37 protein-coding genes and 2 pseudogenes are annotated in these 41,800 nt (G+C 53.0%); 21 read left to right on the top strand and 18 right to left on the bottom strand.

The window, feature by feature from the left end; genetic code table 11:
* Positions 1–300: 300 nt before the first annotated feature.
* From ABLV11_RS18790 to ABLV11_RS18780, 3 genes are all read right to left on the bottom strand, one after another.
* Entirely contained in the window at positions 301–522 is a 222-nt protein-coding gene (locus ABLV11_RS18790) for a membrane protein (RefSeq protein WP_004106283.1), read from the bottom strand.
* 281 nt (positions 523–803) lie between these two features.
* Positions 804–3,914, bottom strand: coding sequence for an efflux RND transporter permease subunit (locus ABLV11_RS18785; RefSeq protein ID WP_348855630.1), 3,111 nt, complete (start codon positions 3,912–3,914; stop codon positions 804–806).
* A gap of 13 nt (positions 3,915–3,927) precedes the next feature.
* Positions 3,928–5,067: an efflux RND transporter periplasmic adaptor subunit gene (locus ABLV11_RS18780; protein WP_017145332.1), complete on the bottom strand. Its 1,140-nt coding sequence runs from the start codon at positions 5,065–5,067 to the stop codon at positions 3,928–3,930.
* Between the two features lie 378 nt (positions 5,068–5,445).
* Between ABLV11_RS18780 and envR the strand changes: the two genes are divergently transcribed.
* A complete protein-coding gene (gene envR / locus ABLV11_RS18775; RefSeq protein WP_004106278.1) occupies positions 5,446–6,087 on the top strand; it encodes an acrEF/envCD operon transcriptional regulator in 642 nt (213 codons plus the stop codon).
* 73 nt (positions 6,088–6,160) lie between these two features.
* Here the strand turns inward: envR and fis are convergent, their stop codons facing one another.
* The 11 genes and pseudogenes from fis to ABLV11_RS18720 all read right to left on the bottom strand — a co-directional run bounded on the left by fis (position 6,161) and on the right by ABLV11_RS18720 (position 16,222).
* Positions 6,161–6,457: a DNA-binding transcriptional regulator Fis gene (fis, locus tag ABLV11_RS18770; RefSeq protein WP_000462905.1), complete on the bottom strand. Its 297-nt coding sequence runs from the start codon at positions 6,455–6,457 to the stop codon at positions 6,161–6,163.
* Positions 6,439–7,447 (bottom strand): annotated as a pseudogene (dusB, locus tag ABLV11_RS18765) (tRNA dihydrouridine synthase DusB). The gene fis and the pseudogene dusB overlap by 19 nt, the downstream one beginning before the upstream one ends.
* Before the next feature lie 328 nt (positions 7,448–7,775).
* Positions 7,776–8,516 carry a carbonic anhydrase family protein gene (locus ABLV11_RS18760; protein ID WP_064343913.1) on the bottom strand — a complete coding sequence of 247 codons (741 nt, stop codon included), beginning with the start codon at positions 8,514–8,516 and terminating at the stop codon, positions 7,776–7,778.
* 138 nt (positions 8,517–8,654) lie between these two features.
* Entirely contained in the window at positions 8,655–9,536 is an 882-nt protein-coding gene (prmA, locus tag ABLV11_RS18755; protein WP_126489606.1) for a 50S ribosomal protein L11 methyltransferase, read from the bottom strand.
* Positions 9,537–9,547: 11 nt separating this feature from the next.
* Positions 9,548–10,999, bottom strand: a complete 1,452-nt coding sequence (gene panF, locus ABLV11_RS18750) for a sodium/pantothenate symporter (protein WP_126489605.1) — start codon at positions 10,997–10,999, stop codon at positions 9,548–9,550.
* Positions 10,989–11,231: a YhdT family protein gene (locus ABLV11_RS18745; protein ID WP_004106269.1), complete on the bottom strand. Its 243-nt coding sequence runs from the start codon at positions 11,229–11,231 to the stop codon at positions 10,989–10,991. Before ABLV11_RS18745 ends, panF begins: the two co-directional genes overlap by 11 nt.
* A gap of 110 nt (positions 11,232–11,341) precedes the next feature.
* Positions 11,342–12,691: an acetyl-CoA carboxylase biotin carboxylase subunit gene (gene accC, locus ABLV11_RS18740; RefSeq protein ID WP_004106267.1), complete on the bottom strand. Its 1,350-nt coding sequence runs from the start codon at positions 12,689–12,691 to the stop codon at positions 11,342–11,344.
* A 10-nt stretch (positions 12,692–12,701) separates the two neighbouring features.
* On the bottom strand, positions 12,702–13,175 hold the full coding sequence (gene accB / locus ABLV11_RS18735) for an acetyl-CoA carboxylase biotin carboxyl carrier protein (RefSeq protein WP_004106265.1): 474 nt from the start codon (positions 13,173–13,175) through the stop codon (positions 12,702–12,704).
* A gap of 393 nt (positions 13,176–13,568) precedes the next feature.
* Positions 13,569–14,168, bottom strand: a complete 600-nt coding sequence (gene msrQ, locus ABLV11_RS18730) for a protein-methionine-sulfoxide reductase heme-binding subunit MsrQ (protein ID WP_348855627.1) — start codon at positions 14,166–14,168, stop codon at positions 13,569–13,571.
* Positions 14,168–15,169 carry a protein-methionine-sulfoxide reductase catalytic subunit MsrP gene (gene msrP / locus ABLV11_RS18725; protein ID WP_004106261.1) on the bottom strand — a complete coding sequence of 334 codons (1,002 nt, stop codon included), beginning with the start codon at positions 15,167–15,169 and terminating at the stop codon, positions 14,168–14,170. The genes msrQ and msrP overlap by 1 nt, the downstream gene beginning before the upstream one ends.
* A 78-nt stretch (positions 15,170–15,247) precedes the next feature.
* Complete coding sequence (locus tag ABLV11_RS18720; protein ID WP_004106258.1) at positions 15,248–16,222, bottom strand: MDR family oxidoreductase; 975 nt, start codon at positions 16,220–16,222, stop codon at positions 15,248–15,250.
* 219 nt (positions 16,223–16,441) lie between these two features.
* On the opposite strand from ABLV11_RS18720, the gene csrD reads away from it, so the two are divergent.
* The 9 genes from csrD to fucR all read left to right on the top strand — a co-directional run bounded on the left by csrD (position 16,442) and on the right by fucR (position 29,552).
* A complete protein-coding gene (csrD, locus tag ABLV11_RS18715) occupies positions 16,442–18,382 on the top strand; it encodes an RNase E specificity factor CsrD (RefSeq protein ID WP_224330382.1) in 1,941 nt (646 codons plus the stop codon).
* Between the two features lie 305 nt (positions 18,383–18,687).
* A complete protein-coding gene (gene mreB, locus ABLV11_RS18710; RefSeq protein WP_002918653.1) occupies positions 18,688–19,731 on the top strand; it encodes a rod shape-determining protein MreB in 1,044 nt (347 codons plus the stop codon).
* A 70-nt stretch (positions 19,732–19,801) separates the two neighbouring features.
* Entirely contained in the window at positions 19,802–20,788 is a 987-nt protein-coding gene (gene mreC, locus ABLV11_RS18705) for a rod shape-determining protein MreC (RefSeq protein ID WP_004106252.1), read from the top strand.
* Positions 20,788–21,276 (top strand): rod shape-determining protein MreD, encoded by a 489-nt coding sequence (mreD, locus tag ABLV11_RS18700; RefSeq protein ID WP_004106250.1) that lies wholly within the window; start codon positions 20,788–20,790, stop codon positions 21,274–21,276. The genes mreC and mreD overlap by 1 nt, the downstream gene beginning before the upstream one ends.
* A gap of 7 nt (positions 21,277–21,283) precedes the next feature.
* Positions 21,284–21,865, top strand: a complete 582-nt coding sequence (locus ABLV11_RS18695; RefSeq protein WP_126489603.1) for a nucleoside triphosphate pyrophosphatase — start codon at positions 21,284–21,286, stop codon at positions 21,863–21,865.
* A gap of 2 nt (positions 21,866–21,867) precedes the next feature.
* Entirely contained in the window at positions 21,868–23,337 is a 1,470-nt protein-coding gene (rng, locus tag ABLV11_RS18690; RefSeq protein ID WP_004106246.1) for a ribonuclease G, read from the top strand.
* Between the two features lie 78 nt (positions 23,338–23,415).
* Complete coding sequence (yhdP, locus tag ABLV11_RS18685) at positions 23,416–27,213, top strand: AsmA2 domain-containing protein YhdP (protein ID WP_224330380.1); 3,798 nt, start codon at positions 23,416–23,418, stop codon at positions 27,211–27,213.
* Between the two features lie 88 nt (positions 27,214–27,301).
* Positions 27,302–28,747: a metalloprotease TldD gene (gene tldD, locus ABLV11_RS18680; protein ID WP_016808194.1), complete on the top strand. Its 1,446-nt coding sequence runs from the start codon at positions 27,302–27,304 to the stop codon at positions 28,745–28,747.
* 58 nt (positions 28,748–28,805) lie between these two features.
* Positions 28,806–29,552, top strand: a complete 747-nt coding sequence (fucR, locus tag ABLV11_RS18675) for an L-fucose operon activator (RefSeq protein WP_049591500.1) — start codon at positions 28,806–28,808, stop codon at positions 29,550–29,552.
* Here fucR and aaeR read toward each other — a convergent pair.
* Positions 29,549–30,478 carry an HTH-type transcriptional activator AaeR gene (gene aaeR, locus ABLV11_RS18670; RefSeq protein WP_004106239.1) on the bottom strand — a complete coding sequence of 310 codons (930 nt, stop codon included), beginning with the start codon at positions 30,476–30,478 and terminating at the stop codon, positions 29,549–29,551. The two genes, fucR and aaeR, sit on opposite strands and share 4 nt — an antisense overlap.
* A gap of 131 nt (positions 30,479–30,609) precedes the next feature.
* Between aaeR and aaeX the strand changes: the two genes are divergently transcribed.
* The 4 genes from aaeX (at position 30,610) to ABLV11_RS18650 (ending at position 34,144) form a co-directional block, all read left to right on the top strand.
* On the top strand, positions 30,610–30,813 hold the full coding sequence (gene aaeX / locus ABLV11_RS18665; protein WP_016808195.1) for a p-hydroxybenzoic acid efflux pump operon protein AaeX: 204 nt from the start codon (positions 30,610–30,612) through the stop codon (positions 30,811–30,813).
* 7 nt (positions 30,814–30,820) lie between these two features.
* Positions 30,821–31,753, top strand: a complete 933-nt coding sequence (gene aaeA / locus ABLV11_RS18660) for a p-hydroxybenzoic acid efflux pump subunit AaeA (protein WP_049591501.1) — start codon at positions 30,821–30,823, stop codon at positions 31,751–31,753.
* A gap of 5 nt (positions 31,754–31,758) precedes the next feature.
* Positions 31,759–33,726 (top strand): p-hydroxybenzoic acid efflux pump subunit AaeB, encoded by a 1,968-nt coding sequence (gene aaeB, locus ABLV11_RS18655; RefSeq protein ID WP_004106233.1) that lies wholly within the window; start codon positions 31,759–31,761, stop codon positions 33,724–33,726.
* A gap of 139 nt (positions 33,727–33,865) precedes the next feature.
* On the top strand, positions 33,866–34,144 hold the full coding sequence (locus ABLV11_RS18650) for a barstar family protein (RefSeq protein WP_023321690.1): 279 nt from the start codon (positions 33,866–33,868) through the stop codon (positions 34,142–34,144).
* A 50-nt stretch (positions 34,145–34,194) separates the two neighbouring features.
* Here the strand turns inward: ABLV11_RS18650 and yhcN-B are convergent, their stop codons facing one another.
* The 3 genes from yhcN-B to argR all read right to left on the bottom strand — a co-directional run bounded on the left by yhcN-B (position 34,195) and on the right by argR (position 35,652).
* Positions 34,195–34,461: a DUF1471 family stress response protein YhcN-B gene (gene yhcN-B, locus ABLV11_RS18645; protein ID WP_004106229.1), complete on the bottom strand. Its 267-nt coding sequence runs from the start codon at positions 34,459–34,461 to the stop codon at positions 34,195–34,197.
* Positions 34,462–34,563: 102 nt separating this feature from the next.
* Positions 34,564–34,827, bottom strand: a complete 264-nt coding sequence (gene yhcN, locus ABLV11_RS18640) for a peroxide/acid stress response protein YhcN (protein ID WP_004106226.1) — start codon at positions 34,825–34,827, stop codon at positions 34,564–34,566.
* A gap of 354 nt (positions 34,828–35,181) precedes the next feature.
* Positions 35,182–35,652, bottom strand: a complete 471-nt coding sequence (argR, locus tag ABLV11_RS18635) for a transcriptional regulator ArgR (protein WP_004106225.1) — start codon at positions 35,650–35,652, stop codon at positions 35,182–35,184.
* Between the two features lie 411 nt (positions 35,653–36,063).
* On the opposite strand from argR, the gene mdh reads away from it, so the two are divergent.
* From mdh to ABLV11_RS18600, 7 genes and pseudogenes are all read left to right on the top strand, one after another.
* Complete coding sequence (gene mdh / locus ABLV11_RS18630) at positions 36,064–37,002, top strand: malate dehydrogenase (protein WP_004106224.1); 939 nt, start codon at positions 36,064–36,066, stop codon at positions 37,000–37,002.
* Between the two features lie 132 nt (positions 37,003–37,134).
* Positions 37,135–37,779: a GntR family transcriptional regulator gene (locus ABLV11_RS18625; RefSeq protein WP_004106223.1), complete on the top strand. Its 645-nt coding sequence runs from the start codon at positions 37,135–37,137 to the stop codon at positions 37,777–37,779.
* Positions 37,751–38,416 (top strand): GntR family transcriptional regulator, encoded by a 666-nt coding sequence (locus ABLV11_RS18620; protein WP_032729209.1) that lies wholly within the window; start codon positions 37,751–37,753, stop codon positions 38,414–38,416. The genes ABLV11_RS18625 and ABLV11_RS18620 overlap by 29 nt, the downstream gene beginning before the upstream one ends.
* A gap of 211 nt (positions 38,417–38,627) precedes the next feature.
* Complete coding sequence (locus tag ABLV11_RS18615) at positions 38,628–39,896, top strand: SLC13 family permease (protein WP_004106221.1); 1,269 nt, start codon at positions 38,628–38,630, stop codon at positions 39,894–39,896.
* Positions 39,897–39,928: 32 nt separating this feature from the next.
* Positions 39,929–40,828, top strand: coding sequence for a L(+)-tartrate dehydratase subunit alpha (gene ttdA, locus ABLV11_RS18610; RefSeq protein WP_004106220.1), 900 nt, complete (start codon positions 39,929–39,931; stop codon positions 40,826–40,828).
* Entirely contained in the window at positions 40,828–41,445 is a 618-nt protein-coding gene (gene ttdB, locus ABLV11_RS18605; protein WP_004106218.1) for a L(+)-tartrate dehydratase subunit beta, read from the top strand. The genes ttdA and ttdB overlap by 1 nt, the downstream gene beginning before the upstream one ends.
* Before the next feature lie 273 nt (positions 41,446–41,718).
* Positions 41,719–41,800, top strand: a pseudogene (locus ABLV11_RS18600) (oxaloacetate decarboxylase subunit gamma); the annotation flags it as partial.

Below are 41,800 nucleotides of genomic sequence, written 5' to 3'. Positions count from 1 at the left end.
AGTGAAACGCCGTAGCGCCGATGGTAGTGTGGGGTCTCCCCATGTGAGAGTAGGGCATTGCCAGGCATCAAACAAGTAAAGAGCCCATCCGTCAGGATGGGCTTTTTGCGTTTTCGCTCCTGCGTAAATATCCTTTTTCCTGGCTGGTAATGGCAATTTATCCGTTTGACGTTATCTGAGGGGAGGGGCTTTGCCCGGCCTTTAGTCGCGGGTGATACCGTTAAGCATCGCGGAACTTACCTTCGGGGAAGCGGTACCGGATAACCCTCCGGCACCTTTTATGGCAGAGAAGAGAAGGCGTTAACGGGTTAAAGCTACAATACCGAGCGTCAGGCCAGCTACCGCAGCTGCGCCGCCGGCAATCGCGCCAGCGGTTTCCCAGTTATCCTGAGTTGTTCCTTTCACACAAGTATTGGTATGGACGAGTCTACCTTCAGAGTCATAAACCGGTACGCACGGAGAGTCATGTGCACAGCCGGCAAGTAGCGTAGCCAGCAATGCCACTATAATAAATTTGTTCATGATGTTACCTCTAAATAATCCGCTTCGCTGTAGTGGCGAACCCACGTACATACGGAACAGCTTATTTTCTCATCAGAAATATAGTTGGCCGCCAGAGTAAATAATCTCAATTTATGACTAACGTAAATATTATTAAGAAAGACAGATGATTATGAGTAAATAATGTGGATTGCGGGGCGGGGGTAGGTTAAAGAATAATAAATATATTTAATATCAGTGAGATAGGTATTTATTTTTCAGGCAAGAAAAAAGGCACCGGATGGGTGCCCTGGAAAGAATATTTAGTCTATGTGCCTGGTAAAGCGTCGCCTTACTACCACAAAGAAGACCGGGACAAAGAATATAGCCAGCAATGTTGCCGTCAACATTCCGCCCATAACTCCGGTACCTACTGCATTTTGAGCTCCGCTGCCTGCGCCATGGCTAATAACCAGAGGCAGAACACCCAAAATAAAAGCAAGGGAAGTCATCAGGATAGGACGTAGACGCATACGGGATGCTTCCAGTGTGGCTTCGATAATGCCCTTGCCTTCTTTATCCATCAGGTCTTTGGCAAACTCAACGATAAGAATCGCGTTTTTCGCAGAGAGGCCAATAGTGGTTAATAAGCCTACCTGGAAATAAACGTCATTATTAAGCCCGCGTAACGACGCCGCGAGTAATGCTCCAACAACGCCTAATGGTACGACGAGCATGACAGAGAAGGGGATCGACCAGCTTTCATAAAGCGCCGCAAGACACAGAAAGACGACAATCAGCGAAATGGCATACAGGGCTGGCGCCTGATTACCCGATAAACGTTCTTGATAGGACATTCCCGTCCAGTCGTAACCAATACCGGCAGGAAGCTTGCTGGCTAGCTGTTCCATTAAAATCATCGCATCACCGGTACTTTTCCCCGGTGCCGCTTCCCCCAAAACTTCCATAGAGGGTAAACCATTGTAGCGCTCCAGGCGCGGTGAACCATAAACCCAGCGCGAGGTCACGAATGCGGAGAACGGGACCATCTCGCCGTTCGCGCTGCGAACGTACATATTATTGATATCGCTAGGCAGCATACGGAATTTAGCATCGGCCTGAACGTAGACTTTTTTCACGCGTCCATGGTCAATAAAGTCGTTAACGTAGTAGCCCCCTAGCGCCGCGGAAATGGTCTCATTGATATCGGATAGCGAAATACCCAGAGCCTGAGCTTTCTCCTGATCGACATCAAGCTTGAATTGCGGCGTGTCTTCGAGCCCGTTGGGGCGAACGCGTACCAGCTGGTCAGGGTATTCTCTCACCATACCCAGAAGTTGATTACGGGCCTGGGTTAATGCGCTATGGCCCAGGTTACCCTGATCGATAAGCTCAAAATCAAAACCGGTAGCCGTACCCAGCTCGATAATTGCCGGCAGGTTGAAAGGAAAGACCATAGCATCTTTAATCTGACTAAAGGCAACGGTAGCCCGTTTGATGATTGCCTCAACACCATTCTCTGCGCCGCTGCGCTCTTCCCATGGCTTCAGGCTGACAAACGCCATACCGGAGTTTTGGCCCTGGCCGCTAAAGCTAAAGCCGTTAACGGTAAAGACGCTTTCAACGTTCGCCTTCTCTTTATGCAGATAGTAATCGGTAACCGTATCAAGAACCTTCTGCGTGCGTTCCTGCGTTGCGCCTGAAGGGAGCTGGATCATGGTCATAAATACCCCCTGATCCTCATCCGGCAAGAAAGAGGTGGGCAGGCGCATAAACAATACCGCCATACCCACAACGATTAGCAAATAGATGATCAGATAGCGCCCGGTACAGCGCAGGATCCCACTCACGCTGTTGGTGTAGTGATTCACGCTACGATCGAATTTCGCATTAAACCAGCCAAAAAATCCTTTTTTCTCATGATGATCGGCTGATGCGGGTTTCAGTAAGGTGGCACAAAGCGCGGGGGTCAGGATCAGCGCCACCAGTACGGACAGCGCCATCGCGGAGACGATGGTGATAGAAAACTGCCGATAAATCGCCCCCGTAGAGCCGCCAAAGAAGGCCATCGGGACAAACACCGCCGATAGCACCATGGCAATACCCACCAATGCCCCCTGGATTTGCGACATCGATTTTTCCGTCGCCTCTTTTGGGGAGAGCTTCTCTTCTACCATCACGCGTTCGACGTTTTCCACTACCACGATAGCATCGTCGACCAACAGGCCTATTGCCAGCACCATGCCAAACATCGTTAGCGTATTGATGGAGTAACCGAAGGTTGCCAGCACGGCAAAGGTGCCAAGCAGAACGACCGGAACTGCGATAGTGGGGATCAGAGTAGCCCGGATATTCTGTAAGAACAGATACATCACCAGGAAGACGAGGATGATGGCTTCAAATAGCGTCTTCACCACCTCGTGGATAGAGATTTTCACAAACGGCGTGGTGTCGTAAGGATAGACGACCTTCATCCCCTGTGGGAAGTACGGCTGCAGTTCGGCAAGCTTCGCTTTTATCGCCGTGGCGGTATCAAGGGCATTGGCACCGGTCGCAAGTTTAATTCCCAGGCCTGAAGCTGGCTTGCCATTGATTCTTGCGACGACGTTATAGTTTTCTCCGCCCAGCTCAATGCGTGCCACATCTTTCAGATGCACGACTGACCCGTCGGCGTTCACTCGCAGAGTTACTTTGCCAAATTCTGCGGGGTCCTTCAGTCGCGTCTGGGCAATGATGGATGCATTTAGCTGCTGGCCTTTAAGGGCCGGAGTGCCGCCAAGCTGCCCTGCAGCAATCTGATCGTTTTGGATTTTAAGCTGGTTTATGACGTCAACAGGCGTCAAATTGTACTTATTCAGCAGGTTTCCATCCAGCCAGATGCGCATTGCATACTGTGCGCCGAAGAGCTGTACATCACCCACGCCGTTAAGGCGGCTGATGGTATCTTTGACGTTCGAGGCCACATAGTCAGAGATATCATCCTGAGTGGTGCTGGGGTTATCGGAGATGAAACCAGCGACCATTAAGAAGCTACTGCTTGATTTCTCGACGCTAATCCCCTGCTGCTGTACTTCCTGAGGCAGTAGCGGCGTTGCCAGCTGGAGTTTATTCTGTACCTGAACTTGCGCAATATCCGGATCCGTACCCGAGGTAAAGGTCAGCGTAATGGTCACGCCGCCGGCGGAATCGCTGGTTGAGGACATATACATCAGGTTATCAATGCCGTTCATGTTCTGTTCGATAACCTGAGTCACCGTATCCTGTACGGTTTGGGCATCCGCGCCAGGGTAGGTGGCGGAGATAGCGACCGCAGGCGGTGCGATGGTCGGGTATTGTGCTATCGGGAGCTGCATAATCGCGAGGCCGCCGGCAATCATCATGATGATTGCCAGCACCCAGGCGAAAACCGGGCGATGGATAAAAAACTTAGACATAGGGATTCGTACCTTATTGCGCGACAGTCGTCGCGGTATCCTCTTCGGCCTTCACCGTGACGCCGGGACGCACTTTCTGCAGACCGCTGACAATGACCTTTTCACCGGCTTTCAGACCGCTCGTGATTAACCACTTATCGCCAATCGCCTGCGAGGCGGTGACTGGCCGCGTTTCAACCTGGTTTTTGTCATTGACGAGCATCACGCTGGCATCACCGCGCGGCGTACGGGTTACCCCCTGCTGAGGAACGAGAATAGCGTCTGGTGAAATACCTTCGTCGATGCGAGCGCGAACAAACATTCCTGGCAGCAGAGCATGCTGTGGGTTGGGGAAGATCGCGCGCAGCGTAATAGAGCCGGTGCTCTCATCTACCGTAACATCGGAGAACTGCAGGGTGCCCCGCAGCGCATAAGGTTGACCGTTTTCCATAATCAGCTGCACGCTTTTAGTGCCACTGCCCTGCTGCAGACTCTCCTGCTTCAGGCGCATGAAATCATTACTGGACTCGGTAACATCAACATAAATAGGATCGAGCTGCTGTATCGTCGCCATTGCATCAGCCTGACCATTTGTCACCAGTGCGCCTTCGGTTACGCTGGATTTGCCGATGCGACCGCCGATAGGTGAAGTCACTTTGGTGTACGCCAAATCAATGCGCGCGCTTTCAACGGCGGCTTTTGTTGCGATAACATCGGCATCCGCCTGGCGGGCCGTCGCTACTGCCTGATCGTATTCCTGCTGGCTGATATATTTTGTGCCGAGAAGAGGCGCATAACGTTTGACCGTTAAATGGGCGATAGCCGCTGCGGCCTCTGCTTTCGCTTCATCCCCCTTTGCGCTGTTATAAGCTGCCTGATAGGTCGCCGGATCGATTTGATAGAGAGACTGTCCAGCGGCGACATCGCTACCTTCGACAAAGTTACGATGCAGGATAATGCCGCTAACCTGCGGGCGAACTTCCGCTACGCGGTAAGCTGATGTCCGGCCAGGTAGCTCCGTGGTCACGGACAGCGGCGCGCTGTTCACCACATAAACGGAGACCTGAGGTATCTGCGCATGCGGTTGCCGATCGCCTGAATCATCACAGCCGCTGAGCAGGAGGGCCGGGATGATGAGGCTGGATAAAAGTGTAACCCTGACGTGACGTGTCATTGCTGTTCCTTATAGATTTTGAGCCAGGCTTGGCCACGAATCTGTGCAAGAAATAATGAATTAAAATGCGGTTTGGTATCCTACAAATAAAAAACGGTGGATGTAAGAAATAGTTATTTTTTAGCCATCAGCAAGGCACGCAAAAACAAAATATCGGTGATTATGTTTTGAGAATGATCTCAATTTAAAATTTGCTTACACTGATATTTAATCGGTGAATAAATTTCTTTTAATTATTCTTGTGGTGTATTTATTTGCATTTCACTTGAGATTTAACTTATCTGTATTTTTGCTAAACAATATTCATTGTCAGATGTTAGGTTTATACGTATTCACTTATTTCCCACACTCTTAATCTGGCGTAGAGCGGAGCACCGTATGCCTAGAAGAACGAAAGAAGATGCGTTAAAGACGCGGCAGCTTTTGATTGAGTCAGCCATTCAACAGTTTGCCCTACGCGGCGTGACCGGTACAACGTTAGCCGATATCGCTGATGCTGCTGGCGTGACGCGGGGAGCAGTCTACTGGCACTTTTCCAGCAAAGCGGAACTCTTTAATGAAATGTGGCAACAGCAGCTTCCGTTACGTGATCTGCTTAAACATGAATTTACCTCTTCACACGCTCAGGACCCGCTCAGCAGGCTACGAGAAAAATTTATTATCGGTCTGCAATATATCGCCATTAATCCCCGTCAACGTGCGCTAATGCAAATTCTGTATCAGAAGTGTGAGTTTTCCAGCGAGATGATATCCGAGGCTGAGATTCGCAAAAAAATTGGTTTTAGCTATCCCGTTATTCGCAGTGTTTTACAGCTCTGCATTCGTAACGGATTATTACCAGAGGAAACCAACGTTGAAATTTCATTAATTGTATTACATAGCGCATTTGTCGGTATTATTAAAAACTGGCTCGTAGAGCCCGGAAAATTCGACCTGTATCATCAGGCTCCCGCTTTGGTTGATAATATTATGTCGGTCCTTTGCGGAACCCGCGGGCTACAGGCGATAGTCAATCATTAAAGCGGATGTAATAAAAAAGGCGCTTCCCCATGCCGAAGAGCGCCTTTTATATCAAACATTTAACTGATTAGTATCAGTTCATGCCGTATTTTTTCAGCTTTTTACGCAGAGTACCACGGTTGATGCCCATCATCAGGGCAGCACGGGTCTGGTTACCGCGGGTGTATTGCATCACCATGTCCAACAGGGGCTGTTCTACTTCAGCCAGTACCAGCTCATACAGGTCATTAACATCCTGACCGTTCAGTTGAGCAAAATAGTTCTTCAGTGCCTGTTTAACCGAGTCACGCAGGGGCTTTTGAGTTACCTGATCCTGAGAGTTAACGGTAGAAACGGTCAGTACGTCAGAATTTACGCGTTGTTCGAACATAGTTCTGTCAGCTCTTTATTTCTATTACGCAAAATTTTCGAAGTATGCCTCCAACGCCTCCAGCTGTTCGCTGGAATCTTCTATGGCGTTGAATGTGCGCCGAAACTGGTCATCTGGAGCGTGTTCCTGCAGATACCAGGATACGTGTTTGCGTGCGATTCGGTACCCTTTTGCGTGGCCGTAAAAGCCATGCAGTTCCCGAACGTGTGCACAAAGCAAGCGCTTAACCTCTGCCAGGGGCAGCGGGGGCAGCAGCTCTCCAGTGTCCAGATAGTGCTGGATTTCCCGAAAGATCCAGGGTCTTCCCTGAGCCGCACGGCCTATCATAAGGGCATCAGCCCCCGTATAGTCGAGCACGGCTCTGGCTTTAAGCGGGTCAGTAATGTCGCCATTCGCGATAACCGGAATGGAAACTTTCTGCTTAACTGCCCGAATACTGTCGTACTCAGCGTCTCCGTTAAACAAGCAGGCGCGGGTGCGTCCGTGAATAGTCAGAGCCTGAATGCCACATTCTTCAGCCAGTTGGGCAATTTCTACACAGTTACGGTGTTCCGGTTCCCAACCGGTGCGAATCTTGAGAGTTACGGGAACGTCCACTGCTTTGACGACCGCCGTCAGGATCGACTTCACCTGGTCGGGGTACTGCAAGAGGGCTGAACCTGCAAGCTTACGATTCACTTTTTTAGCCGGACACCCCATATTGATATCAATAATTTGGGCGCCGCTTTCCACGTTAATACGGGCGGCTGCAGCCATCTCTTCCGGCACGCTGCCGGCGATTTGCACGGTACGAATACCGGGCTCATCAACGTGCACCATCCGTAAGCGGGACTTGTCGCTCTCCCAGACCTGCGGGTTGGAGGACATCATCTCGGATACGGTCAACCCTGCTCCCATCTCGTAACACAGCGTCCGGAATGGTCTGTCAGTAATGCCAGCCATAGGCGCTGCGATAAGTCGATTTCTGAGCTGGTAGTGTCCGATGCGCATGAGTTAAGAAATGACCATACTGTGACTGCAAGGCGGCGTATATTACGCATTTTTTGCACGAGATGAAAGGCCAAACTTTGAGCAATCCACTGAGGTGGATCAAAGAATCGCCGTCCAGGTCGACGCTCATGAATAATTAGCTTTATAAATCATTGTATTAAAAATATGTGATGAATTTATCTACACATATATTTTTGCATAACTTCTCATTTTTTCTTCCCGGCCCGGGGTGTGGACAAGATAATCTGCTGAATTAATCAGCAAATTATCTTGGCTTTATGTGAGTTAGCTCTCATTTCAGAACATGATCGTGAAGCGTATCTGATGTTTACTCAATGACGACGCGACCATTCAGCGGCTGCACCGGACGATTATTATCGTGATGCATGGTGTGGCTAAATTTTGCCAGCTGCGCGGCAGACAACGTTAGCGGATGCTTAAGGACAATCCAGGTTACCCCTTCAGAGCAGGGCGGAGTAGTCAGAGAGCCGCTGAATCGCCAGTATGTCTTGTCCGCAGGAAGCAGGGCGTTGAGGTCCATTTGCGTGCTGACCTTCGCATTCTGCTCCGCTTTTTCCGGCATAGTAGCCCACAGTTTGTTCAGCTCGCTATTTTCCGCCCCCTGGTCAAACATCACCGCTACGACAGTGATGGCCCCTTGAGCGTTGGTATGGACCAGGTGCATCTCCATCGCATAGTGCTTACCGTGAACGGTATTTTCGCTCGGGGCATGGAAATGGAACTGCTGAAGGGTAAATGGCGTACCGTCAATTGTAATGGTGTCCGCTGTGGTAGTTTTTAACCCGGCCTGAATGGTGTGACCATTGTTGATGAGCGTAATTGGGCCATCAATATAGTGGGTTTCCAACGGTGACAGGTGCGCTTTGAACGTGGTATCGATGTTGATGGGAGATTGGTTCATGCCGCTCTGGCAGGTTTTGTACTCTTCACTGAGCGCTCCCCAGTGCTCCGGCGAACCTTCGCCTTCATAGCCCCAATGGGAAGCAAAAACCGTAATGGGCATCATGCTTAACACCAACAATGCCGCCTTGCCTAAAGATGTTTTCATATAATTCGTCCAATGAATAAGATGATGATTTTATTGGTAACTACAATATGTTACCGCATCATCTTATTCTTATTGGGCGAATGATTTTGTACAGAAAACGCGAAAAGTTGTGGCCTGCGATGAGGCCACAAGGAGAGATTACTTTTTAATACCGGTAATCCGGCACCACTCCTCTTTCTCCACGACGGGATCGAGATTAAAGAGGTCGGCGTATGCCTCACAAACGCTTTCCGCCTGGCTGGCAAGGATGCCGGAAAGCCCCAGCAGACCGCCTGTAACCGGCAGCACGCTGATAAGCGGGGCTAGCTCGCGTAATGGGCCAGCCAGAATGTTTGCGACCACGACATCGGCTTTCATCGCCTCTGGCTGATCTTTAGGCAGATACAGTTCCAGACGTTCAGAGACCCCGTTGCGCTCGGCGTTATCGCGGCTGGCCTGAATCGCCTGCGGATCGATATCAATACCAATCGCTTTCGCTGCGCCCAGCTTTAAGGCCGCAATGGCCAGAATGCCTGAGCCGCAGCCAAAATCGATGATCGTTTTGCCTGCGAGATCGAGTCCATCCAGCCATTCGAGGCACATTGCCGTTGTGGGATGCGTACCGGTACCAAACGCCAGGCCCGGATCGAGCATCACGTTAACGGCGTTTTCATCCGGCACATTCCGCCAGCTCGGGCAGATCCACAGGCGTTTACCGAAGCACATAGGGTGGAAGTTATCCATCCATTCGCGCTCCCAGTCTTTATCTTCCAGTTGTTCGATTTTATGCACGAAACCGGCGCCCAGCAGCGGATGCTGCTCCAGAATCGCGACCACTTCTTGCATGTCTGTTTCAGCGTCAAACAGGCCGATAACATCAGTATCGCCCCACAGACGGGTCTCGCCCGGCAGAGGTTCGAATACCGGCGTGTCGTGCGTATCCTGGAAAGTAATGGAAACGGAACCCGCTTCCATCAGCGCATCGCTCAGTTCTTCCGCGTTCGCGCCGGTAGTGTTCAGTTTCAGTTGGATCCATGGCATGGCAAAACTCTTTATTTATCAGTAGTCAATACGGCGGCTTGCGGGGCGGAGGTTCCGAAGCGGTTTCCGACCAGGAAAGCCAATAAACTTAACAGTAACGAGGGCACTATCGGATGGAGGCCCAGGTACTGAAGATTAAAAGTGGCGAGTATGGCATAGAGTACGCCGCCGACGATCATCGCGCTCAATGCGCCTTTCGCGTTCGCTCGTTCCCAGTACAGGCCCAGCACCAGCGGCCATAAGAACACGGCCTCCAGGCCGCCGAACGCCAGCAGGTTGAGCCAGATAATCATCTCAGGCGGACGCCAGGCTGCCAGCAGCAGTAAAGCGCCCAACAGCAGGGTGATCGTTGCCGACATCCGCTTCAACCGGGTTTCATTTGTTATCTGCTCGGGGCGCAGATTCAGATACAGATCTTTAATGATCGTAGCGGAACTTTGCAGCAGTTGAGCGTTGATCGTCGACATAATGGCGGCCATTGGCGCAGCGAGGAAGATCCCGGCGGCAAATGGCGGCAATACTTTCACCATGAGGGTAGGGATGACCAGATCCGGCACCGTCAGATCCGGGATCACCGCGCGGCCGAGCGCTCCGGCAAGGTGCATACCAAACATCAGGATCGCGACGACTACTGTGCCAATGATAATTCCCCGGTGAACCGCTTTGCTGTCTTTATAGGAGATGCAGCGAACGGCGGTGTGCGGAAGGCCAATCACCCCGAAGCAGACCAGCACCCAAAAAGAGGTCATAAAGGTGGGAGAAAGAATATCATCAGCACCCTGCGGAGAGACCAGCTTAGGATCGATAGTTTGCAGCGTTTCTACCGCATTATGTAGCCCGCCAGCCGCATGCACGACGCCAACCAGCAGAACAATCGTTCCTATCAGCATTACCATCCCCTGGAGGGTGTCATTGAGGACGCTGGCACGAAAACCGCCGAACGCGGTATAAAGTGCGATACTGACGCCAAAAATCAGCAGGCCGGTTTCGTAGGGGATGCCCGCCGCGGTTTCCAGCAGGCGCGCCCCGCCGATGAACTGCACCGTCATTGCCCCAACAAAAGCAACCAGTAGGCTCAGGCTCGCAAGCCAGACCAGCAGGCGGCTTTGATAGCGGGCAAAGAGCATATCGTTCAGCGTTACGGCATTATAACGTCGCGCCAGAATGGCGAATTTCTTACCCAAAATTCCCAGCGAGAGCCAGATAGCAGGAAGCTGGATCATCGCCAGCAGTACCCAGCCGAGACCATATTTATAGGCCGCGCCGGGGCCGCCTATAAACGAGCTTGCGCTGATATAGGTAGCCGTAAGCGTCATGGCTAATACAATGCCGCCCATCGAGCGGCTACCGAGGAAATACTCGTTCAGGAAGGAACCCGTTACGCGCTTACGCATCGCATAGATGGAGAGAGCAAACACCACCAGCAGGTAGGCGACAAGCGGCAGTATGACTTCAAGCTGCATCGTCATCCTCCAGAGGAATATCGCGATAAATCAGTTTTACCATTGCCCAGCACAGCAGGATAAACACCAGCGGTACCAGCAGGCAGGCCATTTCAAACCAGTGCGGCAGGCCGGTTATGCCAATACCGACGCCCGGCAAATAGGCGGCAGCCAGCCAGGCCGCAAGATAAAGAAGGGTTAGCCACAGCGCCCAGCGCGCCTCTTTATGGGCCTGAACAAAACGTTTGTCCATTTTTTGTCCCTTGAGGATGAAGAAAGCGGGGATTGTACCGCATGGAAAAGCGGAGAGGAGAGAAAAAGAAAAAAGGCCGGATTATCCGGCCTTTTGCAGCAGTAAGAGAATTACTTCTCCTGCAATCCGAGTTTTTTCTCCAGATAGTGGATATTGGTGCCACCATTCTGGAAATGTTCGTCGTTCATGATGCGGATCTGCAGATCTACGTTGGTTTTGATGCCATCGATAATCAGCTCCTGCAGCGCATTTTTCATGCGGGCAATCGCGACATCACGGTTTTCACCATAGCAGATCAGCTTGCCGATCATTGAGTCATAGTACGGAGGTACGGTGTAGCCTGCGTAGATATGAGACTCCCAGCGTACGCCAAAACCGCCCGGCGCGTGGAAGCGGGTAATTTTACCCGGGCTCGGCAGGAAGGTGTTCGGGTCTTCGGCGTTGATACGGCATTCCACCGCATGGCCTTTAACCATAACTTCTTCCTGCTTGATGGACAGCGGCTGACCAGCAGCGATGCGCAGCTGTTCTTTAATCAGATCGACGCCGGTGATCATCTCGGTTACCGGGTGTTCTACCTGAATACGGGTATTCATTTCGATGAAATAGAACTCGCCGTTTTCGAACAGGAACTCAAAAGTACCCGCCCCGCGATAGCCGATATCGACGCACGCTTTGGAGCAACGCTCGCCGATATAGCGACGCAGTTCCGGAGTAATGCCCGGCGCCGGTGCCTCTTCGACGACCTTCTGGTGACGACGCTGCATGGAGCAGTCGCGCTCAGCCAGATAGATAGCGTTACCCTGACCGTCAGCCAGTACCTGGATCTCGATGTGGCGAGGATTCTCCAGGTATTTCTCCATATACACCATGTCGTTGTTAAAAGCGGCTTTTGCTTCCGCTTTGGTCATGGAGATGGATTGAGCCAGCTCAGCATCGCTGCGCACGACGCGCATACCGCGACCGCCGCCGCCGCCGGAGGCTTTGATAATCACCGGGTAGCCAATGCGTTTGGCATGGGCGCGGTTAACGTCCATATCTTCACCCAGCGGGCCGTCAGAGCCCGGTACGGTTGGAACGCCCGCTTTCTTCATTGCGGTAATGGCAGAGACTTTGTCGCCCATCAGGCGGATAGTGTCTGCTTTCGGACCGATAAAGATAAAGCCGGAACGCTCAACCTGCTCAGCGAAGTTAGCGTTTTCGGACAGAAAACCATAACCCGGGTGAATAGCCACCGCGCCGGTGATTTCAGCTGCGCTAATGATAGCCGGGATATTGAGGTAACTTTTTACGGACGGAGCCGGGCCAATACAGACCGTCTCATCCGCTAACAATACGTGTTTTAAATCGCGATCCGCCGTTGAGTGCACAGCAACGGTCTTGATGCCCAGTTCTTTACAGGCACGCAGGATACGCAATGCAATCTCGCCGCGGTTGGCGATAACAATTTTATCCAGCATGTTCGCCTCGTTATTCGATGACGACCAGTGGCTCGTCAAATTCTACCGGTTGACCACTTTCGACCAGAATGGCTTTCACCACGCCGGATTTATCGGCTTCGATCTGGTTCATCATTTTCATGGCTTCAACGATGCACAGGGTATCGCCCGCGTTAACTTTCTGACCGATTTCGATGAAGGCTTTCGCGTCCGGGCTCGGGGTGCGGTAGAAAGTACCAACCATTGGGGAACGTACGATGTGACCACTGATTTCCGCTGCCGCAGGGGCTTCCATTGCTGGAGTGGCCGCAGTTGCGACTGCGTTAGACAGAGCCGGCTGTTGCTGCATCATCGGTGCGGCATAAGCCTGTTGCATCACCGGGAAACCTGCGTTTGGCGCGGCACGGCTAATGCGTACCGACTCTTCGCCTTCAGAAATTTCCAGTTCGGAGATACCTGATTCTTCAACCAGCTCGATCAGTTTTTTAATCTTACGAATATCCATGAGTGGGTTCCGTACTCTTTGTTTAGTGTGATTGTGACAGGCGTGTTAGCACCGTCTGTAAAGCATATGAATTACTGCTGATTCATGACGCCGCCATTGGGCATAAGTCGACAGGTTACGCTCCGGCTGCCCGAAAGCAAAAAGCGAAACTTACCGGCCAACATGCGGCCATCTTCTGCCATTCTCGGGTAAAAAACAAAATATACCTTCGATACGCGATTGTCACCTTTTCGGGACTCAAAAAGCCCGTAAGGAAAACCAAAGTCGCACATTATAACGATTTCGTAGCATTTGGCAGCTAAATACTGGTCTTATCAGGGAAGATTATCAACCGCTATCGTGTAAAGTGGGGCGGTTGATAAAAGAACTGCGGGAAACTGCACATATCCGGAATCAGCGCCACCACTGGCGAAACTTCTTGTATCGCCATGCTAAAAGCAGCAGTACCAGCAGCGCATAAATGATCGGCTGCGGGGATAAAATCTTCACCGACCACAGGTAGTGAATCGGCGCAAGGATCGCGACAACATAGACGAAGTTATGCAATGTTTGCCAACGGCGGCCTAATTTCCGCTGCATCGCCTGGGTGGAGGTCGCCGCCAGCGCCAGCAGAATCAGCCAGCTGAGTAAACCCAGCGTCAGGTAAGGCCTGCTGATAACTTCTGAACCCAAAAGCGCCAGATTGTTAATCCCGAGTTCGAGCAGCGTGTAGCTGGTTAAATGCAGCGTTGCCCAGGCAAAGCACCATAAGCCAAGTAAGCGCCGGGTGCGTATCAATAACGGCTGTTTAGCGTAGCGCGCTAGCGGCGAAACAAGCAAGGTAGCCAGCAGGAATTTAAGAGCCATCCTACCGGTAAAGTGCTGAATATCCTTTGCCGGGTCGGCGCTGAAATAGCCCTGCTGCCCGGCCCAGAACAGCCAGACAACGGGCAAAAAGCCAGCCAGATGGAGAAGCACTTTCAGCCAGGTTATCTGCTTTACGTTCAGGCGCACTAGTAGTTCTCCCGCAAATTCAGGCCCCGATAGAGCGACGCCACTTCTTCGGCATAGCCGTTGAACAGCAGCGTTGGCTGGCGTTTAACGTCGAGTACGCCGCCGGCGCCGATAAAACGCTCAGTCGCCTGCGACCAGCGGGGATGATCGACATGCGGATTAACGTTGGCGTAGAAGCCATACTCTTCGGGCCCGGCCAGATTCCAGGTGGTGGGCGGACGCTCACGGGTGAGCTCAATACTGACGATGGACTTAATCCCTTTGAAGCCGTACTTCCAGGGCACGGTGAGCCGAACCGGCGCACCGTTCTGCGGGGGCAGCGCCTTGCCATACACGCCCACGCTGAGCAGCGTCAGAGGATGCATTGCTTCATCGAGCCGCAGTCCTTCAACGTAGGGATACGCCAGACCGCCGCCGATAAAACGGTCCTTTTGACCCGGCATCTGCTCAGGAGCATAAAGCGTTTTAAATGCAACGTAGCGAGCATTGCTGGTGGGTTCGACCAGCGACAGCAGCTTATGGAGCGGGAAACCGACCCACGGAACCACCATCGACCAGGCTTCTACGCAGCGCATTCGATAAATTCGTTCTTCCAGCGGGAATCGGCTGGTCAGGTCGTCATGATCGAGCGTGAGCGGTTTAGCCACTTCGCCACCGATCGTCAGCGTCCAGGGATCGGTGCGCAGGCTGCCGGCATTCGCCGCCGGATCGGCTTTATCCAGACCGAACTCATAAAAGTTGTTGTAACCAGCAACTTTATCCTCCGGCGTGAGCGGCAGGTTATTTTGCCATTGCGCCGGTTTTTCGAACGTTAGCGCTTTGCCCGCCGGGGCCGGCGGGCGATCGTTGCCTTTAAACCAATCCAACAGATCGGCTTGCGCGGAGGGGGTAAGGGAAAGGGCGGTCGCGCTGATGCCCAGCATTTTCAGGACCTGGCGACGTTGCAGCATAAAAACGGATTCTGCCGTAACGTCGGCTTCTGTCAGTTTTTTGGGTTTCATAGCATCCTCCGTCATGCGTTTTTTCTAAGCATGACGGAGGCGAGGCGTTATTGCGAATATGTCACGAAAAATTGCAGATTAGGCGATTTTAACCAGCGTGCGGCCCTGAATCTTATTGGTCATAATCTTTTCAGCAAACTCAGGGGCTTCGGCGAGGGTGATTTCGGTTGCGCTGTGCGCATAGAACGATTCCGGTAGATCGCGGACCAGCCTTTGCCAGGCTTCAGCCCGGCGGGCGGGCGGGGTCATCACCGAGTCAACGCCCTGCAGGCGTACATTGCGCAGAATAAACGGCATCACGGTGGTCGGCAGCGCAAATCCGCCAGCGAGGCCGCAGGCTGCAACGCAGCCGCCGTAGTTCATTTGCGCCAGTACTTTTGCCAGTACTTTATCGCCAACCGTGTCAACAGCGCCGGCCCACAGCTGCTTTTCCAGCGGGCGGGTTTCGGCGAACTCATCTCGGCCAAGGATGCGCTGCGCGCCGAGGGCTTTCAAATATTCATGGGTGCTTTCGCGCCCGGAAACCGCCGCTACCTTGTACCCCAGCTGATGCAGCAAAGCGACTGCGGTGCTGCCGACGCCGCCGCTGGCCCCGGTAACTACAATTTCGCCATCTTCAGGACGAATTCCGGCATCTTCCAGCGCCATCACGCACAGCATGGCGGTGAAGCCCGCGGTACCAATGGTCATGGCTTTACGCCCATTCAGTCCTTGAGGCATTGCTACCAGCCAGTCGCCTTTAACGCGAGCGCGTTCCGCCAGACCGCCCCAGTGGTTTTCGCCAACGCCCCATCCGGTGAGCAGCACCTGCTGGCCCGCATGAAAGCGAGGATCTTCGCTGCTGTGGACCGAACCGGCAAAATCGATGCCAGGAATCATCGGAAAGTTGCGGATGATTTTTCCTTTACCGGTGATCGCCAGCGCATCTTTATAGTTGAGGCTGGACCACTCGATATCCACTGTCACATCGCCCTGCGGCAGCTGGCTGGCGTCAATGGTTTGCACCGAAGAGAGAGTTTTGCCATCCTGCTGTTCTAAGATTAAAGCCTGCATGCGCCGGTCCTCGTAGGTTGGATGATTGGAAAAATTTTTCTGCAGACTATACTCGCTAACGGCATTATTACACCGATGTAACGCAATAAATTGCCAGATACGCCAGCTTTGGTAGTATGCGTCGCTCTTTAGAAAGTTAGTGCTTACTTTAGTTTAGGCGCCAGCACTGGAGCCCGGATGTTTATCGGGCACTCATTCACTCGCGGAGTTAACACAGGGATGCGATTAACGACGAAATTCTCAGCCTTTGTCACGTTACTCACCAGCCTGACTATCTTTGTCACGCTGATTGGCGCTTCGCTGAGTTTTTATAACGGTATTCAGCTAAAAATGACCAACCGCGTTCAGGCGGTGGCAACGATGCTGGATAACCGCCTGGTCTCTATATCTTTTGACCAGTTAGAACCGCAGATGGATGAGCTGATGACGCCGGTCGAAGTCGTGCACGTTGATTTTCAGCTTAATGGCAAATCGGTCTATAGCCATTCCCGCAACGATAACTATCGTCCGTTAGGCAGCAGCAATCAGTTCCGTAGTATCACCGTGCCGTCGCTCAAGCACCCAGGCATAGTTATCCATCTGGTTTATCTGGATCCGATGGCCAATTATTTCCGTTCGCTGCACGTTACCGCGCCGCTTTCCATCGCTATTGGTTTCATGGTGCTGATTATCTTTTTTTCCGTGCGCTGGATCCGTCGTCAGCTGGCGGGCCAGGAGCTACTGGAGCTTCGCTCTGTGCGTATTCTTAACGGCGAACGCGGCCCGCAGGTGCGCGGGTCGGTACACGAATGGCCAGTCAACACCAGCAGTGCGTTAGATACGCTGCTATCAGAACTGCAGTTTGCCAGCGATCAGCGAAGCCGCATGGATACCCTGATTCGTTCTTACGTTGCGCAGGATTCAAAAACCGGACTCAGTAACCGATTGTTCTTTGATAATCAGCTGTCGACGCTGCTTGAAGATCAGGAGAAGGTGGGGTCGTACGGTATTGTTATGATGATCCGCCTGCCGGATTTCGACCTGCTGCGCGATAACTGGGGGCGTACAGCGACTGAAGAGCATTACTTTACGCTGATCAACATGCTTTCCACCTTTATTATGCGTTATCCCGGCGCGCTGCTGGCCCGCTATCACCGAAGCGATTTTGCCGTTCTGCTCCCTCATCGCACGTTAAAAGAGGCGGATAGCATCGCCGGATTGCTATTGAAGGCTATGGATGCCCTGCCGCCAACGCGAATTCTCGATCGTGACGACATGATGCATATCGGGATCTGCGCCTTCCGTAGCGGACAAACGGCAGCCCAGGTGATGGAGCATGCGGAAGCGGCAACGCGCAATGCGGTATTGCAGGGTAGCAACAGCTGGGCCGTCTACGATGACTCTCTCCCGGAAAAGGGGCGCGGCAACGTCCGCTGGCGCACGCTTATCGAGCAAATGCTCAGCCGCGGCGGACCGCGTCTCTACCAGAAACCTGCCGTAACGCGTGACGGTCGCGTACACCACCGCGAGCTAATGTGCCGTCTTTACGATGGCAAGGAAGAAGTTATCGCGGCGGAATATATGCCGATGGTACTGCAGTTCGGTCTGGCGGAAGAGTATGACCGCCTGCAAATCACCCGGTTGCTGCCGTTTTTAGGCTTCTGGCCGGAAGAAAATCTCGCGCTACAGGTGACGGTTGAGTCATTAATTCGCCCCCGCTTCCAGCGCTGGCTGCGCGATACTTTGATGCAATGCGAAAAATCGCAACGTCGGCGTATTATTTTTGAACTTGCAGAGGCGGATGTTTGTCAATATATCGGCCGCCTGCAGCCGGTTATGCGGTTGGTTAATGCTTTAGGTGTTCGAGTTGCCGTAGTTCAGGCTGGTCTGACGCTGGTTGGAACCAGCTGGATTAAGCAGCTCGACGTTGAGGTTATCAAGCTGCATTCGGGGTTATCGCGCAATATAGAAAAACGCAGTGAGAATCAGCTGCTGGTGCAGAGTCTGGTTGAAGCCTGTAAGGGAATGCCGGTTCAGGTTTTCGCAACCGGCGTGCTCAGCCGTAGCGAGTGGCAGGTGCTGTCTCAATGCGGTGTCACCGGCGGTCAGGGGGAATTTTTTGCCGCCTCACAGCCACTTGACACAAATGTGAAAAAATATTCGCAAAGATACTCTGTTTGATCTGCCGTTTAGCGTGATTTCACGTAGAATAATGCGCGCCATAGTGATGGGGGTGTGCTTGTCTACCTGCCGGATTGTCGCAATGTAAATGCCAGTGAATGACCTTTGACAGGTTGCAGATTCAAGCGCGGAGCGCTGCTGAAGATTTCGGCATCGGACGGACTCAGTCAAATTTGTAACAAAGGTAACGAACTGCACTAATTTTCACCGCAGCAGATGATTTTTGCGCCTTGTCGCTGCTGCGCGTGGTTGGTAAAGTAAGCGGATTTTGTTTTCCGCCCCAGCTTTCAGGATTATCCCTTAGTATGTTAAAAAAATTTCGTGGCATGTTTTCCAATGACCTGTCCATTGACCTGGGTACCGCGAATACCCTGATTTATGTAAAAGGACAAGGCATCGTATTGAATGAGCCTTCCGTGGTGGCCATTCGTCAGGATCGTGCCGGATCGCCGAAAAGCGTCGCAGCGGTGGGTCATGAAGCGAAGCAGATGCTTGGGCGTACACCGGGCAACATTGCAGCTATTCGCCCAATGAAAGACGGCGTTATTGCCGACTTCTTCGTTACCGAAAAAATGCTTCAGCACTTTATTAAACAGGTGCACAGCAACAGCTTTATGCGTCCGAGCCCGCGCGTGCTGGTGTGCGTGCCGGTTGGCGCGACTCAGGTTGAACGTCGCGCGATTCGTGAATCCGCACAGGGCGCTGGCGCCCGTGAAGTTTTCCTGATTGAAGAGCCGATGGCGGCTGCGATCGGCGCAGGCCTGCCGGTCTCCGAGGCAACCGGTTCGATGGTTGTGGATATCGGTGGCGGGACGACTGAAGTGGCGGTCATCTCCCTGAACGGCGTGGTCTACTCCTCTTCCGTACGTATCGGCGGCGACCGTTTTGACGAAGCGGTGATTAATTATGTGCGTCGTAACTATGGCTCCCTGATCGGCGAAGCGACCGCAGAACGTATCAAACACGAGATCGGTTCCGCTTATCCGGGTGATGAAGTTCGCGAAATCGAAGTTCGCGGGCGCAACCTTGCTGAAGGCGTACCACGCGGCTTTACGCTGAATTCCAATGAAATCCTCGAAGCGCTGCAGGAGCCGCTGACCGGCATCGTTAGCGCGGTGATGGTCGCGCTGGAGCAGTGCCCGCCGGAACTGGCTTCCGATATCTCCGAACGCGGTATGGTTCTGACCGGCGGCGGCGCGCTGCTGCGCAACCTTGACCGCCTGTTAATGGAAGAGACAGGAATTCCTGTCGTAGTTGCAGAAGATCCACTGACCTGCGTCGCTCGTGGCGGCGGCAAGGCACTGGAAATGATCGATATGCACGGCGGCGACTTGTTCAGCGAAGAGTAGTCAGCCTGAGATCCGGGTAGCTGGCTTACGGCTGCCCCGGTCTTAACTGACACGAGAATACGCATAGCCTATGAAGCCAATTTTTAGCCGTGGCCCGTCGCTACAGATTCGCCTTATTCTGGCGGTTTTGGTGGCGCTTGGCGTGATAATCGCCGACAGCCGCCTGGGTACGTTCAGCCAGATTCGAACGTACATGGATACTGCCGTCAGCCCTTTCTACTTTGTCTCTAATGGTCCCCGGGAACTGCTGGATAGCGTTTCGCAAACGCTGGCCACCCGCGACCAGCTCGAACTGGAAAACCGCGCGCTGCGCCAGGAACTGCTGTTAAAAAACAGCGATCTATTGATGCTGGGTCAGTATAAACAGGAGAACGCGCGTCTGCGCGAGCTGCTGGGCTCTCCGCTGCGTCAGGACGAGCAAAAAATGGTGACCCAGGTCATCTCAACGGTTAACGACCCATACAGCGATCAGGTTGTTATCGATAAAGGCAGCGTTAACGGCGTATATGAAGGTCAGCCGGTCATCAGCGATAAAGGCGTCGTCGGCCAAGTGGTCGCGGTGGCGAAGCTGACCAGCCGCGTGCTGCTGATTTGCGATGCCACTCATGCGTTACCGATTCAGGTGCTGCGTAACGATATTCGCGTGATTGCGGCAGGCAACGGTTGTACTGACGATCTGCAGCTGGAACATCTGCCGGCCAATACTGATATTCGCGTCGGCGACGTCCTTGTGACTTCGGGGCTCGGCGGCCGCTTCCCGGAAGGGTATCCGGTGGGCGTGGTCTCTTCCGTTAAGCTGGATACGCAGCGCGCGTACACGGTGATTCAGGCCCGTCCGACTGCCGGTCTGCAGCGCTTGCGCTATCTGCTGCTGCTGTGGGGCGCCGATCGCAACGGAGCTAATCCCATGACGCCGGAAGAGGTTCATCGCGTAGCGAACGAGCGCCTGATGCAGATGATGCCGCAGGTTCTGCCTGCGCCGGATGCGATGGGGCCGCAGATGCCAGCGCCAGCAACCGGTATGCCACAGCAGCCTCTGCCTGCAGGGGGGCAATAGTGGCAAGCTACCGTAGCCAGGGACGCTGGGTTATCTGGCTCTCGTTCCTTATTGCACTCTTGTTGCAGATTATGCCCTGGCCGGCGGACATTAGCGTTTACCGGCCAAACTGGGTATTTCTCATCCTGTTGTACTGGATTCTTGCGTTGCCCCATCGGGTTAACGTCGGCACAGGCTTTGTGATGGGCGCAATCCTCGATCTCATTAGCGGTTCGACGCTTGGCGTTCGCGCACTATCATTAAGTATTGTGGCTTATCTGGTTGCGCTGAAATATCAGCTGTTCCGCAATCTGGCGCTCTGGCAACAGGCGCTGGTGGTAGTCATGTTATCCCTCGCCGTGGATATCATTGTTTTCTGGGCAGAGTTTTTAGTGATCAACGTCTCTTTCCGCCCGGAAGTGTTCTGGAGTAGTGTAGTAAACGGTGTGCTCTGGCCATGGATTTTCCTGCTAATGCGTAAAGTGCGTCAGCAGTTTGCGGTGCAATAAGGTTGATATGACGACTCTGTATCTGGCTTCAGGCTCTCCCCGTCGGCAGGAACTGCTGACTCAGCTCGGTCTCTCTTTTGAACGCGTGATTCCCGGTATTGAGGAACAGCGCCGTCCCCAGGAGAGCGCGCAGCAGTATGTTGTACGTCTGGCGCGTGAGAAGGCTCAGGCTGGAGTGGCGTTAGCGCCGCTTGATCTCCCCGTACTGGGAGCGGATACCATTGTCATCCTTAATGGTGAAGTGCTGGAGAAGCCGCGCGATGCCGGCCACGCCGCCGAAATGCTGCGTATGCTTTCCGGGAAAACCCATCAGGTGATGACCGCCGTGGCTCTGGCCGATAAGCAGCAGATGTTGGATTGCCTGGTGGTCACGGAGGTCACTTTCCGTGTGCTCTCAGTACAGGATATCGCCGATTATGTTGCCAGCGGCGAACCTTTAGATAAAGCAGGTGCATACGGTATTCAGGGGTTGGGTGGCTGTTTTGTCAGGAAGATAAATGGCAGCTATCACGCCGTAGTGGGCTTACCGCTGGTGGAGACGTATGAGTTGCTGAGTAACTTTAACTCACTGCGTGAAGAAAAGGGATAAAGATGACTGCTGAATTATTAGTTAACGTAACGCCATCGGAAACGCGCGTCGCTTATATTGATGGCGGTATTCTTCAGGAAATTCATATTGAGCGTGAAGCGCGACGCGGAATAGTAGGCAATATCTACAAAGGTCGTGTCAGTCGGGTGCTGCCGGGAATGCAGGCGGCTTTTGTAGATATTGGCCTCGATAAAGCCGCGTTTCTGCACGCTTCCGATATTATGCCGCACACCGAATGCGTGGCAGGCGAAGAGCAAAAACAGTTCACCGTTCGCGATATTTCCGAACTGGTGCGCCAGGGGCAGGATTTAATGGTGCAGGTGGTGAAAGACCCGCTGGGTACCAAAGGCGCCCGTCTCACCACCGATATCACCATTCCTTCTCGCTATCTGGTCTTTATGCCAGGCGCTTCGCACGTCGGCGTCTCTCAGCGTATTGAAAGCGAAGCGGAACGTGAGCGCCTGAAAAAAGTGGTGTCTGAATACTGTGACGAACAGGGCGGTTTCATTATTCGTACCGCGGCTGAAGGGGTACATGAGCAGGAGATGGCCGCAGATGCCGCCTACCTCAAGCGCGTCTGGACAAAAGTCATGGAGCGCAAAAAGCGCCAGCAGACGCGTTATCAACTGTACGGTGAACTGGCCCTGGCGCAGCGCGTGCTACGTGATTTCGCCGATGCGCATCTTGACCGTATTCGCGTAGACTCCCGTCTGACCTACGAATCGCTGCTTGAGTTTACCGCCGAATATATTCCGGAGATGACCAGCAAGCTGGAGCACTACAGCGGCCGCCAGCCGATTTTCGATCTCTTTGACGTGGAAAACGAAATCCAGCGCGCGCTGGAGCGTAAAGTTGAACTGAAATCAGGCGGTTATCTGATCATCGACCAGACGGAAGCGATGACTACCGTCGATATCAATACCGGAGCATTCGTCGGTCACCGTAATCTTGACGATACTATTTTTAATACCAATATTGAGGCGACCCAGGCCATTGCCCGTCAGCTGCGTCTGCGCAATCTTGGCGGTATTATCATCATTGATTTCATTGATATGAATAATGAGGATCACCGTCGGCGGGTGCTGCATTCGCTGGAACAGGCGCTGAGCAAGGATCGGGTAAAAACCAGCATAAACGGCTTCTCTCAGCTTGGGCTGGTGGAGATGACCCGCAAGCGCACCCGCGAAAGTGTGGAGCACGTGCTGTGCAATGAGTGCCCGACCTGCCACGGCCGCGGCACGGTGAAAACGGTAGAAACGGTGTGCTACGAAATCATGCGTGAAATCGTGCGCGTACACCACGCCTACGATTCCGACCGATTCTTGGTCTATGCTTCTCCTGCGGTAGCGGAAACGCTGAAAGGGGAAGAGTCGCATGCGCTGGCGGAAGTCGAGATCTTTGTCGGTAAGCAGGTCAAAGTACAAATTGAACCGCTCTATAATCAAGAGCAGTTTGATGTAGTTATGATGTAATCATCCGTTTTGCCTGGCTCACTTCAGGACAGGGGCAGGTAAAAGGATGGCGCGTAAAAGGCTGACAAGGAGAGATGCGTGAGGCGACTGCCCGGGATTTTACTGCTCACCGCGGCAACAGTGATTGTTGTCGTCGCACTGCTGGTGAGCGGTCTGCGTCTCGTACTGCCGCAGTTGAACAGTTGGCGTCCGCAGGTGCTGGAAAAAGTATCGGCGATGGCCGGCGTACCGGTCGATGCCTCACAAATTACCGCCAGCTGGCAGACGTTTGGCCCGACGCTTGATGTCCGTGATATCAAGGCAGGCCTGAGCGACGGCGGTGAGCTTTCCGTCAAACGCGTCACTCTGGCGCTCGACGTATGGCAAAGTCTGCTGCATATGCGCTGGCAGTTTCGCGACCTGACCTTCTGGCAGCTACAGGTTCATACCAACACGCCGATCCAAACCAATAACAGCGGCGAAGGTCTGAAAACTGACCGCATCAGCGATCTTTTCCTCCGCCAGTTCGATCACTTTACCCTTCGCGATAGTCATCTGAGCTTCCTGACGATTTCCGGTCAGCGGGCAGAACTTACGATTCCGCAGCTTACCTGGCTGAACGGTAAAAATCGCCATCGCGCGGAAGGACAGCTTAGCCTCAGCAGCCTGACCGGCCAGCATGGCGTGATGCAGGTGCGAATGGATCTGCGCGACGAAGACGGTTTGCTCAATAAGGGGCGCGTCTGGCTTCAGGCCGATGACATCGACGTTAAGCCCTGGCTTGGACGCTGGATGCAGGACAACATCGCCCTACAGAGCGCGAAGTTTAGCCTGGAAGGCTGGATGACTATCGACAAAGGCGATGTCGCCAGCGGCGATGTGTGGCTGAAAAAAGGCGGCGCCAGCTGGCAGGGCGATAAAGATAAGCATCATCTGTCGGTCGATAATCTGACCGCGCACATCTATCGCGATAACCACAGCTGGGGCTTTCGCATCCCGGACACGCGTATCTCCATGGATGATAAACCCTGGCCGCGCGGCGCGCTGGCGATGGCGTGGATACCTGCCCAGGATGTCGGCGGAACAAATGCTCAGCGCAGCGATGAGCTGCGCATACGCGCCAGCAACCTTAATCTTAGCGGCCTGACCGGGCTGCAGCCGATGGCGGATAAACTGGCGCCGTCGCTGGGTGAAATCTGGCGTACAACGCAGCCGGATGGCAAGATCAATCTTCTGGCACTCGATATTCCGCTCCAGATGGCGGAGAAAACGCGTTTCAAAGCGGACTGGAGCGACATGTCCTGGAAGCAGTGGAAGCTGTTGCCCGGCGCGGAGCATTTTTCCGGCAGCATTGCCGGGAGCGTGGAGAACGGTATCCTGCATGCCAGCATAAAGCAGGCAAAAATGCCTTATGAGACGGTATTTCGCGCGCCGCTGGAGATCGCTAAAGGCGATGCGACGCTCAGTTGGATAAAGAACGACAAAGGTTTTATGCTCGACGGTCGCGATATTGACGTGCAGGCTACCGGCGTTCGCGCCCGCGGCGGCTTCCGCTATCTGCAACCGCAGGGTGATGAACCCTGGCTCGGTATTCTGGCCGGTATCAGTACCAATGATGGCGGTCAGGCATGGCGCTACTTCCCTGAAAATCTGATGGGTAAAGAGCTGGTGGATTATCTTAGCGGGGCGATTAAAGGCGGCCAGGCCACCGACGCCACGCTGGCTTACGGCGGTAATCCCCATCTGTTCCCTTACAAGCACAATGAAGGTCAGTTTCAGGTCTCGGTGCCGCTAAAAAACGCCACCTTCGCCTTTCAGCCTGACTGGCCAGCGCTCACCGGCCTGAATATCGATCTTAACTTTATCAATGACGGGCTGTGGATGAAGGCCGATAAGGCGATGCTCGGCAAAGTGACGGCCAGTAATCTGGACGCGGTGATACCGGACTACTCGCGAGAAAAACTGCTGATTGATGCCGATGTTAACGGCCCGGGTAAAGAGGTTGGTCCTTACTTTAACGAGACGCCGTTGAAAGAGACGCTGGGCGCGGCGTTGGACGAGCTTCAGTTGGATGGGGATGTGAGCGCTCGCTTACATTTGAACATCCCGCTGGACGGCGAGATGACCACCGCCAAAGGCGACGTCCAGCTGAAGAATAATAGTCTGTTTATCAAGCCTATCGATACCACGCTGCAAAACCTGAGCGGTAAATTCAGCTTTGTAAACGGCGATCTGAAAAGCGAACCGATGAGCGCGACCTGGTTTAATCAGCCGCTGAACGTTGATTTCTCGACCACCGAGGGCGAGAAAGCGTTCCTGGTTAACGTCGGGATGAACGCCAACTGGGAGCCTGCGCGTACCGGTCTGTTGCCGAAAGCGCTGGAGAACAGCCTGAGCGGCAGCGTGCCCTGGGACGGTAAAGTGGCGATTGAGCTTCCGTACCGCGGCAGCGCAAATTATAACGTCGATATTAACGGTGAGCTGAAAAACGTAAGTAGTCACTTACCTGCTCCGGTTGATAAGCAGGCCGGTGAGCCTTTACCGGTAAAAATTAAGGTTGATGGCGGATTAAGCAGCTTTAATTTGACCGGCTCCGTGGGGACGAAGAATCATATTAATAGCCGCTGGCTGCTGGGCAATAAGCTCACACTAGATCGCGCGATTTTAACTTCTGACAGTAAAGCCGTATCTCCGCTGCCTGCGCAGTCAGGCGTCGAGCTGAATATGCCGCCGATGGATGGCGCGCAGTGGCTGGCGCTGTTCCAGCGCGGAGCGGCAACTGACGTCAGCAGTAGTATTGTCTTCCCGCAGCAGGTCACGCTGCGTACGCCGACGTTAACGATGGCGGGTCAGAGCTGGAATAACGTCAGCCTGGTCTCCCGGCCCGATGCAGGGGGAACGAAGATTGAAGCTCAGGGGCGTGAAGTCAACGCTACCCTGACGATGCGCAAAAATGCCCCGTGGCTGGCGGCCATTCGCTACCTCTATTACAACCCAACTTCGGCGAAAAGCAGCGGGACGGAAAATAGCAGCGCTCCGCTGACCGAGACAAAAGTAGATTTCCACGGCTGGCCCGATCTCCAGCTTCGCTGCGCAGAGTGCTGGCTGTGGGGGCAAAAATATGGTCGTATCGACGGCGATTTTACGATCAGCGGCGATACCCTGACCCTGGCGAACGGGCTGGTGGATACCGGTTTTGGCCGTCTGACGAGCGATGGCGTATGGGTTAGCGCCCCGAGCGGCGTACGGACCTCATTAAAAGGTAAGCTGCACGGGAATAAAACCGATGATTTTGTAAACTTCTTCGGCGTGTCCACACCGGTAAAAGGATCGTCGTTCGATATTGATTACGATCTACACTGGCGCGCGCCGCCGTGGCAGCCGGACGTTGCTTCGCTTAACGGCATTCTTAAAAGCCGTCTCGGGAAGGGAGAGTTTACCGATATCAGCACCGGACACGCCGGCCAGCTTCTGCGCCTGCTGAGCGTTGATGCGCTGCTGCGCAAGCTGCGCTTCGACTTTAGCGATACGTTCAGCGAAGGGTTCTACTTCGATTCGATTCGCAGCACGGCATGGATTAAAGACGGCGTTCTGCATACCGATGATACGCTGGTCGATGGTCTGGAAGCGGATATCGCAATGAAAGGCTCGGTGGATCTTGTTCGCCGCCAGCTGGATATGCAGGCCGTGGTCGCGCCGGAAATCTCCGCGACCGTAGGCGTTGCGGCGGCCTTTGCCGTTAACCCGATAATCGGTGCTGCGGTCTTTGCCGCCAGTAAGGTGCTGGGACCGCTATGGAATAAGGTCTCTATTTTGCGCTATCGCATCACCGGTCCTATCGATCAGCCGCAAATTAGCGAAGTGCTGCGCCAGGCGCGGAGCGACAAAAAGCAATGATTTGACGATTGCGGGGAATTACCGCACTCTCAATAGATAGCGTTTTTTATTTCCGCCCGAGAGGCGGCAACAAACGAGTAGCATAACGATGAGTCTGAACCTGGTAAGTGAACAATTACTGTCGGCAAACGGCCTGAATCATCAGGATCTGTTTACCATTCTTGGCCAGCTGGCCGAGCGTCGTCTGGATTACGGCGATCTCTATTTTCAGTCGAGCTATCACGAGTCCTGGGTTCTGGAAGACAGCATCATAAAAGATGGTTCGTACAATATCGACCAGGGCGTCGGCGTTCGCGCGGTGAGCGGGGAAAAAACCGGCTTTGCGTACGCTGATCAGATTAGCCGGCTGGCGCTGGAACAGAGCGCGCAGGCGGCACGCACCATCGTGCGCGATCGCGGTGATGGTAAAGTTCATACCCTTGGAGCGGTGGAGTACAGCTCCCTCTATACCAGCATTGACCCGCTGCAGAGCATGAGCCGCGAAGAGAAGCTGGATATTCTGCGCCGGGTCGATAAAACCGCCCGCGCGGCCGATAAACGCGTGCAGGAAGTGTCCGCCAGTCTGACCGGTGTCTATGAGTTAATTCTTGTTGCCGCCACCGACGGCACGCTAGCGGCTGACGTTCGTCCGCTGGTTCGTCTTTCCGTCAGCGTGCTGGTGGAAGAAAACGGCAAACGCGAGCGCGGCGCCAGCGGCGGCGGCGGCCGCTTTGGCTACGACTATTTCCTGGCCTCGCTGGAGGGAGAAGTGCGCGCTGATGTTTGGGCGAGAGAAGCCGTGCGTATGGCGCTGGTCAACCTGACCGCCGTCGCAGCGCCTGCCGGGATGTTGCCGGTTGTTCTGGGTGCTGGCTGGCCTGGCGTGCTGCTGCATGAAGCCGTTGGTCACGGCCTGGAAGGCGATTTTAACCGTCGCGGAACCTCGGTGTTCAGCGGTCATATGGGGGAACTGGTGGCCTCTGAGCTATGTACCGTTGTGGATGACGGCACCATGGCCAACCGTCGCGGCTCCGTCGCCATTGACGATGAAGGTACGCCTGGGCAGTATAACGTGCTGATCGAAAACGGGATTCTGAAAGGTTATATGCAGGACAAGCTCAACGCCAGGCTGATGGGCGTGGCGCCAACCGGTAACGGTCGCCGCGAATCCTATGCGCATCTGCCTATGCCGCGTATGACCAACACCTACATGCTGGCGGGTAAATCCACGCCGCAGGAAATTATCGCATCGGTCGATTACGGTATCTATGCGCCGAACTTCGGCGGCGGCCAGGTAGATATCACTTCCGGGAAATTCGTTTTCTCTACCTCGGAAGCCTACCTGATCGAGAAAGGGAAAGTGACCAAAGCGGTGAAGGGGGCAACGCTTATCGGCTCCGGCATTGAAGCGATGCAGCAGATTTCGATGGTGGGGAACGATCTGAAGCTGGATAGCGGCGTCGGCGTTTGCGGTAAAGAGGGCCAGAGCGTGCCGGTTGGCGTCGGTCAGCCCACGCTGAAAGTGGATAAACTCACCGTCGGCGGCACCGCCTGATCCCTCATCATGCGCTTTCGCATTCCGCGAAAGCGCAAATTACCTCCGCGGGGTCGCGATGAAAGCCGCGCGTCAGCAGCAGATAGTTGAGTTACTCAATCAGCATCACACTTTAACCACCGAAGCGTTGTCCCATCTTCTGCAGGTCAGCATTGAGACCATTCGCCGCGATTTGAGTGAGCTACAGAGGCAGGGGAGCATTCAGCGTAGTCACGGGCGGGCGCGAGTTCTTCAACGCGATAATCATCACTGCGAGAAGCCTTTTCATCGTCGCGTGAAAAGCCACTATGCCCATAAATCCGATATTGCGCGTACGGCGCTGGCGTGGATTGATGCAGGCATGACGATCGCGCTGGATGCCAGCTCAACCTGTTGGTTTCTGGCGCGTCAGCTGCCGGATATTAACCTGACGGTATTTACCAATAGCCACCCGGTCTGCGTTGAACTTGGCCGCCGCGAGCGGATCCAGTTAATTAGCGCCGGTGGTCAGCTTCTGCGTCAATATGGCTATTACGTTAACCCCGCGCTGTTATCGCAGGTCAAATCGCTGGAGATCGATCTGTTTATTTTTTCCTGCGAAGGGATCGATAACGATGGCGTACTCTGGGATTCCAGCGTTAACAATGCCGCGTACAAATCCTTGCTCCTGAAACGGGCGGCGCAGTCGCTATTGCTTATCGACAAAAGTAAATTTCATCGTGCCGGCGAGGTGCGCATCGGAAATCTCAGCGAAGTGACGCAAATCATTTCCGATGCCGGACCTGATAATGAGTTAATGCCCTCTTTGGCTGATTCGGACGGCTAGCGGGCAATCCCCCGACCGTGCATGCCCTGATAAATTTTTGCCACCCCGACGAAATACTCCGTCAGATAATTAATGCATACCTGTACTTTCAGAGGCAGCTTATCTTTCTCGGTATACAGCGCGTAAACCGGGCGCGGATCGGACTGGTAGCTCGGCAGCAGGATCTCCAGTTCGCCGCGGTTGATCTCGTCGATCGCCCACATCAGCGGAACATAAGCCACGCCGACGCCTGCCGTCAGCCAGCGGACCAGCGTCATTGGATCGTTAGTGACAAATCGGCCCTGAGGGATCAGTTTGGTTGAGATCCCTTCCGGGGCGATGATTTCAAATTCGTTATCCGGCCGGACGCTGTATTCCAGCCAGGAGTGGCTGGCGAGATCTGCTGGTTTTTCCGGACAGCCGGCATGCTGGAGATAGCTTTTCGCCGCGCACAGCACCATCGGCATCGAACCCAGGCGGCGGGAAAAGAGGCTGGAATCCTGCAGCGCCCCCACGCGAATAACCACATCCAGACCGTCCGCAATCAGGTCCGGAGCGGGGATGCCCGTGACCAGATTTATCGATAGTCCGGGGTGCTCTTTAAGCATGTCCGCCGTTATGCGCGCCAGGACATTCTGTGCCATAGTTGAAGAACAGCCGATGCGCAGGGTACCGATGGGCGTATTGTTAAACGCGTACAACTGTTCATGGACATCCTGGACTTCGAACAGCATTCGCCGACAGCCCTGATAGTAGATTTTTCCCGCTTCTGTTAAGCCAAGGCTACGCGTACTGCGGTTGAGCAGCTTAACCTGCAGCTCATCTTCCAGTTTGGCTACCGTCTGGCTGATGGAAGAAACGCTCATCTGGAGCTGGCGAGCCGCGGCGGTAAATGACCCTAATTCGACCACTCTGGCAAAAACGGACATGCGTTTTAATCGTTCCATTATTCACTCTGGCTTAAAAGTGATTTAGATCACACATTGTAGATAAGGCTGCAATTGTTACGGTACTATATAGTTAGCTAAATAATAAACGCATTGCGCATATCACCTGCACGCTTCTTATCAAGGTCATCATGAGTCTGTTTCCTGTCATTGTGATTTTCGGCTTGTCGTTTCCGCCGATCTTCTTTGAGTTGCTGTTGTCGCTCGCCGTCTTCTGGCTGGCGCACCGCCTGCTGGTTCCAACGGGCATCTATGATTTTGTCTGGCACCCGGCCCTGTTCAATACCGCGCTATATTGCTGCTTGTTTTATCTGATATCACGTTTGTTCGTTTGAGGTTGATGTGAAAACACTAACAAGAAATATCCTCCGTACCGCAATCACTGTGATACTGGTTATCCTTGCATTTATGGCGATTTTTCGCGCATGGGTGTACTACACCGCATCGCCCTGGACGCGCGATGCGCGCTTTAGTGCGGATATTGTGGCCATTGCCCCCGATGTTTCCGGCCTGATTTCGCAGGTGAATATCAAGGATAACCAACTGGTTAAGAAAGACCAGATTTTGTTCGTCATTGACCAACCGCGTTACCAGAAAGCGTTAGCAGAGGCCGAAGCCGATGTCTCCTATTACCAGACTCTGGCGCAGGAGAAGCGCGTGGAAGCCGGCCGTCGTAACCGTCTTGGCGTCCAGGCCATGTCCCGGGAAGAGATAGACCAGGCGAATAACGTCCTGCAAACCGTTGAACATCAATTAGCCAAAGCGACGGCGAGTCGCGATCTGGCGAAGCTTGACCTTGAACGGACGGTGATTCGCGCTCCGGCCGATGGCTGGGTGACCAACCTGAACGTGTACCGCGGCGAGTTTATCACCCGAGGTTCCACCGCGGTTGCGCTGGTGAAGCAAAATACCTTCTATGTCATGGCCTATCTTGAAGAGACCAAGCTTGAAGGCGTGCGCCCCGGGTTTCGTGCTGAAATTACCCCTCTGGGAAGCGTACATACCCTCAGGGGGACCGTCGACAGCATCGCTGCTGGCGTCACCAATGCCAGCAGCAGCAGCGATTCAAAAGGGCTGGCCTCTATTGATTCTAATCTTGAGTGGGTGCGCCTGGCGCAGCGGGTACCGGTACGTATTCGCCTTGATCAGCAGCAGGGCAATCTCTGGCCAGCGGGCACCACGGCGACGGTGGTGATCACGGGTAAAGAGGATCGCGATACCAGTCAGGCAAACTTCTTCCAGAAACTGGCGATGCGCCTGCGTGAGTTCGGTTAATCGCCATGGGGATCTTCACCATCGAACTCCGGCATCTCCGCTTCGCCGTTAAGTTAGCCTGCGCGGTGGTGCTGGCGTTATTCGTCGGTTTTCATTTTCAGCTGGAAACTCCACGCTGGGCGGTGCTCACCGCAGCGATCGTTGCTGCCGGTCCGGCATTTGCCGCAGGCGGGGAGCCTTACTCCGGCGCCATTCGCTATCGCGGGATGCTGCGTATCGTCGGCACCTTTATCGGCTGTATCGCCGCACTGGCGATTATCATCCTGATGATCCGCGCCCCGCTGTTGATGGTACTGGTCTGCTGCCTGTGGGCGGGCTTCTGTACCTGGATCTCCTCGCTGGTGCGGGTTGAGAACTCCTATGCGTGGGGTCTGGCGGGTTATACCGCGCTCATCATTATTATCACTATTCACGAAGAGCCGATGCTGGCGCCGCAGTTCGCCGTCGAACGATGCAGTGAGATTGTCATTGGTATCGTCAGCGCCATTGTGGCCGATCTGCTGTTTTCTCCGCGATCGATAAAAAAAGAGATCGATCTTGAGCTGGATAACCTGCTGATCGATCAATATCGCCTGATGCAGCTTTGCGTGGCCCATGGCGATAAAGATGAGGTCGATAAGGCCTGGAGCGCCCTGGTCCGCCGTACCAACGGGCTGGAGGGGATGCGCGCCAACCTGATCATGGAGTCTTCGCGTTGGGCTAAAGTGAATCAACGCCTGAAGGCGATCAACACCCTCTCTTTGACCCTGATTACTCAGGCCTGTGAAACCTTTCTGATTCAGAATACCCGGCCTGAGATAGTGACGGATGATTATCGGGAGCTCTTTGCTGAACCGGTTGAGACCGTGCAGGACGTGCACCGTCAGCTAAAACGTATGCGCCGCTTTTTGACCTGGAAGGGGGAGCATAATACGCCGGTGACGATCTACAGCTGGGTAGGTGCTGCAACGCGCTATCTGCTTTTGAAGCGGGGCGTGGTCGGCAATACCAAAATCAGCCGTATTGAAGAGGAAGTACTGCAGGGCGAAGTGGTGGTGAAGGCGGAATCCGCCGAGCGCCATCATGCGATGGTGAACTTTTGGCGAACTTCTATCTCTTGTATCCTCGGTACGTTGTTCTGGCTATGGACCGGCTGGACCTCGGGAAGCGGGGCGATGGTGATGATTGCGGTTGTTACGGCCTTAGCGATGCGTTTGCCAAATCCGCGGATGGTGGCTATTGATTTCCTTTATGGCACGCTGGCGGCTTTACCTCTGGGCGCGCTGTTTTTCCTGGTGATTATGCCTGCGACGCAGCAAAGTATGCTGCTGCTGTGCATTAGCCTTGCGGTGATGGCATTTTTTATCGGCATCGAGGTACAGAAGCGGCGCCTGGGGTCGTTGGGCGCGCTGGCCAGTACGATTAATATCCTGGTGCTCGACAACCCGATGAAGTTTGAATTCAACCAGTTTCTTGATAGCGCCTTAGGTCAGATCGTAGGATGCTTCCTCGCGCTGATGGTGATCCTGCTGGTGCGTGATAACTCCCAGGCTCGCACCGGACGCGTGCTGCTTAACCAGTTTGTCTCGGCAGCGGTATCATCGTTGACCACCAATACGGCGCGACGTAAAGAGAACCATTTGCCCGCTCTGTATCGTCAGCTTTTTTTATTGCTGAATAAGTTTCCTGGCGACATCGCGCGCTTTCGTCTGGCATTAACCCTGATTATTGCCCATCAGCGCCTGCGCGATGCACCGGTACCGATAAACGACGATCTGTCCGCCTTTCACCGGCAGCTGCGTCGCACGGCGGATCGCGTCATTTCCGCTAAGAGCGATGATAAGCGTCGCTACTATTTTGCCCGTTTGCTTGATGAACTGGATATCTATCAGCAAAAATTACAGCACTGGGAAGCCTCTTCCCAGGTGACCGAGCCGGTACGAAGGCTGGTGGATATGCTGCATAAGTATCAGCACGTACTCACCAACAGCTAGCATCCATAACCGACGCCTGAAGCGTCGGTTTTTTTATCGCTATACTTAATCGTCAGAAAACGAATTCCTCCAGCAGAGTGGGACGATACGCCGGAATATCGGGCTAAGACGAGCTGCAGGTGTGGACAGGATGCAGGCAATGACGACTACCTATACCTTTGATTTTGACGAAATAGCTGAGCAGCAGGATTTTTATCGCGAGTTTTCACGTACTTTTCACTTAGAGCGTGAGAAAGTGAACAACCTTGATTCACTATGGGATGCGGTGACCGCCGGGCTGCTGCCGCTACCGCTGGAGATTGAATTTATTCATTTAAGCGATAATCAGCGACGCCGATTCGGCGCATTAATTCTGCTTTTTGATGAGGCGGAAGAGGAGCTGGAAGGAGAGCTTCGTTTTAATGTGCGGCATTCATAAAAAAGCCCCCGACAGAGCGGGGGCAAGTCGTCGGATAAGACGACGAGGGTTTATTTGTACAGTTCAGCCGTAGCGTGCCAGTTATCGCCGGTACGGGCTTCAATGATGCGGTAGCTGCTGGCGCCTTCTTTTTCAGCTTTAGCCGCCAGCTCCTGACGCATATCCATCGGTGCGCTGCCTACCTGAGAAACGGAAACGGTGCCCATGGACTGTAGATTTTGCGCCTGTTCTGCGTTCACTTGGTTAACGGCGGCGTTTGCACCGAAAGAGAGAACGGAAGCCAGACCCAGGGATGCGATAATAATTGCGCTTTTCATAATCTTTTCTCCAACCTTCATATTTTCAGCGGCGGAAAGTTGTAATCAACTTGAGGCCGCTGAAGAGATTCTGTTTAGTTAATGACCGACAATCGTTAAATCTTATTTATACAGTTCAGCCGTTGCGTGCCAGTGGTCACCGGTACGTGCTTCAATAATGCGATAAGAAGAAGCACCTTCTTCCTGCGCTTTTTTGTTCAGCATTTCATGCATATCCATCGGGGAAGAACTTACCGCGCCGACGGAAACGGTGCCGATTGCCTGACGGCCCTGAGCCTGTTCGCTGTTGATAGAGTCAGCGGCAAAGGCGCCAAAGGACAGAACGGAAAGGATGCTCAATGCTGCTACAGTGGTTTTGATTTTCATGATGTTCACCTCGTCGAATCTTTTTGTTGGGGTCTTTTGTTTCGTGACCCTCATCACAAAATCAAGTATACACTAATAACTGAAAATATTAATACCTTGCTAATTGTTGTTCGTGTAAATAATTACAAAGAAACGTCGTTTTTATAACGTATAAGTATTAGAAATGTCATTTTTTCGACATGGATTGCTTTTATAGCTTTTTAAATCATGAAGATAGGATAATTTGATCTTTTGTGCGCTTACGTTAATTTCATCAAGTAAATGAATGTATAGAAGCGGAAAAACACACAAAATGTTAAAGGAATGATAATTTTTTGAAGGGTTCCCCTCTGGCGTTAACCTGAGGGGAGGGGATCAGAGTTCTTGCTCAAACAGAACAAGAATGGCGTCATGCAGCTCTTTAACGGTAAAACCTCTGGCGGGGGTGGTAAAGATGGTGTCATCACCAGCAATACTCCCGAGGATGCCTTCAGCCTTGCCAAGCGAGTCGAGAAGCCGGGCGATAAGCTGTGCCGCGCCAGGGCTGGTGTGAATGACCACGACTGAATCGTTATAATCGATATCCAGCACCAGATTTTTCAGCGGGCTGGAGGTCGTCGGGACGCCAAGCTCGGCGGGCAGGCAGTAAACCATTTCCATTTTGGCGTTGCGCGTGCGTACAGCGCCAAATTTGGTGAGCATACGTGAGACTTTCGATTGGTTGATATTATCGAAGCCTTCTTCCTGTAGTGCCTGGACGATTTCACCTTGAGAGCTGAATTTTTCTTCTTTAAGCAGCGCTTTAAACGCTTTAACCAGTTCTTCTTGTTTTGCCGAACTTCGCATAAGTCACCCAATTATGGTGGTAAAAACAACATCATTATGCATAACAATGCATTTTTATGCAAATAATCCACAGGGGAGAAGCGTAAATAATGTTATGAAGGGCGCATATTTTAGCAAAAAACTCTAATAAGGAACATGCCTTCGTCACGGCGTGTGAGTTGCTACAAAAGTAAATGAAATGTTATTAAATGATGTTGTTCTGCTCAATACGCTGGGTGTATTGTAACCAATAGTCGATCCGGTACTACTTTGCTGGATGGTCAGTCTCAGGGAGGAAAATGCGAAGCTGCTGCATCGCTGCGCACGACCACGCATTCTTCAGCCATACTTATTGTAATTGTTCATCTTGTGAATTAAGGTCCAGGCGACGGAGTAACGAAAGATTATTTTAACCATAATAAGGAGTTTAGGATGAAAGTTGCAGTCCTCGGCGCCGCTGGTGGAATTGGCCAGGCGCTTGCCCTACTACTTAAGACCCAACTGCCTTCAGGTTCAGAACTCTCGTTGTACGACATCGCTCCGGTAACTCCGGGCGTGGCGGTTGATCTTAGCCATATCCCTACCGATGTAAAAATCAAAGGTTTTTCCGGCGAAGACGCCACCCCTGCACTCGAAGGCGCGGATGTGGTGCTGATATCCGCGGGCGTAGCGCGTAAGCCCGGTATGGATCGCTCCGATTTATTTAACGTTAACGCCGGTATTGTGAAAAATCTGGTTCAGCAAATTGCTAAAACCTGCCCGCAGGCCTGCGTCGGGATTATCACCAACCCGGTGAATACCACCGTGGCGATTGCCGCAGAAGTGCTGAAAAAAGCCGGCGTTTACGACAAGAACAAGCTGTTTGGCGTAACCACGCTGGATATTATCCGCTCGAATACCTTTGTGGCGGAACTGAAAGGCAAATCTTCATCCGATGTTGAGGTTCCGGTAATCGGCGGCCACTCAGGCGTAACTATTCTTCCTTTATTATCACAAATTCCAGGCGTGAGCTTCAGCGAGCAGGAAGTGGCGGATCTGACTAAACGTATTCAAAACGCCGGTACTGAAGTCGTTGAAGCCAAAGCTGGCGGCGGCTCAGCAACCCTGTCGATGGGTCAGGCCGCAGCCCGATTTGGTCTCTCTTTAGTTCGCGCCATGCAGGGAGAGAAAGGGGTGGTGGAATGCGCCTACGTGGAAGGTGATGGTCAATATGCCCGTTTCTTCTCTCAGCCGCTACTGCTGGGGAAAAATGGCGTAGAGCAGCGTCAGCCTATTGGCAAACTCAGTGCGTTTGAGCAACAGGCGCTTGAAGGGATGCTGGATACGTTGCAGAAAGATATCGCCCTTGGCGAAGATTTTGTGAATAAATAATCTGGCATAAAAAGAGAAGCCGGGACCTGGGTTCCGGCTTTTTTATGGTTTTCTCCTGCCTCTGAATGACTCACCCGCCTGGTAAATCTGCTAAACTCCCCCGCGTCTTAAGCGGCTACAAATGAGGACATCGTGAAAAAAATTGAAAGAAAGCAGACCAGGGACCACATTACTCAGATGATCCGTTATGAGATCCTTTCCGGTGGGATGAAACCCGGAGAGGAGCTTGCGCAGGAAAGTATTGCGGAACAGCTGGGGCTCTCTCGTATGCCGGTTCGGGAAGCGCTACAGGCCCTTGAGCAGGAAGGGTTTCTGGTGCGCTTGCCAAACCGCCATATGCAGGTCGCGAAACTGGAGCCTGACCATGTCAGCCACATTTTTCGGGCAATTGCGGTGATGGCCACGGAGCTTTTTTTATTGGTGCCCGCGGCGGCAGGCGAATCGCTCGCTGCGCGCGCGCGCGCGCTGGCGCATCCGGGTGAGCGGTCGCGGGAGTTGGCGTTCCACCAGACGCTAATTTCATATATTGATAACCGCTATCTGCAAAAGATTTATCAGCAGTTTTTGGATGGCTATATCAGCTATGTCATTCTGTATCTGAAAGAGGATAATCAGGAGTCGGCGCAGATACTCAGCTCTCTGATGGACGCTATCCGTCGGGGCGATGGTGATGAGATCGCGCAGGAAACGCAGCGTTATTTCCTCTCTCTGGCAGAAATAATGCGTCAACACATGAAGGATTGGGAAAGTGCAGAAGCCTCGATTAGGGAAAATTAAGCTTCTTTCAGCGAAAGAGCAGGTCGCGGCAGTATTACGTAAAGCTATACTGTCGCGCGATTTAGTTGAAGGGCAAGAAATTACCCTTGAAGGGATCGCCAGCATGGTCGGCGTCTCCAGTATGCCCGTGCGTGAAGCATTTCAGATCCTGGCCGCGGATGGGCTGATTAAAGTCCGGCCCAATAAAGGGGCGGTCGTGCTGGGGATTAACGAACAAACGATTCGCGAGCATTATGAGATTCGCGCGCTGCTGGAGAGTGAAGCGGTCGCTAAAGCCTCTCGTTCCGGGACGGACATTTCGCGAATTGCCGAAGTGCACTACTCGGCAGAAAAAGCGCTGGCCGAAAATAACTCGGCTGAATATTCCGACATGAATCAGGCCTTTCATATGGAGATATGGAATGCGGCCGGAAATGCTAAAATGAAGCTCTTGCTCAGCAATATGTGGAACGGGCTGTCGATGGGACATAAGGTCACTGAGGAAGAGTACGCTTCCATTTCGATACGCGAGCACAAGGGCATTTTACAGGCCCTGGAGCAGCATGATGAAGAGCTGGCGCGCCTGCGAATGCGGGAACATATTATCCGTTCGATGGAGAATATGCTGACGCGCTACGTTGACGATCCCGGCGCTTGACGCCCCCCGCCTGTACGATCGCTACAGGCGTCTTACTTATTTATCTGCTCAATTAATTACGCTAAGTGACTGCTTTCGCGATATTTTGATAAAGATCGCACTCCTGACGCTTTCCTGAAAAACGCATTGACTTACTCTTTGCATGGTAATAATTTCCCTCTCGTCAATATTGGATACAATATCATATATCATTGATGGGACAATTATAAATATGGAACCGATTACCATTACTCTATGTTTGCTGGTGTTTGCTATCGCCATGTTCGTGTGGGAGAAAATTCCCCTTGCGGTCACTTCGATGGTGGTTTGCGTAGCGCTGGTTCTCACCGGCGTACTTGACCTCAAACAGGCTTTTGCCGGCTTTATCGACACCAACGTTATTCTTTTCGTCGCTATGTTCATCGTCGGCGGCGCGCTATTTGAAACCGGGATGGCGAATAAAGTTGGCGGCGTGATTACGCACTTCGCCAAAACTGAAAAGCAGCTGATTTTCACGATTATGGTGGTGGTCGGCGTGATGTCCGGCTTTCTTTCAAATACCGGTACTGCCGCAGTATTGATCCCCGTCGTCATCGGCGTGGCGGCGAAATCCGGCTTTACCCGTTCTCGTCTGCTGATGCCGCTGGTTTTTGCCGCAGCGCTTGGCGGCAACCTGTCGCTGATCGGCGCGCCGGGCAATCTGATTGCACAATCGGCGTTGCAGAATATCGGCAGCGGTTTCGGATTTTTTGAATATGCCAAAGTGGGTCTACCGATGCTGGTTTGCGGCATCATTTATTTCCTGACGATTGGCTATAAGTTTCTGCCCAATAACCCGAATAGCAGCGAAGTCGGCAGCATCGGTGAACAGCGCGATTACAGCCACGTTCCGCGCTGGAAGCAGATCCTGTCGCTGGTCGTTTTGATTGCCACGATCCTGGGCATGATTTTCGAAAAACAGACCGGTATTAGCCTGGCGGTAGCGGGCTGTATTGGCGCGCTGGTGCTGGTAGTCACCGGGGTGCTGAGCGAAAAGCAGGCCTATAAAGCCATTGATTCACAAACTATTTTTATCTTCGGCGGCACCCTGGCGTTAGCAAAAGCGCTGGAAATGACCGGTGCCGGAAAGCTGGTTGCCGATCAGGTTATCGGCATGCTGGGGAACAACTCTTCGCCATTCATGCTGCTGGTGGTGGTTTTCGCACTATCCGTCGTTATGACCAACTTTATGTCCAATACTGCGACCGTTGCGCTTTTGGTACCGGTGAGCCTGTCGATTGCTGCCGGTATGGGGGCCGATCCGCGCGCCGTGCTGATGGCCACGGTGATTGGCAGTTCCTGCGCCTATGCCACCCCAATCGGTATGCCTGCCAACATGATGGTGCTGTCGGCGGGTGGATATAAGTTTGTCGACTATGCCAAATCCGGCATCCCTCTGATTATCGTTTCCACTATTGTCAGCCTGATTCTGCTGCCAATCCTTTTCCCGTTTCATCCGTAACTCACGGAAGCTGTTCTGACTAAGGAGCATTTATGAGCAAAAGTGAACAGATATCCCATATGACCAATATTATGGCCAAGTTTGTGGGATACACCGGCAAAGTCTTGCCCGATGACGTCACTGCAAAACTGGAAGATTTGCATAAAAAAGAGACCAGTAAACTGGCCGACGTCATCTTTACGACCATGATTGAGAACCAGCGCCTGGCGAAAGAGCTCGATCGTCCTTCCTGCCAGGATACCGGGGTGATTCAGTTTCTGGTGGAGTGCGGGGCGAACTTCCCGCTGATCGGCGAACTGGAAGCGCTGCTGCGTGAAGCGGTGATCAAAGCGACCGTCGATTCTCCGCTGCGCCATAACAGCGTCGAAACTTTTGATGAATACAATACCGGCAAAAACGTGGGTAAAGGGACGCCGACGGTATTCTGGGAGATTGTCCCGGATTCCGACCAGTGCAGCATTTATACCTATATGGCGGGCGGCGGCTGCTCCCTGCCGGGGAAAGCGATGGTGCTGATGCCGGGCGCGGGTTATGAAGGCGTCACTCGCTTTGTCCTCGATGTGATGACCAGCTATGGCCTGAACGCGTGTCCGCCGCTGCTGGTGGGCGTGGGCGTGGCGACTTCCGTTGAAACGGCGGCGCTGCTGTCGAAAAAAGCGCTGATGCGTCCGATTGGTTCGCATAATGAGAATGAGCGTGCGGCTTCGCTGGAAAAAATGCTTGAAGACGGCATCAATAAAATTGGCCTCGGGCCGCAGGGCATGTCCGGTAATACTTCCGTTATGGGCGTGAATATTGAAAACACCGCGCGCCATCCATCCACCATCGGAGTGGCGGTGAACGTCGGCTGCTGGTCGCACCGTAAAGGGCATATCGTTTTTGATAAAGACTTGAACTACACCATTACGTCTCACAGCGGAGTGAATTTCTGATGACTAAAAAAATTCTTACCACGCCAATTAAAGATGAAGATTTAGCCGATATTAAAGCTGGCGATATTATTTACCTCAATGGCCATATTGTTACCTGTCGCGATGTGGCGCACCGTCGCTTAATTGAAGGTGGCCGGGAATTACCCGTAGACGTTAACGGTGGCGCTATTTTGCACGCTGGTCCAATCGTCCGCCCAATTAAAGGCGAAGACGATAAGTTTGAAATGGTCTCCGTTGGTCCAACCACCAGTATGCGCATGGAAAAATTCGAAAAAGAATTCATTGCCAAAACGGGTGTGAAATTAATCGTTGGTAAAGGCGGAATGGGGAAAGGCACCGAAGAGGGCTGTGCGGAGCATAAAGCGCTGCACTGCGTATTCCCGGCAGGCTGTGCGGTAGTGGCGGCAGTATGCGTGGAAGAGATTGAAGATGCGCAGTGGCGCGATCTGGGAATGCCGGAAACGCTGTGGGTATGCCGGGTGAAAGAGTTTGGCCCGTTAATTGTTTCTATTGATACGCATGGTAATAACCTGTTTGAACAGAACAAAGTTATTTTCAATCAGCGTAAAGAGATTGTCGCTGATGAAATATGCCAGAACGTAAGTTTCATCAAATAATCTGATTTATATCATTCGCACGATAATGATGGCGTTATGTTTATGACGGTAATAAACAGGGGCTCTGACCGGGGCGGTTCAGGGAAATCCACCCTTATTATTTTCGTTATATACCCCATGGATTTTGAGTTGCTTTGAGGCGGCAAGAGAGAATCCCAGGAGCTTACTCAAGTAAGTGACTGGGGTGAATGAACCTGGCCAACAAAGAAGCAACTTGAAAGACGACGGGGATAAATAACATCATTATCGTGCCTCCTGCTCGAAGGCTATTCTATGACTGATGCAGCACTGCTATTAGGCGAAGGCTTCACCCTGATGTTCCTCGGCATGGGGTTCGTGCTGGCGTTTCTGTTTC

This window comes from Klebsiella sp. GW_Kp181, assembly GCF_040062315.1.
Taxonomy (GTDB): Bacteria; Pseudomonadota; Gammaproteobacteria; order Enterobacterales; family Enterobacteriaceae; genus Klebsiella; species Klebsiella oxytoca.
This window is presented reverse-complemented; position numbering and strand designations above follow the sequence as displayed.

Coding starts and splice junctions, on each gene's coding strand:
- fucR (WP_049591500.1), top strand. CDS start 28,806: ATGAAAGCCGCGCGTCAGCAGCAGATAGTTGAGTTACTCAATCAGCAT.
- argR (WP_004106225.1), bottom strand. CDS start 35,652: ATGCGAAGTTCGGCAAAACAAGAAGAACTGGTTAAAGCGTTTAAAGCG.
- ABLV11_RS18650 (WP_023321690.1), top strand. CDS start 33,866: ATGACGACTACCTATACCTTTGATTTTGACGAAATAGCTGAGCAGCAG.
- yhcN (WP_004106226.1), bottom strand. CDS start 34,827: ATGAAAATCAAAACCACTGTAGCAGCATTGAGCATCCTTTCCGTTCTG.
- csrD (WP_224330382.1), top strand. CDS start 16,442: ATGCGATTAACGACGAAATTCTCAGCCTTTGTCACGTTACTCACCAGC.
- mreB (WP_002918653.1), top strand. CDS start 18,688: ATGTTAAAAAAATTTCGTGGCATGTTTTCCAATGACCTGTCCATTGAC.
- ABLV11_RS18745 (WP_004106269.1), bottom strand. CDS start 11,231: ATGGACAAACGTTTTGTTCAGGCCCATAAAGAGGCGCGCTGGGCGCTG.
- aaeX (WP_016808195.1), top strand. CDS start 30,610: ATGAGTCTGTTTCCTGTCATTGTGATTTTCGGCTTGTCGTTTCCGCCG.
- ABLV11_RS18615 (WP_004106221.1), top strand. CDS start 38,628: ATGGAACCGATTACCATTACTCTATGTTTGCTGGTGTTTGCTATCGCC.
- panF (WP_126489605.1), bottom strand. CDS start 10,999: ATGCAGCTTGAAGTCATACTGCCGCTTGTCGCCTACCTGCTGGTGGTG.
- ABLV11_RS18760 (WP_064343913.1), bottom strand. CDS start 8,516: ATGAAAACATCTTTAGGCAAGGCGGCATTGTTGGTGTTAAGCATGATG.
- mreC (WP_004106252.1), top strand. CDS start 19,802: ATGAAGCCAATTTTTAGCCGTGGCCCGTCGCTACAGATTCGCCTTATT.
- ABLV11_RS18790 (WP_004106283.1), bottom strand. CDS start 522: ATGAACAAATTTATTATAGTGGCATTGCTGGCTACGCTACTTGCCGGC.
- aaeB (WP_004106233.1), top strand. CDS start 31,759: ATGGGGATCTTCACCATCGAACTCCGGCATCTCCGCTTCGCCGTTAAG.
- mdh (WP_004106224.1), top strand. CDS start 36,064: ATGAAAGTTGCAGTCCTCGGCGCCGCTGGTGGAATTGGCCAGGCGCTT.
- accB (WP_004106265.1), bottom strand. CDS start 13,175: ATGGATATTCGTAAGATTAAAAAACTGATCGAGCTGGTTGAAGAATCA.
- accC (WP_004106267.1), bottom strand. CDS start 12,691: ATGCTGGATAAAATTGTTATCGCCAACCGCGGCGAGATTGCATTGCGT.
- ABLV11_RS18695 (WP_126489603.1), top strand. CDS start 21,284: ATGACGACTCTGTATCTGGCTTCAGGCTCTCCCCGTCGGCAGGAACTG.
- fis (WP_000462905.1), bottom strand. CDS start 6,457: ATGTTCGAACAACGCGTAAATTCTGACGTACTGACCGTTTCTACCGTT.
- tldD (WP_016808194.1), top strand. CDS start 27,302: ATGAGTCTGAACCTGGTAAGTGAACAATTACTGTCGGCAAACGGCCTG.
- ABLV11_RS18780 (WP_017145332.1), bottom strand. CDS start 5,067: ATGACACGTCACGTCAGGGTTACACTTTTATCCAGCCTCATCATCCCG.
- ttdA (WP_004106220.1), top strand. CDS start 39,929: ATGAGCAAAAGTGAACAGATATCCCATATGACCAATATTATGGCCAAG.
- yhcN-B (WP_004106229.1), bottom strand. CDS start 34,461: ATGAAAAGCGCAATTATTATCGCATCCCTGGGTCTGGCTTCCGTTCTC.
- msrP (WP_004106261.1), bottom strand. CDS start 15,169: ATGAAACCCAAAAAACTGACAGAAGCCGACGTTACGGCAGAATCCGTT.
- prmA (WP_126489606.1), bottom strand. CDS start 9,536: ATGCCATGGATCCAACTGAAACTGAACACTACCGGCGCGAACGCGGAA.
- ABLV11_RS18785 (WP_348855630.1), bottom strand. CDS start 3,914: ATGTCTAAGTTTTTTATCCATCGCCCGGTTTTCGCCTGGGTGCTGGCA.
- ABLV11_RS18720 (WP_004106258.1), bottom strand. CDS start 16,222: ATGCAGGCTTTAATCTTAGAACAGCAGGATGGCAAAACTCTCTCTTCG.
- envR (WP_004106278.1), top strand. CDS start 5,446: ATGCCTAGAAGAACGAAAGAAGATGCGTTAAAGACGCGGCAGCTTTTG.
- rng (WP_004106246.1), top strand. CDS start 21,868: ATGACTGCTGAATTATTAGTTAACGTAACGCCATCGGAAACGCGCGTC.
- aaeR (WP_004106239.1), bottom strand. CDS start 30,478: ATGGAACGATTAAAACGCATGTCCGTTTTTGCCAGAGTGGTCGAATTA.
- ttdB (WP_004106218.1), top strand. CDS start 40,828: ATGACTAAAAAAATTCTTACCACGCCAATTAAAGATGAAGATTTAGCC.